The organism is Pedobacter ginsenosidimutans (genome assembly GCF_001442625.1).
In the GTDB taxonomy this organism is placed as follows: Bacteria; Bacteroidota; Bacteroidia; order Sphingobacteriales; family Sphingobacteriaceae; genus Pedobacter; species Pedobacter ginsenosidimutans.
Genome location: NZ_LMZQ01000006.1, coordinates 1 through 57,671, shown reverse-complemented (window position 1 = coordinate 57,671; position 57,671 = coordinate 1). Strand labels below are relative to the sequence as shown.

Here is a 57,671-nt window from a genome sequence, read left to right as displayed (position 1 = left end):
TCCGCGTGTGACCAGCTTTCTGACCACTGTACTGCTGGAGCGGATCAGTCGCTGCGTAGCGTAACAGGTAAAGCCATAAGGCGCATGATCCAGCGATAAGGCAATGCTGTCAATTTCAATGTGCTGGGAGATATTGGCAGAGATCAGGTTATTGTAATAACCGCTCTCTTTTAAATTATCATAAGCCTTTTTAGCCGAGCCATCCGCCAGATACAAAGCCTTGGCAATTCCTGCCGAAATCGCCTTTTCATCCGGATCAAGCGTAAAAAACAAGCGGTGAAAGGTGCCGATATGGTCACGCATTTCTACCGGCAGGTTCTGCTTCCGGTCAGCGGAAATCGCCTCCAGCAGCTTTCCATTGTGCAGGATAAATATCCTCGAACCATTTTCGCGTACCAATGAAAAAGAGCAGTACACTGCTGCAGAGGTCAGCAAAACACAGCAAACCAGAAATACGATGCTGAAGCGTTTAATGTGCTGAAAAGCACGGTCTATATTTTTTAGTTGCGTAAATACCATAGCTATCCGTTTTTACCTCCTGCAATTTTATCCTTCATGTAATCATTGCCATCTGAAACCTCACCACCACGCATTTTTCGGTAGGCGTTACCCATCGCATCGGCCGCCATACCACCAGCAGCGCCAGTAGCATTCATCGCAGAGCGGCCACCACCGACTACCAGTGAATTCACTTTTTGCAGGATCGCATTACCTCCACCGGCATGAACAATATAATTGGCCACATTCGGCACCGTGAAATAACCTACGATACCAATCACCAAAAACACCAGGTAAGCGCTATCTGATGCGCTAAAAAACGTATCCCCCGATTCCCCGATCTGTGAAATATCGATTTTTAACATGTTTTCCTGTATTTTACCCAGGATGCTGCCAAAAATATTGGCTACCGGAAGCCACATAAAAATGTTCACGTAGCGGGCAATATAAACCGTGAGCGTATGCTGGAAACCATCAAATACCGCAAATCCGAACACCAGTGGCCCCAAAATCGCCAAAACGATCAGGTAAAAGGTACGGATGGTATTGATGCACAAAGCAGCAGCTGCAAAAAGCACCTGTAAAACCTCGCTCATCCATTGCTTGATGTTGTTGCGGAAATTATAGCTCATTTTCTCCATTTGAAACTGAAGCCCATTGCCCAGCGCATCCAGCATACTTTCTTCCTCGCGTTCAGGGTCCTTTGGATGCGTATAGCGGTACCATTTATCCGAATTTCCGGATCCGGTTTCTCCAACATACATCTGCCAGTTCCGTGTTTTCTTGATTGCAGCCTCTTTCTGTTTTAACAGTGCCGCAATCGCCTTATCACTGTTTTTCACCATATTACCCGTTGCAGAAACTACCGGCTGCAATACCCCATTCATCACGCTGATCACAACCGGGAATAACATAATCGCCATCCCCAAAGCAAAAGGCCGAAGGAGCGGATAAAAGTCCACCGGCTCTGCGCTGGCAATATGCCGCCATACCCTGGCTGAAATATAAAACAGTGCTCCAAAACCAGCCAGACCGCGAGCTACCCCGATCAGCTTAGCACAAAGCGGCAACATATCCTGATAAACATTATCCAAAACCGGCTGCAATCCCGAAATACTGCCCGCAAGGCCGCCGCCAGACTGCGCGAAACAAAAGCCGGGCAACAGCAAGCCTAAGGCCACCATAAAAACAGCCCTCAAAAAATTAATTTTTCCCATGTCAGTTCGTATTAAAATAACCGCTCAAACCCTTAACATCCGTTTTCTCCCGCTCCCTTTGCAAGGCCAATAGTCCCGCAGAAGAATTAAAAGACCGCAGAAACTCCAGTTTATCCACTGTGTCCGAAAAGATCCTATCAATCGCTTTCAGCCGCTCTTCATCGCTCATTCGCATCTGATTGGCAGTAATCACCATCGCCAGTTGGTCCAGGTTATCCAGGCTTTCATCAAATAGCCGCCTATACACCTTGGAAAGATAATCCAGTTCCGAGATCGTAAAATTCCCACTGGAATTAAAGCGCTTAAAAGCAGCCTTATATTCCGAAACAATAGCAGACTGGTAGCGGATAATATCCGCGATCTTGTAATACTTGCGCACCTCGGGACTCACCAGCCAAAGCCCGTCTAAAAATACCTCGTGCAAAGAGAAATTACCCTGGGCAATGTTCTTTACCGCATTATAGCCCTTGGAAACCACCTCGTAGCCTTTTTTCATATCCGAGAGGATATTTTTCAGCTGTGAGAGCTTTTCTACATTTAATAGAAGCTGCTGGATTTCCTGCGACTGGCTGTAAGCAGAATTTATTCCCAATCCCAAAGACAGCACCAAAGAAAAAAAGCAGCACAGCAAAAACCTTCTAATCAATCCCATAATACCTCCTTAGCTTTTCTATGCTTTCTGATTCTATGCTTTGCTGCAAGATCAGCCTGCTGAACTGCCCGGAAAAATACCGGCTAAATGCTGATCTATCCATCATCCGCTCATAGATACCATTTAAACGCATCAGTCTTTCATCGTCCTTCATCTCCACCTTGCCCGAAGTAATCACCAAAAGCAGTTCTTCTAAATCTCCGTAACATTCTACCATCAGATTACCCGATACCGAGGCCAGGTACAAAAGCTGATCTGGCCGCAAGCCGGAAAGCCCCTTCAACCTGCTAAACCCCGCCACAATCTCCACCTGCATCGCCAGGATCTCCACCACCCGCACATCATCCCGGATAGCCGGGCTCACCTTTTTAAGACCCGTCACAAAAGCATTATGTAAGCCAAATTCGCCGCTTGAAATATCACGGATCGTTTCGATCCCAGATCCAACCAGTTCGTAGCCTTTCTTGGCATAACCGATATAGACCTGCAAGGCTGCAATCTGCTCCAGCAAATATTTCTGCTGCGTTTTTTTCTGCTTAAACCATTCGGCAAAAGTCTGCGCCCTGCATCTCGGTGCAGCTGCCGCAACCAGCAAAAGAACACCAATCCCCAGTATCAGTGCCTTTCTAAAAGACCTGATCCCTACACAAAAACTAATCGATCCCATAGAGCTCCTTTAATTGTTTGGTTTCAAATACCGACTTCGAGCGGCCGAGACTCAAAGCGATCTGCTCATCGTTAAAGGCCTTCAAATCATCGAAATTATCCTCTATTGCCTTTGCTGAAAGCTCAATCAGCTCCATTCTTGCCGCATCACTCATCTGGGTTTTAAAGGAATTGATTACCACAAACACCTGGTCCAGGTTTTTTACACTTTCCTTTAAAATGCCCGTATAGATTTCTTCCATGCGCAGGATCTCGTCAGGTGAAAAATGCTTGTCCTTTTTAAACAGCGATAGCGCCCATTGGTATTCCTGTACAATGGCCTTTTGGGTAGAGATCAGATCACGGATCTTTTTATAGGCCGAGATCACCGATTTCACTTTAACCAGGCTCTCATAGTACTCCGCATAAAGCTTCCGCTGCCTTTCAGTCCAGTCCGAGATTTCCCCCAGCTTTAATTTGCTTAAAGTGTTTTCAATCACCTTCTGCGCATTTTGCAGCCAGATCGTTTCATTCTGCAGACGCTGAACTTTCAGATCCACCGCCTTGACCACCTTTTTTACGCCCGCCTTAATCACTTCCGCTATAGCCAGCTGCGCCGAAGCCCCTTTAGGCAAAGCTGTCAGCAGTACCGTAGCACTTAAAGGTAGCACCACCATATAAACCTTAAGCCCCTCCATTATTTTTTTCATCTTTCTCATCATCATTTTAATTAATTTTCTGGTACGCCCTTCTGCCAACAGTCATCACCGAGCAGTCAGCAGTAAAAGAAATCTGCTTTCCATGCCGTTTCTCGCTCATTATCTCACGTTCTGGGTCATAGACCGCAAACCATTCTTCTTTCTCCCACCGGTAACTGCCCAGACGGCCTGAATCTGAAATCAGGCGGTAGCCGGTCATCCGGTGGATCCGGTACTGATTTCCCTCGACCTGCTCTAAAACCAGCGTATCATTGGCCAGACTGAATTCACTTCCCGCCGAATTGATATAGGTTCCTGAAAATGGTTTGCTAGAATTACAGGACTGCTGGATACCGATCAGAACGATCAGCGCGACCAAAGCTCCTATGTACAACATCCTTGCTGCCCAGGACAGCATCTGAGTGTCCCTATTTTTACCTTGTTTTTCTCTAAGATTTTTCATCATAATTAATTGCTTAGTATTTAAAGTTTTCTTTTGCCAGAGCGGATCTCCGCCGCCAGCGCCGCTATTCCAGCAGCTATACCACCATGTAAGGCTGCAAAAGCTTCTACCTGCATTTTTTCAGATTCTTCAGTGGTATAAGCCAGATATTCCTCCAGACAGAGCTGGTTGCGGTACACCTGCATGTGCTGCCCGCCCTGATCCAGCATCAGCTCCCGGTAATTTTCCCCTTTCGCATTATCCTTGTTCAGCGATAAAAGCAAGGTCTTCGCCTTATCCGACAGTCCCAAAACTTCCTGAAGCTTATCGAACTTGTTCATAAACTTGCGCATATCCAGCAGCAGCTTGGTATCAGAGAGATTGATCACCGTTTCCTTGATAATAGGAGAGGAGATCAGATCATCCACCTCCTGGGTGATCAGCGCAGCAATTCCGTTAAACTTCCGCACGGTTTTATACAGGTAGCGGATAAAATGGGCCATGCCGCTCTTGGCAATGGCTACCCAGGCCTCATCAATCGCCAGAATTTTACGCAGCCCTTTCAGCTTGCGCATCTTGGAAACAAACATTTCCATAATGATGATCGTCACCACCGGAAACAGAATCTCATGCCCGCGGATATTGTCCAGCTCAAAGACTATAAACCGCTCATTAAGCAGGTCCAGGTTCTCCGAAGCGTTCAGCAGGTAATCAAATTCCCCGCCCTTGTAATAAGGGTTAAGCACATACAGCAGATTCACCAGGTCAAAGTCTTTTTCCTTCACCTTGCCATCCTTCATTACCTCCATGTACTCATGCATCAGGAAATCATAAAAGGAATTAAAGCAGGGGAAAACCTCGGGATGAACAGCTAAATACTCATAGTATAGCGTTATAGCTGTAGAGATCGCCACGTATTCCGCCCGGTTATAATCATCGGCATCCTTCTTCCACAGCGAAAGTAAAAGCGTCTTTAAACTCTCTTTCTTTTCGATATCCAGCACATCACCCTCACCGATATAGAAAGGATTGAACCTGATCGGGTTCGCCTCGGTATAAGAAAAGTAATAACCGCCCAGCAGATCACATAATCCCCGATAACTGCCACCCACATCCACCGTCACGCAGTGCGCGCCCTCATCGTAAAGCGAGCGCAGCAAATGGTTCATCGCAAGCGACTTTCCGGCACCCGAACTTCCGCAGACAAAAAGATTACGATTCGTAATCCTTCCAGACTTCATCGGCCCTTGAAACAGGTCCAAAAAAATGGGCCTGCCAGAAAGCCTGTCACCCAAACGAAGCCCTGATCCATCGCAGCGTACACCCGATTCCATATTAAAAAAACAGGCTGCCTGCTCTGCAAACGTATCAAAGCTGTCATTCATCGGAAAATCTGCCGCATTGCCCGGCATACCGGAAAACCAGATCTGCGCCGCACCGTCCGTCTCCTGCTTACATTCTGCGCCAATCCGCGCCATAGCAGAACCCACCTTGTTGCGCAGATCCGAAAACTCCAAAGGATCTTCCGACCAGCACAGCACATTAAAATGCGCCCGAACCGGAAGCTTGCCTGTAGATACCGCCTCATTTAAAAAGTCATTTACCGCATCCCTGGAAACCGCATTCTCTCTGGAATAACCTGAAAGCGACTGCAAACGCAATTTCTTTGCCTCCAGTTCACGGATTGTTTTTCTGCCATCGCCGATAAAAACATACTGCGAATACACATGGTTACAGTCCAATAACATCCCCAATGGCGTAGCAAAACCAATGCTATAGGAAGTGCGGTCAGTAGAATAGGGCTCATAAGTCAGCCTTGATCCGCACAGTGCTGGCAGGTGCACCACATCAGCCAGTGTATACAGCTCACACCTGGCCCTTCCCACCCGGATCTCATCCTGCAGGTGCACATCGCGGATCACTGGCCGCTGCCCGCGTCCCAATAAAAAGCAATACTTTTCAATCACACCAGCGCTGCCAGCAGTACCAGAAAGCGCATCATCACCCAAACGCGAAAGGCCGAGCATACCACTATCCAATAAAATCCGCTCAAACTGCCCGCAGGAAGCTAAAAACCCGGACAACAGTTTTTCATCAGCCACACTGGCAGGGGCAATAGATTTGCGCAGGATATTCGAGTACGCCGATGATGACAGCTTCCTTGCGGCAGGTTTCCTGGTTAAAAAGATAAAACACTCATGATCCAGAAAACTCCGGCCTGCAAATTCCCGCTCACCCGCGCCAGCAAGCGAATCTTGCCTTTTAACCTCATTCAAACCGACCGACCGCCTGACAAACCAATCTGCCTTATGCAGCACCGTTCCCGGCTGCAGCACACCCATCGCTTTTACAATAGCTTGGTGCAGCCCCTCAAAATCCTTGGCCGAGCTGGTCCCAATCTCCGGTAAACGCAACGAATAGGCAATCGTCACATCGCCCGCCATCGACAGCATCGCGCCATTTTCCACTTTCCAGATAGGCATAATTTTTTCGATCTCCATCATCGCCTGGCCTGCCTTTCCTTATTTCCCTGTAAAACCCGAAGCCCGGTAAATACCCTGCGCGAAGAAAACTTCAGGTAAACAGGAATCCCGCGTCTGGCCATAAACTTAGCCAGCCCATGCACCCCAAAGCGTTTGGACAAAGCAAATACCCCAAAAAACAGCGCAGCACCCAGCCCCATCACCAGCGGCAAAAGCGCCACCAGCGGCGTACCCAATAGATACAGCCCGGTAAAAAGCAGCAGCAATACCACCAAACCCACAGCCAGATAAGCAATATACTGACCCTGTAGACCCCGAAACTCAATAGGCTTTCCAACTCCTTTATTAATCTGATATACAATACCCATAAAACATCAATTAAAGCTGGGGCCGACCAGATCCGAACCAAAACCAAACAATCCGGCCAGCCACCAGCATTAAATACTAAACCTAAACCCCAAAGAATGACTTCAGCACCGTGGCCACAATCACCGCAAACACACAGGAACCAAACCAGGCAGCAGCCACCTTATTGGTATCCGGTTCACCTGCATTCCACTTGTTGAACACCTTTACCGCGCCGATCAATCCCACCACCGCGCAGATCGCATACACCAGGTTACAGCCTGCATCAAAATAACCCGCCACCTGATTGGTTGCCTCATTTATCCCCGCCTCACCACTCTGCGCCTTGACCACCACCGCATTCAGCACCGCAAAAACGTTCAACACCATAGCCAGCAGCCAAAAACGGCCAGTCAGCATTCTTCTTTCACCAATAGCACCACCTAATTTTTTCTTCATAAAAACAGCTTGATTTTCCAGATCAGCGGCCCCATGCCACCAGTCCCATCGGATGGAAATCCAGCCCGCTTCAATAAATCAAAAACCAGGCAGGCCTACAGCCAGAGACTTTCCAGCTCCTGCTCACTCAGCGCAAAAGGCACATGCTCCCGGATAAACCCGTTCAGCGCATCCAGCGAACCAGACTCGGCAATCCTTGGATATTTAGAGCGGATCATTTCAAACAGCGTAAAAAAGTCCTCCTTGGTTCCGTCCTCTGCCGTCAGAATCCCGCACACCTCACGGATCTCCTGCTGCACATCAGCCAGATCACCCAGCCTGGAAACCTTATCCGCCCCGCCATGATCCCCGCCCTCATCCGCACCACGCTCAGCAAAAGAAAACTGCCCGGCCTCCAGCACCTGAACACCCTGTTCCACAGCAGGCCTGCCCATCACTTCATCCGAAAATTCCTCCACCTCATCTTCCCAGCTGTGCGGCAAAGGCCCGGCAGTTTTACCCCTTTTCCGGTAACACAGCAGCCACACACCCGCCCACCACACCAAACTCAAAATAATGCTGGCCAGTAAAAATTCCGGCCATGAAAAAGATTTTAACATCGTATTTCGCTTTAACCAGCAGCACCATTACCACTGGAATCAGCAGCAAAACTGGCAAACCATAAAAGCCTGAAAGGGGGAGTAAATAGGGGATACCCTAATATTTGATCAACTTATCCCAAAGAAATAACCACGCCGGGTAAATAAAAATAATCCTCAGCAGGCGGCTGGGCGGCAGCCGATAAAGAAATCACCGCACAAAGCAGCACCAAGAGCAAAAGCGGCACCAGGCCAAAATAAATTTCATGTTTGTTCACAATAGATCAGATTGTCCGGCAGCACCATTGCTGCCGGCACAAAACTGTGATACAAAACCGAACCGGCAAATCACACGATAGTAGGAAATACAGCAAATAAACCATCACCCATTTAGGGCAGATGCTCCAAAATATCATCGGATCGATTGTAATAGCTCACCCAATACCACCTGAATTAAAAGGGCGCCTTTTGGAAGTGTTTTTAATGTGGTGGTTTAGTATATTTGAGCTCGCCAATAAAATATGATATCACCAACCAATATCCATCCTCCAAAAAACTGGCAGGATTTTGAAACCTTATGCCTCAAACTCTGGGGAGAAATCTGGGGAATTCCCCACGAAATTGAATTTAATTCTGACAATGCACAGGGGCAGCAGGGTGTAGATATTTATGGCGCGGTAGATGGCGGTGCAAAATATAACGGCATCCAGTGCAAAAACAAAAAGCTCAACCTGATAGACGGATCACCCAACAGGATTACCACCTCAGATATACAAGCTGAAATCGATAAAGCCGTTCATTTTCAACCACAGCTGAACAAACTCGTGATTGCCACTTCCTTACCAAAGGACCAAAAAATAGAAGAATACGTCCGGATCAAAAGTGTAGAAAATGTGGCCAACAAACTGTTTTCGATACAGATTTGCTTTTGGGACTTTTTCGAACGCAAGATTCCCGAGTTTCCAAAAGTGAACGACTGGTACCTAAAGCACGAAAACCACTACCGTCAGAGCGGAATCAGTGTAACTTTTGCTGAGGGGAGTACTACTTTGGAAGTTAACCCGAAATTCAAAAAAATAATTACTCAAAAAGTATATAGCAGTGAAGCCTTCACCCTTAACACAATCAGGGAGCAGCGGCCAGCTATACTTAAAGGACCGCTCTACACCCAGTTTTTTGATCGTACCGGAGATTGGGAGCAATATTGCTGGTTTGATCTGAAGGTCAGGAATACAGGCAAAAAAACAATCGAAGACTTTAAAATCGAGCTGGAATTCGAAGGCGAATTTGACTCTGTTGGAACCGAGGAATCAACTGTGCTGAATTTCAAGACATTTAAATCCAATGTTAAAGCCTACAGCAATTGTAACAGATCTCTATTGATTGATCCTTATAATTCCGTGCTGGTTCCCTCGGATGGCTTTACTACCAAAGGAATTTACGTTAAACCCACTATGGGCAAAATAGGAGAGGTATTGCTCAAATGGAAACTGTTATCCCGGGATTTCGAAGATGAAGGAGAACTGGTAATTTCAATTATCCCAAAATACAATATCGAGAGAAAGGGAACCTTTGTCGAAGATGAGCGTGAAGAAGGGGAAACTGTTGAAATCAGCCGGATTCAAAGAAAGCTTGATCCCGGATTGTTTGGCGGTTTTAGTGATGATGTTTCCGATATGGAATTTGAATAGCTAACTGGACTGGTAGGCTGAAAAAAAGTATTATTTTTTCTCAGAACGTTTGAAAGCTTCCCCAATCAGGTTCAAAATCTTTATCGTCAGCGGATGTTCTGGTCTGAAAATCGTATTACAGGCCTCTACCAGAGAATTATTGACCTGTTCAGCAGTAGAGTAACAACTGAACAGCACCTGAAGCGTAGTGAGGACAACCTTAGAAAAAAATGAATGATCTGTTTGCAGTTTGCTACTGAGAACCTCGCTTCTGATGATATCATGGTAAAATAACAAACAGGTCGCCTGCGCATGACTAAAACCGGTCAGGTCAGAGGCAAGCCCCTTGATAGCAGTCTGAAAGGTAGGGTGTAATGGATCTGCTGTTTTTTCAAGCAGTGAAATCAGAATACTGCTGTTGACCGGAATCCCCTGATAGTTCATGCCAATCATCTTTTTCAACGCATCATGAAAACGCTCCATGGAAATCACCTCTTTCTTTACCAAATACTGGCATAGCATAAAACTGTTAAAACCATCAGTATGGTAAAATTGATAAGCCATGCTGCGGAAAGTCCATTCCTCGCTGTACAGCAGGTAATCAGAACTTCCGGCAATCAACAGGGTTTCGGCAAAACTTTCGCCATATAAATCATCCAGTTCCAGCTTTTCCTGAGCAGACATATCAAGCGCTGGCCGGCATGGCAACACCTCACAATGCTGCTCAATCCAGCTAACCAGGTTCTTTATAAAGTCAAGGTACTGCGTAATATCCTGGGCACTAAGTTCACTGCGCACATATTGCCCGTTCCGTTTGCCCATCGTGGTAAAACCGCCCTTACTGGTCTCAAATTCTCTGATCAGGCTGTGGAACACGTTAAGGGAAGATTGGGAAACGGTCAAAGGATTTTCCATAGCCGCCAGCTCTGAAAGCAGGCCAATTGAAGCAACCGAATTAAGCGTAATCGCATCAATAATAATCGGGCTGTTTTCCGCAAGTTTTTTAAGGGCAACTTCCACCTCATTTTGCCCGTTCATCACCGGAATACCCGGAGAGTCCCAGGCAATGTAACTATTCCAGGTCTTTATCGGATTTTCCCCCTGTCCTCGCGCAATTGCGCCAAGCGGTAACGGAGTTTTCTTATACATATTCTCCACCACCTGCCTTTGCTTGCCGTCCGCATCCAAAATAGCATACAGCTCCCGGAAAGCCACTTTGGGATCATCAGAATCATGTTTTTTCAATACCCGTAAGCTGTTGCTGTCAATAAACTTCTCCTGCATCAAGCGGTAACTTTCCCTTTTTGCAAAATTAAAAGCATGCAGAATTTCAGTTATTCTGTACCTGCGTCCCGAAATATTAACTTCATCATCTACAGCTTTGCCAGCAAGAGCTTTTCCTATCGGATCTTTTGCCGCGATTTCTTCTTGTATCCCTGCTTTACCTGATTCGGTAATGAAAAAAGTAAGCTTTTTACCCTCATCATCCACTAATCCCACCGCCACCTCATCCTGCACAAGCTGCGGATCAGTCAGTTCACCCGCAAGCCTTAATGCAGTAACCGAATTGAAGATAAAATATTCATGGCATTCCTTCTGCCCGTAATGCCTTTTCCAGCAGATTAAGGACTGGTCATAAAACTGCTCTGGCAGCCCTGCAACTAAAAAAAGTTCAGCAATTTTGAACTGTACCGCAGTCGGAAGCGTCCTGTCAATACGATCAAATTTTGCCAAAATCTTTTTGATCGCATCAAAGTAATTGATCCGCTCATAAACCTGCAAAAGTTTTGCTGCAACACGCTGATCATCAGGGTAAACCTCCAAGTGGTTCAGACAGGTCTGAATCGCTGCCTGGGTATCATTGATCAAAAGATAGGTATCGGTCAGCATATAACTAAGCTCATAAGAAGGCCCATACCTTGAAATCAGATCTATACAGGCATTCAGCACCTTTTTCGATTCTCCGGCCCTAAAATAAGTTTCCAGTAAATTTTTAGTCAGTGGCCCATAGATCTTTACATCAGCAATGCGTTCATACAAAGGTATAGCTTCAGCAAACTTACCTGTTCGGAAAAAATGTGCTGCAAGCGTTTTTATATCCAGCAGCGAGCTTTCCGCATTGACATGGGACAGTGCCAGTTCCAACGCTTCCAGCTCCTTATCCGGCCGGCCGGCCCTCCGCTCATCCAAAGCCCGCTCCAGATAAGGCCGGATGGCATCCGGATAGCGTAGGATCAGGTTGTCATTCAAAACAAGAGCCTTTTCCAGAAATCCACCAAGCTTATAGGCCGCAACCAACAAAACCTGCATTTCCACCATCAGGCTATCGGGAATAACTTCTTTGGTCACCGATTCCAATAATCCTATGGCTTCTGTATAGTGCTCGGTAAAATAAAGTATCTCCGCCCTGACCATCTGGACCTGGCCGCGTTCCTCCCCAACAGCAAACTTTTCCATTTCCACGGTACATGTATACGCCCTGTCAAATTCTTCCACTGCAATCCCCGCGTAAGCCAGGTTATGCAAATTCTGAAGACTCGGATTACATTCTACACATTCCAGCATATCCGCATAATAACCCTTGAAATTCCCCATTATCCTTTTAGCCTGCCCGCGGCAGGACAGCCAGTAGGTATTTATAGGCGCAAGCAACGTTCCCTTTACTTCTGCCCATACCGTATCCAGCAGTTCAACCACGTACTTAGCTTTATTGAGCATATCCCTGGAAACCTGCCGGTTGTACACATCAAAAGGGTAATTGATTGAATCATAGATCAGTGTAGCCAGATAAGCCTTCCCCTGCAACACATTTTTAATCCCTGCGAACCCTATTCCCCTTTCTGCCCAATTGATAGCCTCTTCAAGCATTCCCTTTTTACGGGCCTCATTGGATATCGCCAGGGCCACATCCACCTGATCCCGGTAAGCCAGAGGAACCAGTGCAATCAGTGAAGGCAGATCCAATTTCCCGCCCTCAGCCACAATCAGTGTATTATAAGCATCGGCATTCCCCGGTTCCATAACCAGCGCCTTTCTTGCCAATTCAGCCGCAATATCAAAACTACCCAAAATTACATGGGCCGAGGCAGCAAGCGTTATAGCACGCAAACGTTCCGGCTGGAATTCAAAAGCATCCAGATAGTACCTGGCAGCCTTTTCATATTCCCCAAGCTCAAAATAACAGATACCCAGATTAGCCAGCAGTTTATACCGCTCCAAAGCACTAAGATCTTGCCAATGGCCATCTTTCAAAGCCTTAAGCCCCTCTATGGCCAGGTCGTGGCGATAAGAAGATCGAAGGGTCATCGCCGCATCCATTTGCGGTATATATATGCCTGATCCGGCAACAGTAGTACCGCCAGAACCAGAAGAGATAGCAATCTGCTCATTTACCGCCGCCAGTATTGTCTTGGTATCCTCACGGATTTCCGCAGTATCACTTTTGATGGAATCCATCTGGTTTCCCAGCCTGGAGAGTTGATCGGTAATTTTCTGCAATTCGCCATAATACACCCTTTCAATAAATTCAAAAGTTGGTACCACCCGATCAGCCCCAGACTGAAACTGTGCCTCATGCTCTGATTTTATCTTGCGCAGCTCCGTAGCCGGATAACGGTCAATGTTATTGGTTTTAATATGGTGCTGGTAACACAGCAGCAGAAGGTTTTCCGGCTTTCTCCTGGACTCATTGTCCGACTCCTCGTTATAGCGTTCCCCACCAGGCAGCGCCGCCTCGATATGGCAAACCTGGGCAATAAACTGATCCTCCTCATCAATCAACGGATGAGCACAGCCCGGAAAAGCACAGCAATTCCCTGAACGTGCAAAAAGCAGGTTCAACGTTTCCTTGGAAGGAGAGAGCCGTTTAGGTATTTCGTTCATTGTCCAGCACTAAAATACTCCCTTTTCTAATCTAATGCAGGATTGTTAATAAATTTTCATAAAAGGTAACATCAAACCGCAACCCAATTAAAGCAGTCAAAATAACCGCACAAGAAAATCCATTACCCGACGGGCCAGGTAATGGATTATTATAAACGGACAAACCAGTAAAATCAATTTCCTCTCTCGCTACCGGTTCCATTTGATCCGGATTTCTTTTCAGATGCAATCCTTTTGCGCTCTGACCTGGCCAAACGAAGCCGCTCCTTTTCCGGATCATATTCATTTTTCCTATCAATCCTATTTAAAATCGACATCCGCATCCTATCCGTAAAATCAGTCTTAGAAATAATCTTACGCCCCTCAATCTCATCAAACCTCCGATGCGGTTTCTTCACCACGATGTTCAGCGCATCCGCCATCCACTCAAAAATTTCCGTTAAAGTAGCCTTACCATCATTCAACTGCCCCGTATCATGCAACGCAAAACCCAGCTCCACCGCATTAATCGAATCACCCGTCCAGCGAAGCGGCCTAACCTTCCTACCCGCGCCAGGCCCATCATGCACCAAAGCAAAAGGATGCTCCATCTTCTCCACCAAATACACCTGGAGCCGCTCAAAAGCAATAAACTTCGCAAACAAATAATCCATAGCCGTAGAAAACCCAGCATCAGCATCAACCACATCCACCACCATCCCCACAGGAAGCTCCGCTCCACGAACAAAATACAACCCATCCAACTCCACCGCACCCGAACGGTAATACTGATATAAAAAAGCATACTGCTGAAAAAAACGGTGCACAAGCCTAAGCTCATCTGATAAAAAATCCCTCACCATATCCACCGTGCCCACAGGCCTACCCATCTCAATTCCATGCACCTCAAACCTAAAAATCTTCTCCGCCAAAAATTTGGGCTTCAAATGCTTAAAAAACCAAAGCTCCTCACTCCCAGAAGAAAAACCAAGCGACAACACCCTATCCCTAAGCACACCCAAATGCTCGCGGATCAAAGAAAGATAAGCAGATAAAACCTGAACAGGATTTAACCCAACAACAGAAACGCCACTAAGCGCAAAAACAAACTGCCTAAACAGCTCCTCATAAATTTTTTGATTATTCACAATAGCAGATTAATGGATGGCACCATTACCATCAACACAAAACTGTGATACAAAAACATCAAAAAAAATCCCACAATAGTAGGAAAACGAACAAATACCCCCTCACCCAAAAAGGGGATAATTCAAAAAAGGCTCAAATAAAACCCACCAACTCATCCAACCAAATAAATATTTTCTACCTTAGTCCATGAGAGCGTTAATTAAAACCGGTACCTGTCTTCTGACGGGTTTCCGGTTTTTCTGTTTAAATCGAAATATGGTGCTTACAAACTTCCCAAAAACCGAATTGAATTAGCAAGTAGATCAATGGCAATGGCTTTCCAAAAATTTGGACCGTAACCATTTTTGAAATTTGTGGATTTCTGCACCAAAAGGCTTTTTATTTGCTCAACTGTTGGCTCCATACCCATTGCTCTAACATTGTTTACATCATGTTTAATATCTGAAATCAATAAATTGATACCGTTTTTGTACAATTGTAATAATCCTAATCGAGTAAAATGCTCACTTATTAATCTGAAATGATCGTTAGCAAGTCCGGCGGGTTGCTGAAGTGTGAAAATAATTGTCGGTAAATTTCGAAAATAACTTAAATGCCCTTGTATAAATACAAGGTTAGGCAGAATATCATTGTAAAAATGTATAAAAACACGTTCACCATTATCAAGCCAGGTTTGTCCTTTAATACCGTTACATCGTGCGCAACAAGGCAATAAGTTTCTTGGCATTATACTATAAGCTGGATGATCTTCTTTCGGGATGTAATGATCAATAGTATACCTTGTATGGCTTAGGCAATATGCACAGAAGTGTTGGAATTCTACAGTTTGATTTTCTACAATTCTTTTTAATAATTTACCTCGGGCTATGGTTTTGCCAGTATAACATGTTCTCAGGTGATTGGAATCATCGTTATTATATGGGTTTGCTCCGATCCCCTGAATTGTTGGGAAATTATTAAGATAGGTATCATAATGAATTGAGACACTTGGTTTTAATCTCAATAGCTCAGCATAATTTGCTTTTGGAGCCGAAATTAAATCATATTCATCTATCTCAACACACGCTAGTGGCCTAAGATTCTTCATTCGAATTATTTTGAAATAATGAGGTCAGATAAAGCATTGCGTTAAAACTTAATTTGTTATCAAATAAGGCATTTATTTGATCCTCTGACATAAGCTGCTGATTGATGAGTTTTTCAAATTGCGTTTTGTAAAGTTCTTTTACATCCACCGTCTGAAAAACACTATCTGTCAAAACAGAGATATTTTCTCCAAAACTTTCCAAATGTAATTTCCTTACTATAGGGGTGTTATCAATTCGATCGAATACGTTTATGTATTTAGCTGGTACATCTTGGATAATGATTGGTGAATGCGTTGATATAATGGCAAAAGACTTGTAAGCTTCTAGTATTTCAGAAAAACTTTTGATCAGTTGTGCGATTGCACTTGGGTGAAGGTGAGTTTCAGGTTCATCAAATATTACGAGGCTTTCTTCTGTAATATGAGCTATAAGTTCAGTCAGTACAAAAAACAATATGCTTTGTCCGGAACTTAGCCTTCTTTCTCTTCGGAAGTAATGAAATTCCTTAATCCATGAGTTAGTTAATTCGTTTCCTGAGTTCAATTGTAGACTTTGTAGTGGTATGATTCGATTCAAAATGTCATACCACTCTTCAGATCGATCTAACTCCACGATCTTTAAAAGCGCTTCCTGTAATTTGAGTGCTAAATGTTGATCACTTATTACGATATCGTTCTCTCCTCGTAGTCCAATAAATTTATAATTGAAAACGGTTGTTTCAGGTGGTTTTGGAAAATCATCGAATAAACTATACGAAATTGTTATGAATTTATTAAATAAAGGGATATAAGGTGAAAACGGGAGACGTTGGACCTTCCTAGATCCGCTAATATCGTCGATCATCCTTCCAAGGTATTGGGTCTTTCCAGTGCCATTCTTACCAATAATTACATTAATTCGATAGGGAAGGTCATCGCTCTTAATGAAATTAAAATGTGCCTCGTGCTCTGCTTCAGCCCCTGAAAGAAGTGTTCTATAGGTAAAATTTAAGTTCTCGTGTACTTTTCTAACGTCATTAATCAACATGGATCTCGCCTCTTGAAAAGCCCTTTGGGCAGAGGTAAATCTCAACAAAGCATTGTTGTAGCCATCTACATCCTGGAAATCAAATGCAAGTCCACCAGTCCAGGCAATGTCATTGAGACATTCCAATATTTCTATGAAACCATTAGGAACTAGGCGTTTTAAAGTTTCGTAAAATTCTAAATTTTGACCAAGCGAACATTGATCTTGGTTTAAATATTCAAAGCTTTCATTTAGTAATGTAGATTTAGTGTTTCGATCCAAAATCTTTATTCTTCCGACCGGTTTAAAATCACTATAGCTAGTATAATAAAACGCATCAAATAAAATTGTAAATCCATCATCATCCCAACTATCTTTAACAAAAGCTATACATGGGTAAATATTTTTAATTGTTAAAGGTTCTTTGAATCCTTTTTTATAGAATTGCATAGTTGTTCAGTTTTGAAAGCATTATGTAAAGAATTAATAGTTGCTAATATACAAATGTATTTGAGCCTAAGAATACTGAGAGACTGGAGTTTTAATATGTGAAGATTTCAGTTAGGATAAAATTACTTTAACTTTTTTCGCTGCTTTTCAATTTTTTCAAGGATCGTTTTCTCGGTCTCGTTTTGAATGACCTCGAAAATGAAATTGGGATCAACATTAAAAACAAAGGCCATTCTTAATATTTCAGAAACAGAAAATTTCTCTGGATTGGTCAACTTTATCGTGTAACGCTCATGATTGATCCCCAGTATATTAATTACCCTGGTGGGAGAAAGCGCAATGATATCGTACATACGCTTGACCTTTCCAAGCTCAAACAATGCTCCGATAGAGATAAGATCTCTTTCTGGCTCGATATCTAAATGTTTCCAATTCCCCATGATAGTTATATAGAGACGAAATTCGATAATGAAGAATTGTAAATACATTATTAAGAACTTATAATTCATAAATATGTACTAATAGTACATAAAATGTTTTATCTTTGTTCTATAATGAAAAAGTAAGCTGTAAAAAGCTAAAGAAATCTCCTGTTTGAAAACCGCTAATTTGATCACAGGAAGATAAGTGAGTTATGCCTTTCCCGAGGATTTTATATCTTCGCGGACTTAATATTCCAGTGGGAAGGGCTTCACTTTGTCTTTTGTGGTCAAGCAAGCTCTTTAGAGCTCGTTGGTTCTTAGCGGTACCTCAAGCAAAAGCGGTGAAGTCCTTCCCACTGGGATCTTTTCGACTTCCCCCTAAAAGAGATCATTTAGAAAAATCAGCTGAAAAATGATTTATCAGCCAACAGAACGCTAACCAAATAAAATTTTTCTGTAAATTTTTTAAGACCAAAAAATGCCCCATTGCTTCTAATTGATTTATCACTTAGCGGTGAAAGAAATAGCACTAAATCAGCTAATTCACCACTTCGAATAAAATATTTATAATTGGCGAAAATTCTGCGTAAATTAATACTGGGAATACAAAACTAACCAAACGTGAAAAGAGGAACAGACCTAAAAATAGAATGGAACAGCTTCATCAGCGATGGAACTGAAGCAGCCTATTATCAGCTCTATTCCCACTATCACAAATACTTCTTTTACCTCGGCATCAAAAAAGGCGCACTTTCACCAAGAATTGCCGACTGTGTAAATGACCTCTTCCTCTACATCTTTGAAAACAGGGAAAAACTTACAAACATACGAGACCACCACAATTACCTAGTCACCCTGTTCCTGCGCTTCCTTTTCAAAAAACAAAAATTTAGCGCAGAAGAAAGCCAAGAAATCGAGATCCTTGAAGAAAGCCAAATCGAACCACCAATCGACGAGCGCTTCATGATCAAAGACACCAACGAACACGTTAAGCAAGTCCTGCAGCAATACATCGATGAACTCTCCGTAAGCCAGGCCCGCATGATCTATGAAAAATTCTACCTGAATCTATCTTACGAAGAAATTGCAGCAGCCAATGAAATCTCCGTAAGAACAGCATACAACCTGACCTTCAGGGCAATTAATAATTTAAGAAAGTATATCGGCGATCATAAAGTCGCCAGCCTAATCGCAGCAATTACCACTTTATCATTAATCTATTTTTTTGTGCGATTCTAACTACACAACATTCAGTAGCAAAAAAAATATTTATAAAATTCACCAACACCAAAAAAACTACAAAAACACGCAATAGAGTATTAAGAAGCCAATATTTTTAATGGACATCGCACAAAATAACCTTCAAAAAAGCATCTCAAAAAAATAAGTTAACTTTTTGTTAAGAAAAACGTGGTAAAAAGTTAAACCGACTTTGCTCTATTGTCTAAACACTCCAAAAACATGAAGGAATTAGACTTAATCACAATCACCAGCCAGCAAAGCTTCATCAACTACTGTTTCCAGAACAGCAGCGAAGATGTAGCCTACTGGGAAAACTGGTTAAAGGAAAATCCTGAATACAAAGAGCAGATCACTGAACTAAAAACCAGCATCCTGTTACTTCCAATACCCGCATCAGAAAAAGTAATCGAACACGATTACCAAAAGCTACAAAACAATATTGCAGGCATTAGCAACAAAGCCACAGCCCGCAAATTAACACTATGGCCAATCATTACCGGTATGGTAGCAGCAGTAGCCATCATTGTAGTTGGCATTTATCTATATAAATACAAACTGGATAATAGTCAAAACCAAACCAACACTTTTGCAAATGACATCACACCAGGCAAACAAGGCGCAACCCTAACACTTGCCAGTGGAAAACAAATACAATTGACCAACGCCGCAAACGGAGAGCTCGCCAATGAATCCGGCGTAACCATCACCAAAACAGCTACGGGCGAACTTATCTACCAAATCAACGATCAAACACAAGCATCACAAAACATAACAAATACACTTAACACAGCCAAAGGAGAAACATACCAAGTCGTCCTTCCAGATGGTAGTAAAGTATGGCTAAACGCCGCCTCCACACTAACATACCCCGCAAAATTCACATCACTGAACCAGCGTAAAGTTCAACTGGACGGCGAAGCCTACTTTGAAATTGCAAAAGACAAAACACACCCTTTCATCGTAGCATCGGGCAATCAAGAGATTACCGTATTAGGAACACATTTTAATATCAATAACTACAAAGACGAAAAAGCTGCTAAAACAACCTTACTAGAAGGATCGGTCAAAATTAGCTCAACAATAAATAAAGGAACCGAAAAAACCTTAAAACCTGGTGAGCAAGCTATTCTAAACGACAAAGGAGAATTAAAAGTTAGCGAAGTGATTACCAGCGATGCCATCGCGTGGAAAAACGGCAAATTCGTATTCGATGATGAAAGCATAGAAAGCATCATGCAAAAACTCTCAAGATGGTACAACGTCGAAGTCATCTATGATGGCGAAAACGTTAAAGAAATACCATTTACCGGCTCAATAAGCCGTTACGACAACATCTCTAAAATCCTTGATAAAATCAGTTACACACAAAACATCCATTTCAAAATCGAGGGGAGGAGGGTCACCGTTATGAAGTAGCTATACCACAAAACGGTACCAAAAAAGAAAACGGGAGTGCTTCGACCTACTCCCGCTTTATGTCTGGTCAACCGTCATTAAAGTTTTGAGTCAACAACAACCAACTAACCAAACAACCAAAAATAATGAAAATTATTGAAGATTTTGGGATTGCCCCATTATTTGGAAAATCCCGGCAAATTTTGCGGATTATGAAACTAACCATACTCATAATAACGGTATTCCTATTACAGGTGAGCGCATCAACCAATGCACAAATCACCTTAAAAGAAACCAACGCCCCTTTACAAAAACTATTAAAATCCATCAGCATACAAAGCGGCTATGACTTCGTTTATTCCAGCTTGGATTTTAAAAACCTAAAGCCAGTAACCATTGAATTAGACAATGTTACCATTGAAAATGCCCTCAAAGTGGCCTTTGAAGGGCAACCGCTTGTATACGAAGTGAAAGATAAAACTGTAATGGTCAAACGAAAAGAAAAAAATGAGTCTTCAATTGTTGATCGCATAACGCAATATTTTACTGCTATAGGAGTTAGGGGAGTGATATTAGACGAAAAATTATCGCCTCTTTCTGGCGCTAATGTGAGAGTGAAAAATGGGAAAGGAACCACCTTAACAGACTTTCGAGGGGAATTTTATCTTAAAAATGTCGCCGAAGGCGCAATTCTCGAAGTTACTTTTATTGGGTATAAAAAAGTAGAAATTATTGCAAAAGAATACATAGCTCCAGTTCGAATGGAGCTAAGTGATAACAAATTAGACGAAGTACAAGTGATGTTTTCTGGTACCACTTCCAGGCGGACTAGTACTTCAAATATAACTACGGTCAAAGCTGAGGAAATAGCTAAGCAACCGATTGACAATCCTCTATTTGCTCTGCAAGGGAGAGTTCCTGGACTAATTATAACGCCAACGAGTGGAATACCGGGCGCTCCGGTTAAGCTCCAAATTAGAGGGCAAAATAGTTTAAGTGGTGAATACACCCAACCTCTAATTGTTATTGATGGTATACCTTTTTCAAATAATATACCAGGAGGTACCAGTTTCGGAACAGCAAATCTTTCTGCATTAAGGTTTATTAATCCCTCTGACATAGCTTCAATTGATGTTCTTAAAGATGCTGATGCAACAGCAATTTATGGAAGCAGAGGTGCAAATGGTGTAATTTTGATTACTACTAAGAAGGGGAATGTTGGAGCAACAAAGGTTGACGTCAATATGTTCACTGGAATTTCACAGCGTTCAAATAAAAAACTTCCACTATTAAACACCCAGCAATATCTTCAGATGAGAAAAGAGGCGTTTAAGAATGATGGTTTGACTTTACCAACAGCTCCTGAACCTGGTAATTATGATTTGACTGTTTGGGATCAAAATCGCTATACAGATTGGCAAAACGAATTAGGGGGTGGAAATGGACAGTTTACTTCTGTACAAGTTAGTTTATCCGGCGGAACACAAACCTTACAATATACATTAGGTGGTACCTACAACGGTCAAACCTCAATGTTTTTGGGCAGTGCAAAAGATCAAAGCGGATCTGGGCATTTTAGCTTAACAGGAGTGTCACCGAACGAAAAGTTTAGAGCTTCTTTGACTGCTAATTATACGTCCAACAGCTCAAGCTCCACTGACTTGACGAGTGCAGGGATTTTTTTGCCACCAAATGCCCCTATGATTTATAAGCCAAATGGTGAATTGAATTGGGAACCCAATCCACTATCGGGATTCGCTACTTGGACGAATCCTTACGCCAGCTTATCGAATATCATTTCAAGTAATACAAACACAATAACAACCAGTGCCGATATAAGTTATCGTTTTTCGCCAAGTATCCAATTTAAATCAACCTTGGGCTTTTCGCTGTTACAGCTTAAGAGTTATCAGCCTCAGTCACTGGCCTCTATGGATCCAGCAACTTTGAGTTTCATGACCGCACAAGCAACCCGGAATAATAATTCGTCAAGTTCATGGAGTGTTGAACCGCAACTTTCGTATAATAACCATATTGGGAAAGGTCGTCTCGATGCAATATTGGGAATGAGTTTACAATATAATGAATCTGAACTCCAATATCTTAATGCAAACGGGTATACTTCCGATCTTAGTCTAAAAGACTTATCCTTAGCAAGGAACTACTATTCTGCTAACAACAATAATGAGTATAAATATGCAGGCCTTTTTTCTCGTCTAACCTACAACTGGACAGATAAATACATTCTAAATTTGAATTTCAGGAGGGATGGTAGTAGTAGGTTTGGACCGGGATATCAATTTGGTAACTTCGGCTCTGTTGGGGCAGCATGGGTCTTTACCAATGAGTTAGAAATGCAAAAGCTTTTTCCGTGGATCAGCTTTGGCAAGCTACGCTTTAGTTATGGAGTAACAGGAAATGATAACATAAAGGATTATGGATACGTAGAACTTTGGGGAGCAATTAGCCCTCCTTTCGGAAGGTACCAGGATATAGCAACAATTCAGTCCAGTGGAGCGGCGAATCCAGACTACCATTGGGAAAGTACTAGAAAGGCTGAGTTAGCTCTAGATCTTGGGTTCTTCAAAGATCGGCTATTGCTTACCGCTTCTTTTTTTCGGAATAGATCAGGGGATCAACTTGGTAGCTTTAGCTTACCGGCAACCGCTGGTGGGGGAAGTCTTGGTGGAATTATTTTGAATCAAGACGCAAAGATACAAAATAGTGGTGCTGAATTTACCCTGGTCGCAAAAGTGGCAACTACCAAAGATTTTGGTTGGAGTATATTGGGAAATATAAGTCTAGCAACTAAAAATAAACTGCTATCTCTGGCAGACGGATATCAAGGTTATCCTTTTATCTATGGATATGATCAAAATGGAAAAGAAATTAGTCCAATAGGAAAACCTTTCAGTGGGATTATTCCGGTTGCAGAGTTCCGAGGGGTTGATCCATCTACTGGTCTGTATTTATTTGCTGATGATCATGGAAATACTAACACCGACGGGTTTGCAAACAGATATGCCAGACAGATTACAACTAGACCTGACTTTACTGGAGGTGTTTCTAATCAATTTATCTATAAAGGATTCACTTTAGATATCTTTACTCAATTTACAAAACAAATGGGTAGGAACTATTTATTTAGTACTTCCTTTCTCTCGCCTGGATTATTACTCGATAACGGAATAGGAAATATTCCATTGTCTATTTTCGATCAACGCTGGGTTCAACAAGGTGATAATGCTGTATTTGCAAAGTTTACCAGTGGCTTTGGTAATGTTTCAAATTGGATAATGGCTTCCCAAAGTGATGCTGCCTGGGTTGATGCATCGTTTTTAAGAATTAAAAATGTCTCTCTCTCATACGCTTTACCAGCCCCCCCCCTCAAAAAGCTGCATATTCAAACGCTTAGATTTTATCTACAGGGGCAGAATTTATTAACATTTACAAAATATAAAGGTGCAGATCCAGAAACGCAAGATCCTCTTACTCTCGCGCCACCACGCGTTGTAACTGCTGGAATTTCAATAGGACTTTAAATTAAATAATTATGAGAACAAAATATTTCAATCTCAGATCTACACTAAGATTGCACCTTGTATTAATTTTAATTGCTATTTATATGCAATTCGGTTGCAAGAAATTAATTAGTATTGATTATCCTGTAAATAAATACACCAGTGAGCAGGTATTTTCAAGTACAAGTGCCGCAGTGACTGCAATGACTGGCGTTTATGCAAATTTTCGTACAATGCAAAAGAATATAAACTCTGGACTAATGGCTGACGAAATCAAATTGCGTCAAGTATCCCAAAGTGATGTATATTACATAAATGCGGTTACTAGTGTCGATCAATTAAACCAAGCAAGGTGGGGCCAACTATATAGTAGTTATATTTACTCAGTTAACTCGATCATTGAGGGCATTACTGAATCAAATTCAATTCCAGAAGATAAGAAAAAAGTGCTGTTAGGTGAAGCTAAATTTATCCGAGGATATTGTTATTTTTATTTAGTAAATCTATATGGAGACGTACCTTTAGTTCTTACCACCAACTTTAAAACAAATGCCAATATTAAGCGATCAAGCAAAGCAGATGTTTATAACCAGATTCTGATAGATCTTAAGGAAGCTAAAGCAAATCTATCTCCAGAGTTTCTATCAACGGATTTAACAACTGCAACTACTGAAAGGCTTAGACCCAATCGAGGTGCAGCCACGGCCTTATTAGCTAGAGTATATCTTTATTTAGGTATGTGGGACCAAGCTGAAACCGAAGCAACCGCGGTAATAGGTGATAATGCACATTATGAGCTCCTCAATGATTTGAATGATGTTTTTGTAAAAAATAATCGCGAAGCAGTTTGGCAACTCCAGCCAGAGAAACAAATTGACGGAAGTACAAATACTGTCGATGGACAATCTTTTATTCCTAGAGATGGAGGCGAGCCTCAATTTTCTGTTAGCGATTTTTTGATGAATGCATTCGAAAATAATGATTTAAGAAAACAAAAATGGCTGTCTACCATTACCTACGGTAACGAACAAATTCCAATTTTCTATAAGTACAAAATTGGAAGCTCAAATGCAGGTGGGATACAGGATCAACAGGAATATGTTATGGTTATACGTTTCGCGGAGTTATTTCTTATCAGAGCTGAAGCCAGGGTACATAAAGGATTGTTAATTGGTGCAAATAGTGCCGAAAGCGATCTGAACACAATTAGAAATCGAGCTGGCCTTTTGAATACAACTGCTAATTCTTCAGAGACTATGTTGGATGCGATATTTCATGAGCGGCAAGTGGAGCTATTTACCGAGGGGGAGCAGCGATGGCTGGATCTGAAACGTTCTGGAAAGATTAATGAAATTATGACTTCTATCTGCCAAGCAAAGGGTGGTAATTGGCTTAGTTATAAAGCCCTAATGCCGATACCGTCTTCCGAGTTTTTACTAAATCCTTCATTGAGGGGGCATCAAAATCCTGGCTACTCGGAATAATACATAAACACCTGGATAGAATTTTCCAGGTGTACTAAGCTAATCCTAAATAGTTATTCGATTCATGCCGGTGAGAGTGCAATGCAGCTTATAATTCTTCTTCAGAGGAAGGGACGTTCAACTTAAATATTTGTGCGGTTGGAATAATGCTGCTCTGTGAATAGCTCATGGCAATAGAAAAAGGATAATGTTGGTGTCATCTGTTGGGTTTGCTGTTTGTGATGCCGAAGTAAAAAAGAATGAAGATGAAATTTAGATTTTTATTACTGCTGCTTTTATTAAGCTGCGGATGGAGTTTTGGACAGAAATCAACTGTTGATTTCGTTACCTCAAATAATTGGACAAAATTGGGGAGGTATGACATTTCTGAAAACGGAAAGTTTGTTTGGTACTTTACTAGTTCAGCTAACGGAGATCACTTAAGGATCTGTTCAACGGATGGAAACCAAAGTGTAAAGGTGAAATATGATGTATCAGATTGTAAATTTACATATGATAGCAAAGCCATAATCATTAAGACTTCAGGCGACTCTATTTTTATGTATGACCTTGGTAGTAAAAACTATAAATTTATGGGAATGGGTCAAGAGTACTTCCTATCGAGAGCAAAAAAAGATGAAATACTTTCTATCAAAAATGGGAGTATTCTATCAATGTTAAAGTTCAGAAGTAGGAAGAAATTTGTTGCTACACATATAGAAAACTTCAAGGTTACAGACGAAGGAACTAAAATAATTTTTCTGGGAAAGAATGATAATGGATCCGCAACACTTTCTGTATTCAACTTTGACACATTCAAACTTGAGAACACGATTCAGGTTGGAAATTGTATCAGTTACTTCCCGGACAAAAACGGGTCAAACATTGGCCTCATAACTGAGAATCAAGGCAAATATACCATTTGGCAATATACTACAGGCAAATCGAAACCAGAAGCTAAGGTAACCGACAATTCAGATGGTATAAAGGGCAAATTTCTTATTGAAAATAAAATGATTTCATTTGGAAAGGAGGGAAAACAGATTTTCTTTTTTGCCAAGCCAATAATCAATACTAATCTTAATAGGGATCCGGATGTTGTAAACGGAATGGAGGTATGGACATATAAAGATTCAATTCACTACTCACAGCAAGCAAACTTTAGCGAGCGTAAATTCGACGCTTGTCAATTTGTGCTAAACGCAGAAGACAATAAGGCAGTCCAATTAACTCAAGCATTTGAAGATATAAGTTTCTCGGAAAATTGTTCGGATTTCGTTTTAGTGAAAAAAAATGTTGCTGGAGCTAACGAATTTTACTGGAATCCGTTCTTTTCACACTATAGTAAGGTCATATCTACAGTTACTGGAAAGGTGATTAAGAAGCTTTCGGCTAGCTATAGTGGAGACATTGCCGTTATTCTTTCGCCTGATAATAAATATATTTTGTATTTCGATACCCTTACAAATGATTATTTCTCTCAAGACCTACGAAACAGTTGGGTTTACAATTTAACTAAGAATATAAAGATACCACACACTTTGCCGGAGACGGCTATTTCCGCTGGGAGCAGTGTAAGGCCTGCATTTAATGTGATCGGTTGGCTCAAAGATAATAATGTATTGTTAGGAGATGGCTTTGATATTTGGAAGCTAGATCTAACTGGTCGCGCAAAACCACTAAATCTTACAAATGGCTGGGGCAGAAGAAATAATATATCCTTCTTTAGCGGATCTTTATTGCAATTAAATTTCGAAAAGTTTGGCCCAAAAGATTCTATCCCTTTTTTGGTTATTGATCAAAATACATTAAAAAGTGGTTTTACTTTCATCAAGCTAGACAAAATAAACATCGAACCTAAAATAACATTTCAAAATTGTCTCAGCAAGTACAAAATGTTTTACCATGGATCGCCTTTACATCCAAAGATTATCCCAAATTATTCGGGTGTTTTCTTGTTTGAGCAGGAGACAGCCTCAAGTTCCCCGAATTTGTTCGTATCAAGAGATTTTAAAAAATATGAAAAATTATCCGATATACATCCAGAGCGTACTGTGAATTGGCTAACTAGTGAACTTGTTATATGGAAAGCTTACGACGGGAAAGAAGCTAAAGGTGTGATATATAAACCGGAAAACTTTGATCCAAAGAAGAAATATCCAATTATATTTTATTATTATGTCAATTGGTCGAATAATCTAAATAAGTTTTTAGAGCCTAATTTATCCTACGGACTATCGATTCCCTTCTACGTCAGCAACGGATACCTAGTTTTTGTGCCAGATATAATTCCCAAGAAAACTGCATTTGGTGAAAGTGCTTACAACTCTGTAGTATCTGTTGCTGATTATCTATCTAAGTTTGATTGGATAGATAAAGAACGCATGGGGCTTGCCGGATACAGTTTCGGCGGTTACGAGACTAATTTTTTGGTAGGGAAGTCAAGCCTTTTTGCATGTGCCTATTCTGGTGCAGGAGCAAGTAACCTAATAAGTTCATTTGGCGAGGGACCACTGCAAATGATGTATTGTGAACAAGGAGCTTATGGCATTGGTTTTCAGCCTTGGGAAAGACCCGATCTTTACATCAAAAATTCTCCCATATTTTATGTAGATAAAGTGACCACCCCATTGTTGATTCTTAATAATAGAGGTGATGATAACGTCCCTTTTGCTCAGGGATTGGAGTTTTTCAATAGTCTGAGGCGACTTCGGAAGAAAGTTTGGATGCTACATTATCCTGGTGAAGGCCACGGTTTAAATGGTAAAAATCAAGAAGATTTTTCAAAAAGACAGTTTCAATTCTTCAATCACTATTTGAAAGCTAAACCTGCGCCAATCTGGATGACTGAAGGCATAGGAGTGTCTGTGAGGGAAATGAAGAGTGGTTTGGAACTAGACTCAAGCCGGAGTTTTAGTAACAAATGCCGGCATGCAGTCCAGAGCTTAAAAATTAAATAATATAGGAACCAGGTCAGTCAATGAAAGTTCAACCATTTAAACTCAACAATCAATTTTAAATACAAACAAATGAAAAGAACTATGATTTTAGTAATACTATTGCTATCAGTAGTATTTAGTGAGGCCCAGAGTGTGCTGGACGATAAGTTAAACTGGGATCAGATCGAAACAATTGCTAAAGCCGAAAAGTCCGGAGTGGGAATTAGATTTGAAGATCATCTAAGTTGGGAACAGGTCCAGGAAAAAGCGAAAGCCGAAAAAAAAGCGATATTTCTGGATATCTATACAACATGGTGTGGCCCGTGTAAGTTCATGGAGCAAAATGTCTATTTACTTAAAGAGGTGGGAGACTACATGAACCGTAATTTTGTTAGTGTAAAGGTGCAGATGGACGTTACAACCAAGGACAATGAATTTGTCAAATCCTGGTATGAAACCTCAAAAAAAATGGCTAAGGAATATAATGTAACTGCCTATCCGACACTGCTATTTTTAAACAGCGAAGGTATACCATCCTTTAAGCTTGATGCGATTTGCAAACCTGTGAACTTTATCAAAAGTGCTAAAATGTCGTTGGATTCCAATAATGGTTTTTTAGGTAAACTTAACCAGTACGAAGCGGGGAAAGACGATGCTGGGTTTGTTCTTGATTTGATTATGCATGCGCAGGAGCTTGGACTCTCCGATCAGGCAAATAGGATTGGCAAAAAATATGCAGCAAGTCGAACTGTTAGTCAACTGCTTACCAAGGAAAATCTTATGATTCTATATAAGACAACCACCTCTTCGAAAGACGTGGGTTTTTCAGTATTTATAAATCAAAAGGAGAAAGTACAAAATATTGAGCCTTTATTGGCAATTGGTTATTTGAACGCTTTAACAGATAAAATCATAAGAGAAGAGAACGTAGTTCCGTACTTAAAAAGCCTAAACGGAAAACCGGATTGGCCCAAAATTAGTAAAAACCTTAAAAAGTGGGGTGCCGAAGGTAATTTACTGTTGCTAAAGGAGAAATATATATATGAGGGAGACATAGCAGATCAAAACCCCTTGTATATCCAGAAGATAAAGGTGTTTCTTGATAGAAATGCGAGCTGGAAAGAGATTTTGAATGGCATTCATTCTCTTAAAGCAGGAATGGGTGAAGAGAGGTTGGTTGGGAATACAATATTGTCTATGATGAATAGGATTATGAAAGGACAACAGATTGATTTTAATGAATTTCTCAATGCAGTTGAATACTATGAGAAAAACTTTTCAGTAATGTATAGTGCACTTGCGTTGAACAACTGGGCATGGTTTTCTTTTTTGAAGACTGACAATAAAGTATATCTAAAAAAGGCTTCTGAATGGAGTAGAGAAGCGGTAAAGCTTGATCCTAGTGCAGGAAATATGGATACATACGCCAACCTTCTACATAAGCTTGGAAAACAGCATGAAGCAATCCAGTGGGAGGAAAATGCACTGTCCAAAGACCCTAACAACCTAGAATTTATTGAAACACTAGAAAAAATCAAAAAAGGTAAACCAACATGGAACAGAGATCTTTAATTAATCAAAAACGATTTAAGATTAAAAAAGTTTTCTTAGTCATTTATCAATCTAAGTAAATAAAATATTGGCTTGAGGTGAATCCGTAGAATGTGAAGATTTTTTGTCGTGTCCATTAATCTACAACAGTATTGGTAACCAGAGTACGCCAATGATATCTCAGTTTGCAGGAGATTGACTAAAGATCCCGTATCCACACAGCTACTAGTCAGAATTTAATAAAAAGTAAAATGAAAGAGTTACCAAGAAAAACATTAATAGAACTAATGAGCGCTACACTGGTCCTTCTATTCGTGTATGCTTCAATAAATAAGTTGATAGATTTACAGAAATTTCAGATAGAGCTAAGTAAATCACCAATATTAAACCCGTTTAGTGAAATTGTTAGCATAGCTATACCAGGACTGGAAATAGGTATTTCCTTCTTGTTTTTTCTTGAAAAAACAAAACATCTGGCATTTTATCTTTCATTCGGCTTGATGACAGCCTTTATAGCTTATATCATTATTATTTTAAATTTTAGTGACTATATACCATGTTCTTGCGGTGGCGTAATCTCTTTGCTAACCTGGAGACAACATATCTTTTTTAATCTGTTTTTCTCGGTTATTAGTGCACTCGGAGTATTACTCTACCCAGTAAGATATTATCGGCCGATATAGGGGTAAACCGAAAACCCTAAATAGAGTAGGTTCTAACTTAATAAAAATAAATTATGAGAATTAAAACAATTGCCTTGGGATTAGCTATTTGTGGATCTATGATTGGTTCGTCTCGATCTTCTGCTTCAAAACGTCTTGGAGATTTTTGCAAATTCAAATTCAATGAAATGTGTATCAACACAGGAACAGCCAGGACGAATGAACCGATTTGTAATTTGGTGTTTAGTGGACCTGTTTGTACGGTAACACCGGCAGGTTTAGGAGCAACCGTCACAGCCTATCCAACATTTTCAAATTGTGATTTCCCACTTAGAATCACTAATCCATAATTATTTCTCCCAGGAAGATTCCTTCCTGGGAAATTATAAGAGTATATGTTAAAATCTCGAATTGCCAAGCTTTTTACAATCGCTATTATTTCTATTTCTATGGTGATTGGACTTTATTTTTATTCCAGTGTTGCCAAGAACAGAAAAAATGATTTCGTTCGGGAGTTTCCTCCTCATCTGATAACTGCTGATACCATTAAATCAATAGCCAACTCCGATCTTTATATCGCAGGCTCAAATGGAAAATTTGTTTATCTGTCAAGTAAGAAGAGTAAGAACACATTATTAAGATTTGATCTACAGACGCTTGACTCAGATACAAATAAAATTCGAGCACTAAAGGACTTCAATGTTTACGACGATGCAGAAGTACAAGTTGAATCGGAAAATATCTTTCTGACTCAAGGTTTTGCAGGAAATATCAGGAGTGGTATGCTTAAGGATCTTATCCTTACCAAAACAACTCAGATTTTTCCTTTCTACTCTGTGGTTTCTATTACTGATACGTCCTATGTTATTCGATATATAAATAAAAGCAATAAAAATGTGTTGGCTATTTATTCTACACAGAATAGACTGGTAAGTGAAAAAAATATTTCAACTAAACAAGGAGACGAAATATTTAGTAATGATGGAATATTGCTTAAAACTCCAGATAAAAGAATCGCTTTTGTCTACTATTACAGCAACAACTTTATAGTTACAGATCAAAATCTTAATGAAAGTTATAAGGCCAAAACTATAGATACCAATACTATAGCAAAAATCAAAGTAAAAAAAATAAGATCTACAGGCGATCTTACGATGTCAGCTCCGCCATTAATTGTGAATAAAGAGGCTTGCGCAAATAATGATCATCTGTTTATCCGTTCTGGCCTAAAGGCCGATAATCAAGTTCCAGAGGAATGGAGTAATAGCTCCACAATTGACGTATATAATCTCAAAAATGGTAATTATGAATTTAGTTTTTACCTCCTTGATCTAGGTAAAGATAAACTTGTTTCGTTTAAGGTATACAATAAAACCCTTGTTGCACTTTATCATAATGTAATCTATACGTTCAAATTAAACTTTTAGCTATAATCTAAATAGACTTCAAACTAAATAAAACTAAAAAAAATGAGGACAGTAAAATCACTGTTTATTGCTGGCGCATTGTTTGTACTTTGTTCAAAAGATGTCATTGCACAGCAAAAATACGCCCAAAAGCAAGTTCCAATCCAAAGCCGCTGGGCTAAGGATGTGTCTCCTGAAAACGCCTTGAGAGAATATCCTAGACCACAATTGGTTCGATCAAACTGGACAAATCTTAACGGAATGTGGGATTATGCCATTACTGCAAAGAATGTAAGCAAACCATCTACCTATGAAGGGCAGATTATGGTGCCTTATCCATTAGAATCCGCACTATCTGGTGTGCAGAAGCGACTAGGTGCAGAGCAAAACCTATGGTACAAACGCAGTTTTACTAAACCTGCGATGAAAGCTGGAGAACGACTAAAAATCAACTTCGGCGCGGTAGATTATGAAGCAACTGTTTACATCAACGGGAAACAAGTTGGCACACATGAAGGTGGCTATACAGAATTCAGTTTTGATATGACCTCGGCCCTCAAAGAAGGCCAGAATGAAATTATCGTCAAAGTCTTCGATCCAACAGATCAAGGCGTTGGCCCGCACGGCAAACAAGTAACAAGCCCTGAAAACATCTACTATACCCCAAGTTCAGGTATCTGGCAAACTGTTTGGATGGAAGTAGTTCCAGCTAATTCGATACACAACTTAAATATCACACCAGACATAGATAAATCGGTTGTAAATATAACCGTTAATTCCGCAGTTAAATCTCCAGTTCAGTTAACCATTGATGGCAAAACCATAATAGGCTCAAGCAACACAATTATCACCGTTCCGGTAAAAAATGCCAAACTCTGGTCACCAGGCAATCCTTACTTATATGACCTAACAACCAAACTTGGAAATGATGAGGTAAAAAGTTATTTCGGCATGCGCAAAATCTCTATCGGAAAAGACGATAAGGGAACAGACCGCATCATGCTCAACAATAAACCCTACTACAACCTGGGAACATTAGATCAAGGCTTTTGGCCAGAAGGACTATACACGGCTCCAACAGATGAAGCGTTAGCCTACGATATCAAAGCCATTAAAGCAATGGGTTTTAACACCATCCGTAAACACATTAAAGTAGAACCGGCACGCTGGTATTACCATGCTGATAAACTTGGGATGCTCGTATGGCAGGATATGGTTAATCCTAACCAAGGTTTACCAGAAGGTAGCAAACAAGCATTTGAAAAACAAAGCAAAGAAATCCTTACCCAATTGCACAACTACCCATCCATCACCACCTGGGTACTCTTTAATGAAAAATGGGGTCAATACGACCAGGAACGCCTAACCAAATGGATCAAACAAACCGATCCTTCAAGAATAGTTAATGGCCACTCTGGGGAACTATTGTACGTGAATGAACAATTACGCTCACCATCCCCAAACGCGTACGTGGGAGCAGATATTACTGATGTACACGCTTATCCAGATCCAATGATGTCAGTTAAACAAGAAGGTAAAGCGCAAATCTGCGGAGAGTTTGGTGGAATCGGTGTTTTCATTCCAGACCACCAATGGTTAACTGGGTCAGCCTGGGGTTACATTCAGGAAAAACCAGCCGGACTAAAAGCCAAATACACCATCATGCAACAGCACTTGCAACTTTTTGAAAAAGAAGGTTTATCAGGATCTATTTATACCCAACCATTCGACGTAGAGGGAGAGCAGAACGGATTAATGACCTATGATCGTGAAGTCATTAAAATTCCATTCGCTGAACTTCGAAAAATACACAGCGCATTAAACCCGGATGCCAATACAAATGTGCCCGAAGTAACAGCGCAGGATGCAGACCTCACCGAACCCGGCCAGGCTTATTCCGTATTACTTCAACAATATATCGAAGGAAAAAGAGATAAATATTTTCTAAAGCGCCTGGGCATGATGGCCAGTCAAGCTGGAGACAAACCAGGAGTAGCACTGGCTTCCACAGCTTTGGTGTCAACCTATAAAGCTCCTCTATCTGACCAGGATGCAGCAGAAGTAGCGCAATTCGCCAAAAGCTCTCAAGATGCAGGTTTCAAATTAATGCTCGAAAACGCCGATCAGTTCAAGAGAATCCTAGGTGAACGACAGTACACCGTAAACATGATGACCATGATCTTCAAAGGGGATATGGAAACCATGATCGCTAATGGTGCAAGCTGGGATGCTATCGAGGCTAAAATTAAACCGTACGGAACGCCAGCAGAAGAAATCTTGCTCAGAGCAAAAACAGTAGAATTCTTTAATAAACAGAACTGGGGGCAATACGTGCCGACCGCCCAAACTTATCTGGAGAAATACGGAAAGAACCTGCCAGAAAACGAAAAGAGCATGTTTCAGGGAGCAATCGACCAGCATAACGGCAACTAAAAAACAATGAAATTAAATTTGAAATATACCATTAGCCAAGGACTGGCGCTGATAATAACAGCAATTACTTCTGTAGCATCGGCCCAATCCCTGCCACTGGATAAATTGGTAAAAACAGGTAGGCTCACTAATGGGCTTACCTATTACATCCGAAAAAACACAGAACCCCAAAAGCGAGCAACATTATATCTGGTCGTTAAAGCAGGATCAATCCTGGAAAACGATGACCAACAAGGACTTGCCCATTTTATTGAACACATGAGCTTCAACGGAACCAAAAACTTTCCTAAAAACGAGCTCATCAATTACTTGCAACGTTCGGGAATCCGCTTCGGAGCAGACCTGAACGCCTATACAGGTTTTGATGAAACCGTATACCAATTGCCTATACCAACCGATAAGCCGGATATCCTTAAACACGGGCTTCAAATCCTGCGCGACTGGGCGCAGGATGCGACCCTAGACCCCGCGGAAATCAATAGCGAGCGTGGTGTGATCTTGGAAGAAAAGCGCCTGAGAATGGGCGCTCAGCAAAGGGTACAGGACCAGACCTTACCGGTAGTGCTGAATGACTCCAGATACGTTAACCGCCTGCCTATCGGAACAGATGAGGTCTTAAAAAACTTCAAGCCAGCTGTAATCCGCTCATTTTATAAAGATTGGTACAGACCAAACCTGCAAGCCGTAATCATTGTAGGAGATATTGATGTTACTGCAATAGAAACACAGATCAAAACACTATTTTCAGATTTAAAGAACCCAATTCAACCCAAACTAAGAACAGTTTATGCCATCCCCTTAACCGGAAAAAACCAGTTCAAAACCATCACCGATAGCGAAATCCCTCAAACTTCTGTTGACATCAGCATCAAGTTTAAAGAACGCATCAACAAAACAGAGGCTGATTTTAGAAAAAGCCTGATCACCAACCTCTTCTCCAGCATGTTTTCTTCAAGACTAGCAGAATCCGCTAAAAAGCCAGATGCGCCATTTTTAAAACTATCCGGCGGATATGGCAGTATGATGGGAGGTCTTGATGCCTTATCTATAGAACTCGTACCCAAAAAATGCCAACTAAAAAACGGATTTATTTCTGCATGGACAATCATTGAAGGCATTAAGAGAAACGGTTTTATTGCCACTGAACTACAAAGAAGCAAACAATCCCTTCTTTCCCAGATGCAAGCTGCTTTAAAAGAAAAAGACAAACAAAGTTCAACAAGTTTAGCTGATCAATATAAAACCCATTTTCTCAAAGGAGAGGCTGCCACAGGGATTGAGACCGAAAATAAACTCGTAAATGAAATCTTGCCGGGAATAACCCTCGCTGAAATTAATGCAGCAGCCAAAATGTTCCTCAAAGCAACCGATCGCGACATCATCATTACAGGTCCTGAGAGTGAAAAAACCATAATGCCGGTAAAAAATGAAGTAGATGGTTGGATAAACACCGTAGAAAACGCCACCATCAAACCATACACCGAAACAACTTTTAGTAACGGACTAATCACCAATCTCCCACCAAAAGGAAAAATTGTATCAGAAAAACGAATCCCAGAAATCGGCGTAATGGAGTGGATGTTAAGTAATGGCGCTAAAATAGTTTTGAAACCAACCGATTTTAAACACGATGAAATTTCGTTTTTGGCTTTAAGTCCGGGTGGAACTTCCCTTTATAATAACCAGGATTATGAATCAGCCGCCAATGCTGCGGGTATCGTTGCTAGTTTTGGACTTGGTGAATATGACAACATTTCTTTACCCAAAATCCTAAACGGAAAACAGGTATCCATTCAACCATTTATTTCAGATAGGGTAGAAGGACTTCAAGGCGGATCATCCGTTAAAGATCTGCATACTGCAATGGAACTGCTACACTTATACTTCACTTCTCCAAGAAAAGATACAGCGCTATTCGCCAAGATCATCAGAAACTCAGCCGAAAGAATCGCCAATCGTTATACCGACCCGGATGCAATTTTCTCAGATACCGTTTCCGCGGTACTGGGCGGCTATAATCCAAGAAGAACCGGACCAACGCTGGATAAACTAAAATCCATAGAACTTGATAAAGCAGTCCAGATCTATAAAGAACGTTTTGCGAATGCAGGAGATTTCACCTTCTTTTTTGTGGGGAATATCAATAGCGATAGCCTAAAATCCTATGCGGAACAATATATCGGTTCGCTGCCATCATCCGGCTTCACCGAAAGTGCTAAAGATTTGGGCATACATATACCTTCTGGAAAAATTGCCAAAACAGTAAATGCAGGTAAAGAAGATAAAGCTACCGTGCGTATGGTATTCAGCGGGAATTATGAATTTAATCCTAAAAATAACCTGTCTTTAAATGCACTTCAGGAAATCCTGCAATACCGGTTAACTGAGCGACTGAGAGAAACAGAAGGAGGCGTATATACGCCAAGTGCTCAAATGAGCAATAACAAATACCCAACAGCAAGATACAGTTTCACCGTTGGTTTTGGTTGCGCTCCAGCAAATGTCGAAAAACTGATCTCTGCCACCTTAGACGAAATCAGGAAACTTAAAGAAAACGGTATTTCAGCTGTTGATCTCCAGAAATTCAAAGCGGAAGAACTCCGACAAAACGAACTGGCTGCTAAAGACAATGGTTTCTGGTTGAACTATATATCTGGTCAATATTTAAACCAGGAAGATCCTCTAAGCTTCTTAAAACTGAACGAAGCAATAGAAAAACTCGATACAGCTACCTTACAACAGGCTGCCAAAACCTTTTTTAACGAAGATAATTATGTCCGGTTGGTCTTGCTTCCAAAAGAATAGTGTATAAATAAAGATAAAGTCATCACAAGTTAACATGCAAAATGATTTATGCAGTATCGGCATGCTGATCTACGATCTAAAGCGGCAAGTGACATTCACTCCAGGCAAAGCTAATTTTCATTTTCTGGAAACAGAATTTAAACGGATCAACCTTAGCATCAGCTGGAAATGGAATGAAAAGATTAACGGATATCCCTATCTGTTAGCCTTTCACAAAAGAGAAGCAGAATTCCTGCTTGCAGAAGTATCTAAACTCGATCAGTACAATACCGAGCTGAAAGGCCTAAATCCTAGTAGCGATTTCCTAACCGAAATCTATACCTCCATTGCACTAGGACTTTCTGAACTCATTGACCGCATTGTGATCATGGAACATAGCACCGCAATCATGGATCAATCTGCATTAAAATATAATTAACTCAAAATACCATGAAAATCAAATCTTCCCTGCCAATCCTTCTGCTCATCCTCGCAGCTGGATGCAAACCAACAAAAACAACCCTGCCAGGTCAAATCCCTTCCGCTGAAAACTTCCAGCAGGAAATCGACGGAAAACATACCGATCTGTTTATCCTTAAAAATAAACAGGGCATGAAAGCAGCCATCACCAACTACGGTGGCAGGCTTGTATCCCTGCTCGTTCCAAACGCAAAAGGAGATACCGTTGATGTAGTGGTAGGATTTAATGATCTGGATGGATATAAAGACAGCAGCGAGCCTTACTTTGGTGCCACCATCGGAAGATACGGCAACCGTATTGCTAAAGGCAAATTCAGCATCGATGGCAAAGCCTATCAGATCATCCCCAATAATGGTCCAAACGCACTGCATGGCGGAAAACAGGGATTTCAGTACAGAGTTTGGGATGCCAAGAGAATAGGCGATTCCGTGCTAGTATTAAAATATACAAGTAAGGCAGGCGAAGAAGGATTCCCAGGAAAGTTAAATGCCATGGTAACCTACACGCTAACCCACGATAATCACCTGGAACTGGAATATTCTGCATCCACAGACGAGCCAACCATTGTTAACCTCACCAATCATGCATTTTTCAACCTGAACGGTGCAGGCAGCATATTAAGCCACAATTTAATGATCAATGCCAACGGCTACACTCCTGTAGGCAGTACACTCATTCCAACTGGAGCACTTGCCAGCGTAAAGGGAACACCATTTGATTTCAGGATTTCTGAAAAAATCGGAAGCCGGATCAACGCAGATAATCAGCAGTTAAAATTCGGTAAAGGATATGACCACAACTACGTGTTAAACCCTAGCAAAATGATGCCAGCAGCCGTAGTCACCGGAGATTTATCAGGAATCACCATGGAAGTTTATACCACTGAACCAGGCCTCCAGTTTTATTCAGGCAATTTTATGCAAAGCAAAAACAAACTGCGTACGGGATTAGATGATTTCAGAACCGCATTCTGTCTGGAAACACAACATTTCCCGGACAGCCCAAACCACCCAAACTTTCCAAATACGGTTTTAAGACCGGGGCAGGTTTACAAAAGTACAAGTATATACACCTTTTCAGCAGCTAAATAAAGGCTGAAAAGAATCAAGATAATACCATAGCCATTATGGTTTTTTAGTTGAGTAAAGACATTTAGTCTTTGGTTTTCTGATCGGGGCCCGCTGGATGGCGGGTCCGCGGTCAATTTATAATGGCCAACAGGTAAAAGAGCTACTAGGTAGAAGTAGAATAAGAATAGTTAGTTAATTGGAAATGGGGTGAAGCTGGATAGCCGCCCCTTTTTAGTAAATGAAAAAACCATTAAAAACGTGGTAAAAATTACCTGTCCAAATACTCTATTAAGTTGTGCAATAAAAAAAGATACGTTGTAATGATCGGCTTCGGGCAACAATGCCCAGGCCATTGTTCGACAGAACATCATTACTTAAAAAAAACGAAATGATATCACCAAACATACAGGAACAAACTGCCATAATTTTTGAACCCATAAAACTTGAACCGGAATACGAATTTGTATTGCCCCAATTTACCATAGAAATATTTGTGCCAGTTGAAAAAGACATTACCCTGAACGGACTTCTATACGAAAAACCCACAAATAAATATTTAATGATTTATTTTCAGGGTAATGCAAAGAACCTCCAGAATTTCTTGGATAACCATGCCATGGTGTTCGACTGGGGATATAACATCCTGGTTACCGATTACCGTAGCTTCGGTAAATCCGGTGGTGAAATAACAGGAGAAGAACTGTTGTACTCAGATGCCGAAAAAGTCTACGAGTTTGCAGCGTTCCTCGGTTACCATCCTGATCAGATCATCCTATACGGTTACTCCATGGGTGCAGCGATGGTAGCTCACCTGGCCACCTGTAAACCAGCAAAAGCCGTGATCATGGAAAGCGGTTATTCCTCCATTAATGAAATGGAATTTTCCGCTGGACTCTGCCCCGCATTTCCGCTCAACAATGCGGAAAAAGCAAAAGACATCTTTATGCCCGCCCTCGTCATCCATGGCTTATCAGATCACATCATCACACCAGATCACGCCGAAAGGATATTAAACCGCCTTGGATCAACCATCAAACAACAGTTCATCTTGGCAGGCGGACATGGCGACCTGAAGGAAAAACCCGAATATATCGGCATCATCAATGGTTTCATCGAAAAATTATCAGCTAAAGAATTGGTATAATGGAAAACCAGACTCTACATATCCACCAGCCATCTCATTTAGATCAAAACGATACCGATCTGACGCTGCTTAACCGTAGGCTAAAATCCAGACAGGAATTTACCCTTGCCAAACTGGCCGTTAGACCTGCAAAGGCCGAAGTAACCAGAAAAAGGGAATGCGATTTTTGGGATTACAAACAACTGGAAAAATTAACCGGATTAATCGAAAGCCATTATGCAACCGATAAAAAAGTGAGCTTCTATAGCGAACAGTTAAACATCAAACCCAGAACACTAAACAGGCTGACCAGTTTTGCACTTGGCCAAACCGTATACCAGTTGATCCTGGACCGCAGATTAAAGGCAAGCCGGGAAATGCTACAGGACAGAACTAAAATCATCAAAGAAATCGCCTACCTGACCGGCTTTAAAAGCTCCGGACGGTTTAGCCGCTTCTTTAAAGAAATGACCGGTATGAGCGCAAGGGAATTTAGAAGGGAATCATTCCGCCAACAACAAAATAAATAAACCAGATATCATAACCAAAAACGATAAGGAATACCTAAAACCAAGATGCCAATGATGAAAAAATAATAAGCAGCAACTGATAAAAATAAGTGCTTTCGGAAAAAATCTAATAGATGGAATTCCTGCAAAGTTCAACTGGTCAGAATTTAGCCTTAATGAGATTTTTATGCCCTTTTCGGTAGTTTTTAGAAAGATTTTAACTGATTGATTAGGCGCTTTTTAGCTTCCTAAAAACACTATTTGAAAATAGTTCTGCTAATTCACCACTAAGCGGAAATTACTGCTCTAGTTTCGCTGCCATACTTTTTCATTATTCTTAAAATTATTAAAAATGAACAAAACAATTATTGATTTTGAGCAGGCATCTTTCAAAGACTTTGAAAATCCTAAAGGTTACAATGTGTACGAGCGGAGCGCATTGTTTAGCGATTATTTAGACTCCTTGGATAAAAGGGGACACCTGAATTACCGGCTGGAAAGCACCACTGGTTGCGGACCAACGGTAAACATGGACATCAAAGGTTTCGGTGGTCCGCGTAATTATGTAGGACTGGTATCCAATGATTATCTGGGTTTCACCCAGCACCACCTGGTTAAAAAAGCGGCGGTCTTTGGGATCACTTATTATGGTACAGGTGCTGGAGCGTCACCTGCCATTGGTGGTCACTTTAGTTTCCATCAGGAACTGGAAAACAAGATCGCTGCTTTTTTCAGGCGTGATGCAGCCATTATTTATACCACAGGATATACCGCCAATAGCGCCACATTACTCTGCATGTTGCAGGATGAAGATCTGGCCATCATCGATATGGGTGTTCATGCCAGCGTACAGGAAGGTTTGCGCGGAAAGAACGTAAAAACCTTTTTGCATAACAACCTGGAAATGTTGGAGCGCATACTCAAACAATCCAAAGGAAAATACCGCTCGATTATTGTCGTTATCGACGGCGTATATTCCCAGGATGGTGATCTTGCGCCACTCGATCAGATTGTTGAACTCGTACACCAGTATGGAGGATATGTGATGTTAGACGATGCGCACGGAACAGGAGTAATCGGAACAACAGGCAGGGGCGTAATTGAACTATATGATCTATTTGACAAGGTAGATATCATCTCAGGAACATTCAGTAAAACCTTTGGGCACATCGGTGGCTACGTAATCGCAAGCCCGGATCTGATCCGCTTCCTGAAATTCCAAAGCCGCCAACATCTATTTTCTGCAACCAGTACGCCCGCCGCAATGTCCATCATCAAGGCCATCGAACTGATTGATGAGGAACCCGAATGGATGGATATGCTCTGGGAAAATGTGCGCTATTTTTCAGATGGTTTGAGAAGTCTAGGTCTTGATATCGGTACCACTTCATCTGCCATTATCCCGGTTAAAATACGTGATGCAAAATTAACCGGGGAAGTAAGCAGGTTACTATTGAAGGCTGGCGTATACGCCAACCCCATCATTTATCCGGCCGTTCCAAAAAAAGATTCCAGGATCAGGATGAGCCTAATGGCTACCCACAAAAAAGAACATCTGGATATCGTGCTTAATGCTTACGAAGATATATCCAGAAAACTTCCGATCCGGCTCGCCACGGAAGTATAAAATCAACAAACTAAATTATAGCTAACCAAATATGAACAAACAAAGAGGGCCTTACAAGTCACGGGATCCGGAAATCACCAAACAGTTACTTGTCGATACGGTAGGGGTAATCCTGACTGAAGAAGGATATAAAGGACTTGGAGTAAATAAGATCGGAATAAGGGCAGGGGTGAACAAGAAATTGATCTACTGGTATTTTACCAGTTATAACAATCTGCTTAAAACCTATATCCGTGGCCGTGATTTCTGGAAGCCCATCTTTGAAAAGTTCCGGCTGACCAAAAAGCCAAAAGAACACGAATTACCGGGCTATATCAGCGCCATCTTTAAAGAGCAGTTTCACCACTTCTTGACCAATGCAGAAATGCAGAAAATGATCCAGTGGCAGGTTTCTGAATCCCATCCGCTTCTGAAAGAGATTTCTGATGAACGCGAAGCGCAGGGAGATCCGATAGCAAAATTAACCGATCCCCATTTTAAGGATTCAGGAATTAGTTTCCGTGCGGTTCTTGCATTAGTGCTAGGTGGTATTTACTATACCGTCTGGCATGCTGGAACCAATAAAAGTAAAGTTTGTGGTGTCGACATCAACGAAGAACGCGATAAGGTGGCTTTTGAAAAAGCCATCGGCCAAGTCATCGAAGCAGTTTGGAAACTGGCGGAAACTGAACGTGATGAGGGTTCTTTGTAGATTCTTTGGTTCGTAATAAAAGGGTTGTTGAGAGGATCACCGGTGCGGTTCTGATCGGGAGATCAGGACCGGCCGGCTGATTATCACCTTTTAGCTACCAGGCTTCTGCCATTTTTTTGAATTTTTCTTAGCGGTTTTTAATTCATCTCCTATGTATATTTTTAATTCCGAAATGCACATACTCACCTTTGTGGTCAGTGTGCTGGAATTCGGTATGTTCTTTTCCCAGGTTATCCTTTATCTTTCCAGACCACAGGAAAAACCAAGATTGTGGTATTGTTTGTTACTGGTGTTATTGATCCTGTATAATATATCCTGCGGGCTCTTCCCGGATTCAAATTTTGCTATCCCCATCATGGCGCAGAATATCATTTCCTATGGAAGTGGCTTTCTGATTGCGTCCTATTTTCCTTGTTATTTTTATATGGCCTTTGGCCTTCGGGCATTAAGGTGGCATGTGTTTTATGGCGTACCCATGTTTTTGTTGATCCCTTTTGGTGTTTCCTTTTTGTTTGCATATCCGCTTACCGGTAAACTCGAATATGCCACCAGTTATGGCATGATTATACCAGGTGTTTATGCGTTAATCTTACTGTTTATAATGTTAAAAGCAATCCGGTCTCAAAACCCTTCGGAAAATGATCTGGCATTTTCTTACGGAAAACCGGAAATGTATAAAGTTTATTCTGCTGTAGTACCCTGGGTATTGATGGGCGTTTTTGTTTACCTGCATATCTCGCAATGGATTCAGATTATGGTTACCAATTCAGGGTTTTTGGTGGTAACAATTCTCTGTTTCCGCAAAACCATCCGGTGGGAGCGTGCAAGGGATTTACAATTGAATGCCGTTTATGTTGCGGGTGTTGGCGCTTCCATATTTGAACATAACTGCGCGGTGTATGGGTTAACGGCGAGGGAAACAGAAATTTCACTTTTGATCAGTCAGGGAATGCAGTATAAATTTATTGCGGATAAGCTGTTTATTTCACTGGATACGGTGAAGAGCCACGTGAAGAATATATTTAAGAAAGTTGGGGTGAACGATAAAACGGAACTGGTGTATAAATTGGGGCAGGGGGTGATCTAATGATGATGGCTACTTAATTCAAAGTTTAGGCCGGGTTAACGGCCTATCTCAAAGCGATCAATTGTAAGACCGTTAATGCGTTTTAAATTTATACTCAAATTAAAACTTGCTTCTATTCTAATTCGAGCATACTCGGAAAGTAGTAGACCATTAGGAAGTTCTTCCAGTTCTTGAAAATACTTGTGCATCCAACCTGGATCCCCTAATAAGTAGTGATCTAAAATTGTAAACGATAGAACACAACTTCTGAGTTCAAATTCGTAGTTAATGCTTAGCCTACTTGCACCTGTGTCTTTACAGCCAATTATTAAGGGATCTTCAATACCTTCTATTATTTCAAACTTATGACTGTTTATCACAGGCATGTTAGGGAACCAAGTGTTGTCGTTATTAATTAAGCGCATAAGTTCTTCGGTACTAATTGAATTTAAGTAGTCCGATATTTCATCCTGTATCTCAAGATCATAGTGGTCCAGAATTTCATGTTGAACTTTATCGAAGTTGTAAAGGTGATCTTCTTCCGAAACTTTGTCTTTTAGAAACGCGTTTAAAGATTTGTAATTAAGGAATTTACATTGTACTCCATAATCTCTGATATCAACTAATAATTCGGGAAGGAAATTAACCGAATTATTTTCAAAAAAATCATTTGCGTTTGCCTGGACAAAAATAATTTCATCCTTGATTTTGTTATGCTTTAAATATTCCAAAAGCGACAACCAGATAAGCGTATCTCTATATCCTTTGTCTTCGGTAAAAAACGGTTTTATCTGCTTGATAGCTCTATGGACTAGTTTTTTTTGAGGTATCGAATCGTAGGGTATGAAGGTTAGTCTATCGAAATTATCAACTAGTATGTTTTTAAAATTATATTTTTCTATCTGACTATATACATCTACTTCCAAGGCTTCGGCATTAACTTTATTGAATGCCTTAAGTGAATTGTTCAAAGATGTAGCCACCTCTTGCATTGAAATTTCCTGCTTATTTTGGACCTCTTCACAAACCAGGTCTGACATCAAAAGTTCAACGCCTGAATTATTCGCAAAGTTGATCAATAGTTGAAAATGAGCGCTTCTAAGGTGCCAATTCTGATAAAATACATTAGTGTCAATAAATATCTTCATTGTATTTAAAAGTTATAGCGGGAGATGTTCCATTGCGAATTCATAAAAGAAACTGGCACTTGTATGTGTAGCATAGCCAACTCGATGAACTGGAGGTTTTAATGGAGCGGTATAGACAGTATTGTGAGAACCAAAATCTGAAACCGACTTAATTGAAACAAATAGTGGTTTATTTTTGAATCTGGTATTCACCGCTGCAAAATAGAATCCATAAGTTTCCATATCCAATCCTATAACCCCCGGGTTTGCAGTTATAATTTTATTAAACCAGGATTCAGATCTAACTAAAGCGTTTCCGGAGGCCATACTTCCAAAATGAACATTGAGTGAACTAGTGAATAGACTATTACCAGGATAATCTTGTTTGATGGTAGTTAATGGCGCTTTATGGTCTGCAAACTGCTTTATTCGAGTAATTAAGCTTCTATCAGCCTCAATGGGCCGTTTTTTGTCTTTCTCAATATATTCAATATTGCCATTTGTAACTTTTTCTATCACAGTTACTTGCCCATAATCGAATGCCTCTTTTGCAACTAGTATATCACCAAGTCCTGTTGTATGCATAAGGTTTTTGTTTCCAGCTGCGTGACCAATCATAACTAGAAAATTTGGGTTGTGAGAATTGATCATTTGGGTTGTAGCGACAGCAGCGGCCGAACTTCCCTGATCTTGTGTTTGTGATAACACTACCGCCAAACGTTTAGTGCCTTTTTCAAAATATCCCTTAGTGTAGTTGTGGCTGTCTGCGTCAAGTAATGGCAGGAGTTTCGGACTCTTTAGAAGTGAATTTACCGCATTAAATTCTTCGGGAGTTGCTGTAATAATGCCGATAAGGTATTCATCTGATGCACTAGATTTTTTCTCCTTTTCTATGTGTTTAGGGTTTTCTTTCTGTTCTTCGATAGCGAGTTTTACAGCTTCGTTCATCTTGTAGTAAGCCCTGACCAATAGTTCTTGGACAGTTGCTTCGACATTTACTAAAACACCATGACCATTTACTTTTGTTATTTTCGAAAATAAACTATTTTCTTTCTTAGCCCATTTTGCCAAGGCCTTTATGTTATCAATGATTTCCTGGTCGGAAGCTGAATAGGTGTCAGTTAGTTTACTATAAAGAGTATCATATAGTTCATGATACAAAGTGTCCATCAGTCCAAACACCTCATCTGCGTACCATTCTATACGCCATCCTTCACCAGGTCTAATGTGCTTGTATGCCTGGGCATATTCATCACGATTATTTTCTAAAAAATGTTCGACCTCGATTTTGGTCCTTGGAATTCTTGAGAGAGTTGCAGACATATTAAGTTTTTAGGTTGCTAAAGTAGAAATTTTTTTTCAGCAGAGCAGCGGGACGTTGTTATCGCATTCAAGCTTTTTTACTTTGTTCTAAGTGTCTCTGAAGCTTCCTTAATTTGCTTACTCTTTTTTTGATTTGCAACCGAATCACGATTTTTTCTCTTATTTGATTTCTTCGGCCGACGATCACTGATCTTTTTCAATTCCAGCCTCATCAACTCCTGTACATCCCTTTTAACCCTTAAATAATTTTCATCAATATCCTCCTTTGTAACTGTTCGGATAACTGGAAGCGGTTTGTATCCAGCTTCCTCTTTGGCAATAGCCTCATGATCATTTTGTATCTCACCATGAAACATTTTTTGCGGAATTTTTTCGCCAGGACTATCCGCCACAATACCCACAAACTCTCCTGAAGAAAGCGTAGCAATTTTAGAGGCTGGAATCGCATAATCCATCTGTGTTGATTTAGAAATAGAAGTATCATTGCTATTGATGCTCATGCTTTGCCTATCCTGCATAATTTTGCCGAAAGTCTCCGAAAGCTTCTTTGCACTATCACCCGATACCTGCCCACTGATAATATTGGCACAAATACCCGCCATAATCTCCGCCTGTTCCGCGCCATATTCCTTTTTCACCTGTTCAATGCTTTGTATCCCGATTGTACAACTGATCAGATTACTCCTGCCGGTACTAATCGTGGTAATTAAATTCGCCACCAAGGTCGGATATTCATCAAAAATTAAGCTACATTTCTGTTTACCTTTTTTATTGATCAGCTTCAGCATCCGGTTCACGTAAAGTGAAAGCACAGCCCCATAAGTATCAATTTTCTGTGGATTATTACCCATAGAGACAATCTTAGGCGAATCGGGATTATTAATATCAAGCGTAAAATCATTACCCGTTAGCACGTAATACAACTGCGGTGATGAAAGCCTGGCAAGGCCAATTTTAGCTGATGCAATCTGACCCTCTAATTGCGCCTGGGCATTATTCCGCAATGCCGAAACAAATGGATTAATCAGCGCTTTAATTTCTTCCTCAGCTTGCAACACAGCAAATAATGGATCGTAATTCAACTGCATTAGCTCGATAACATGGGCCAATGTGCAATACTTGCCATTCTCGTATTTCTTTAAAAACCAGATTACTGCGGTTAAGAAATTGATTGGCGATTCAACGAAGAAATCTCCTTGTTTTTTAAGCCAGTCTTTATTCAAGCCCATCATAATGGTACGACTAGCCTCTGTTGCATCGGTAATATCTTCCATACCATTGGGATCAAGTGGATTGCAGCGATGCGTTCTGTTCAGGTCTTCAAAATTAATCATGTAAAAGGCTGGTTTAATCTTATAATTGGACCGATATTTTAATAGCTTATTATAAGCCATTCGGGTTAAATCATCAAACTTAAAATCATAAATGAACATTGAAAAAGCTTTTTTTAACTGCTGATCCATGATATGGCGGATCACAAAATAGGTCTTTCCAGCACCACCAGATCCGGCTACCAAAACGCTCCGGTAAGGGTTAACACAATTTATCCAGCCCTCCCTTGTCTTACCCTTTAAGTTATATTTGGTAGGTAGATTAAAAGAATGTTCGTTTTCCAGCAGCCGTTCTTCCTGCGGGAAGGTTTCATTTTCCGAATTAAACACGTCAGTAGAAAGGTTGTTTTTAATCAACCTGCTTAACCAGGTGCCCCCGGTAAGCACCAGTAAATAACCACTTGCAGATAAGGCGATGTACAAGGCAGCTATCGCTGTCAGAGGGCAAGGCAAATACAAAACCAGTACACTAACCAGGTAAATCAGTAAACCACACACCAAATAAGCCACAATGCTATTCCTTTGGATTTTTTCATCCTTTTTGCCCTTCACACCGAGTAAGGATATACACAAAAACAACAAGGCGGCTAGTTTGGGTTTAAGCATGCCGGTAAACAAACCGGTTTTTGCAATATTCACCACAATCCTGTCGGTAAGCGTTGCCGTCCATCCCCAAAACTCAAATGCCCTATAACAGGTAATATAGAAATGTATGGCCAATATGAAAAGGCTAATCAGCCTTGTAAAATCAAGGATCTTACGTAGTCCTTGGGTATCTTCTCCTGTATTCATGAATTAGTTATTAAAGGTTAATCTGCTGGGTTTGTTGGCCCCGTTTTTTTCGTTTCTTTTTTCTTTTCGGCAGGTGAGGCGCATGTTCCTGTTCCATTCTTCCCAATAGAATTTCAAGATAATGGGTAGGAGCAACAGGTTGCAGGTAACTATTTTGATCATCTTTGGCCGGATTTGGAAGTTTACTGTTAAGGGAGGTGGTCGTATTTACTGTCGCCTTTTGCTTTTGTGGCAATTGGTTAAAGGTCTGCAACAATGCTTTAGCGCCATAAGCTTTGCCTAGCTCGCTACCATTGAAAACCGCTCTCCCCAGGTGATCAATAAAAGTTAAGCCATATATATGCCCATCCTTGCTGGTCCGGTAAAGCAGCTCTATTTTCCGCTCTTTTAACTGTTCCTGGAAACCTTGTTTGTTGGGATATTTTTCCAGCACGTGGTTTATACGCTGTTTTAAGATTGTGGCCAATATTTTACGCTTGGATTTATTCTTTTCAAATCGCTGTTCCAGTTTGTCCAAAGTATGTTTCCCTGCAATCCTGCTGGCTTTGATGGGAACACCTAGTTTATTTCCCTTCTCATCAATAATGCGGTATAAGAGCCCCTTAGCCCCATACATAGCCGATTTTTCATGCCCACGGTCGGCCAAAATGTTAAAGCTGCCCAGAGCTGCATTGAGCTCAGCCAGACTGGTGTAGTTGTATTTCTGAACGACAGCATTTACAATCTGGGTAATTACTTTTTTGGTCTCATCCCTACCGTAATCCGCCTTTTTAAGTGCCCAAAGGTCAGGAGGGGGGAGTTCCTGTTCCGTTCCCCGGCCTGCAGCTGGGGTCAGTTCATATTTGGTTTCTATTTCCTGTCTGGCAACTTCCGATAAATCCCGTCCCAGGTTGTGCAGACTAATGCGCTTACCGACTGCATCAATATTCGTGGTAACGATATGACAATGCGGATGCCCGGCATCCAGGTGCCTGTAGATCAATAGCGGTTGCTCTCCGAAACCGACCCGCGCCATGTAATCCTTTGCGATCTGCTGCATTTTGTCATTTGATATTTGCTCCTTGCTTTCGAAATTCAGTGAAATGTGCAGGCAATTGGTTTTTACCCGCTCATTAAGCCCTGCCCGCTGCTGCAGGAAAAACAGCTTATCTGAATAACCCAGAGCGCTGCTTTCTTTCAGGTAATTTACTCCAGCAAGAAATACCGCGCTTCCTTCGCCCATTTTCTTCTCGTTATAATTTAATGCTCCCCGGATATTTTTCCCGCTGACGATCCTTGCAACCATGCATCTGATATCTGGTTCAATTTGTTTTTGATCTCACTAATTTTCGTATCTACGTTTTCTTTGACCACTTTATAGCCATCTGCCATTATCCTAACCCCTGGTGCTGTGGCATAACTGTTCATCTTTTTTGCGATCTGGTTGAGATTACTGCCTATGGCACTTAGCTCGTTTTTAAGCAGTACCATTTCGGTAATGAAATGATCAAATGACTCGTTCCGGGAATTAACTTTTACAGGTTTTTCCAGCAGGACTTTGCGAAGATAGGTGCTCAGATCTCTATAAGGCGTTTTGCGGTACCGCTCATTAACTTTACCCATCTCCTCAGAGGTCATTCTAACATGAATCCACTCCGTGCGTTTTTCGCTTTTTTTGTTGAGGTTCTTTCCATCCATAATACTTTGATATACTTCATAGCTGTACTTTGTAAATAGCAGAAAAACCGAGTTCCGAGTGTTTTTCTCTCCTCCCTCCGAGTTTCGAGGCCAGGGAGTGAAATCCGTTTGTATCACAAACGTACATTTCACTCCGCCACAAAAACAGGCGGAGTACCTTAATGAGAGGAGGAAAGTGCAGGTGAGAAAACTGATTAGTTAAAATCCCGGATCCAGCCTCGATTCTCATTTGATTGTTCTACGCTTTAGCAATTGTAGCTGAATAAAATCTTCCAGGCCCGGCGAGAGAAAACACCGTAGTTTGCAGCGAATCTTTTTGCGAGGAGATGTAGTGATCCGTTTGATCTTTGGATAATGTTTGCCGGTCGTATCGTGGCTTTTTGTTTGTGATAAATTGTTCATAATTCTTTTTTGACTAAGCCAAAATTGAAAAAGATGAGACTGAGAGGGTAGGAAGCTAGTTGGGGAGTTGGTATAAAATAGTTTGAGAAACCTGGCTTGGTTTAGAAATGGCAAAATTATAATCAATACTTGCCAAACTGTCACTATAGCTGTAGGTTGTATGTTTGTTTGTTCAGAAAATGGGCTTTTGTGTATAGGATTGGTGTGCTGACTTTAGGCAATCTGGCAGTATCAGAGAATATTTATCCAGTGTCATTTTTACACTAACTGTCAAAATGTGAGACGTTTTTATAACGAATTGCAAATGGTACAGGACTTGATGTACCATTTACAGATCCATTTGAATAGGTTAACATTTGGAATTTTTCGATATCCTATTTTTTCATTTCGCGGTGCAAATATAATAGCATATTCTGAAACTACAAGAGCCTGAGGTGGTGCCCTTCGCACTGAGATGAAAATATAGCTCATGGCAAATTTTACAAAAACTGATTTGGCCTACAAAGGTTATAAGGATTCAGCATGGCCTGATGATGACCCGAAATTGACGGGTAAACCTGACAGTACAATGCTCAACCGCTCAGAGTCTTATGAAATGGTTTATTTTATAAATCGTTACATGGCTGGAAAAACCTGGAAGCAGAAAGGTACATTCAATAAGATTGAAGCATATCTTAAAGAACACAAGGCTGATAGTAAGTCCCACGCATTCTGGCGGGCAGAACTAGATAAGAATTTCAAACTTAACTAGGATGCATGAAAAGGTAACCCGAATTCGGGTTACCTTTTCTTCTGTTAAGGAATTAGATTAAAAAGTCTGCTTGGTCTTCAGTTTTTAACAGCAGTTGAGAATTGATAAGCTGAGATGGTACAGTCGCTCTAATTTCTTTTATCCAATATCTAAAACAGACTCAGTTGCACCTGCGCCACTCTATACTTATCGATATCCTTTAGAGTCGCCTTAATAATCTTCTGATTATAATTGCCTCCATCGACATCGCCCAATTTTTCTTCCATTCTTTCCTTTAAGAAAATCAAAGCTGTATCAAAAGCCACCTGTTTTGATGAAAAAGATTTATTGTACACTGATAGCCCGGAACATGATCCTGCAGTACCCCATGAGATACTAAAGCCATAACACCAAACCCCGTTTGGTCCTCTACCCACTGTAATTGTACTGTGATTTCCCCAGCGGGTCTTATCCAATCGTCCGAGCTCAGTTTCTTTCTGATCCAAAAATACCGGTCTTTTCAGCCATCCATATTCGTCAAAACAAATCTCCCCAAAACCAAACACTAACCCTTTTCTATAGGCGTATGAATTCATCAATATCTGGCGGATATCCTCGCCAAACTGTGCAAACCAATTAAGTTTTAGTTCGTCACCAGCTTTAACGGCCATTAAAAGTTCACTAAAAGTATCCCTTTCATGTGAACAAATATTATATTCTGATGCATATTCATCCAAGTAAGTCTGATCAAAAATTTTCAAAGAATTTTCCATAACATTAAGATTTAAGTTTTTTAATAATGGAAACCCAAGCCGGCTGCTTTACCGCTCAAGGGCCGACCGCAAGGAGGTTCATATACCCTTGACCGGTAAACGGGCAGATCGGCTTAACTTTGTAGTAAAAAACAAACCCCAAGCTCATTCATTATACAGCATGATTCTGTTTGTCAAGCTCATCAAACTTGAATGATGCTGTTGATTATCATGAAAATAATATAAGGGGTATTATAAGGAAGGGAAATTCCAAATTGTTGTAACAAATCCCAAAAAATCAGATCAAATTTGTACACGAATAAACCAGATAAATACTTTTATGAGACTAAGGATATCGCTCGGTATCATTTTGACGTTTTTGCTAATGCCCTTCCCAGGTTCAGCTTATTTATACGGAGAACATAAAAAAATCGGTGATGCAGCATTCACCAAATTCAAATTGGCCTGTGCTAACCTACCTAACGGTAGATTTTTCTTTGATGCACTACTGGATGGAACGGGGAGTTTTGAAAATTTCGGTTTTTTATCTGATGGCGGAAACCCAATCAGTTATGGTGTGCTAAATGGATTAAATGGAGATCATGAGGTCGATCCGCTGCTGTTAAAAGAACATTTGAGAAACCGAGAATCTGTCATCCAAAAGATTATCGCTATGCACCAGTCCTACATTGACCAAGGGCAGTTTGCTGCACCCGATGGTAAACTGGTGGCATTAAATATGCGTTATGCTTTATTGGCAGTGGTTAACATGGCGCATTTTTATCTTTATGGAAAAGATTTACGTTCGCAGATTGCCGCTTTTAATCCAGCCTGGATTAAAGATGCGCAGGATGAAAGTAAGGTAGCTGCTGTCTTCCGTAAATTGGAGAAAACCAATGCTTTAACGATGTATGTAACAGTGCATCTAGTGGCGATGGATCTGGCTGCCCAGGCCGGTAAAATCAAAGAAGCGAATCCCATGCAGGCAAAACTCCTGCTGCAACAGGCGATCCTGTTCAACAGCTTTGCTGATCACTTTTTAGAAGATGCTTTTTCTTCTGGCCATTTGGTGGTCAACAGAAGCCCACTGGCATCCTTTACCAATAATAAAGCACTACATGATTTTTATTCTATGAAAGGCAGTATGGTAGTGAACAGGGGTGGAGAAGTTTGGAAAGCCTATGGTGATGGATCGCTGGCGAAAAGTGGTACTGAAAGGGTGGTTGAAGCTGTAGAACTTTCATTGTCAGAAGTGTTCGAGGCTTATTCTGGTAAAGTCATCAAGCAAACAGATTCAGATAGCCTGCTAGAATTTATAAAACCACTGAGCCTGATCCCTATCCCATACAATACTGATCTTGATAAGGTGCTACCAGATAGCCTGATCACCAAAGATGCCCGTAATGCCAGCCAGCTTTTGCCGGAACGTAATTTTATAAGGAGCAGGATTGGAAATTCGATTGTATTTGGTTTTAATACGAGAGCTTTTCGCAGTAATTACCTGCAGAGCGGTGAGTTCAGGCTGAAGTTCGGGCTTTTTTCGAAGCGATATGAATATAATGCGAGTGGAACAAAAAAAGGTATGCTCGACTATTTTAACGGCTATACCTTAAGCTATGGCTTTGGAAACATAGGAAGATTTGGATCAGAACAACCAAGGGAGCGGGTTCACTTACTAAAAGGGGGGATTCGCAGCAATTACGATTGGTGGATTAGTGATACCAGATTTTTGGGCTTTACCAGTTATCTTGAAGGTGGATTGGAATTTACCGGAGGTAAAACAAAACCAGTATTTGTTCCTTCAGCGGGAGTCCAGTTAGGGCCACTGTTAAAGGTGAACTATTACAATATGCCATTGTGGTTGCGCATCCCTGCACAGCTTGTCCTGCCCCTTGAGGTGCGGATCGGTAGTGTGATCGGAAATGGAAAACCAGCCATGTTTTCAGGACTGGATTTAAATTATGTTTTTTAAAGGCAGCACTACAAAATAACATCTATCCTTTACCGGTATAAAGTCGCCTGCTTTTCTAAACAGTAAAAAACAAAATCGATAACCCTATCCTCGCCACGAATCAAGGATTATCCGGGACCTAGTATAGCCTATTGATACAACTTCATTATTCTAAGGGAAGTCGTTAACAATATTCCTGAATTTATTTATACAATAGCCATACACTTGTTGGCAAAAGCAAGTGATGAGATGGAAGGACCAAAGTAAACCCTTCACGCTTGACGAGGTAGCCAGGATTTAACGAAAAATGGTAGCTTTTCTATTGCAGTTATTTCCAAGGTTATTTCTGCTAACGTTTCTTACAAATAAGGGACTTTTAGCAAAATAATCCATATTTGCAAGTTTGTGATATTAAGAGTGCCGCACATTTCTTTCAACCTGTGTGATTATTTGTTTGTCCAAAGATTATCTGAATATTTGTGTAACTGACATTTATTATTTTTGTTAAATAACCAAATATTTCTGTGCCTGAAAGGCATTTTTTTTCCTATGGACCAGCGTTTACAGCCGAATCCCATAAAGCCGGTATCTGATGAATCATTTGATACCATCATTGGCGTTATGGACAGTTTTACTAATTTAAGCAGGGCATTTAAAGCCAAATTACGCCCGATGCTTTTCGAGATCACCTATAAAAAGGGCTATATGATCCTCAACCCCGGAGCAAAACAATCCTTATTATGGTTTAATCTTGATGGCTTACTCAGGGAGGTAAGCATAGACCGGAATACTTATCAGTCGCAAACAACATGGTATTGGTTTAAAACTAATTTTGTTTACGCCATGCCTGGTTTTTTTGACCAGGAGCCCTCGCAGGTCTCCATAGAGGTAATAAAAGATACCAGGGCAATTCTTTTTAGCTATGATAGCTGGAGGATACTTAAAAATTCATTCGAGGAAGCTGACCGGATGATTGAGATGATCAGAAGTAGCTATGAAACAGCAAGAAAAACCCATCTCAAAGAGATTATAGAGCTGGATACAATCACCCGTTACTTGAGGCATGAGTCTAAAATCAACCTTCTTTTTCCAAACATAAAATTGAAATATATCGCTGAATACATGGGAATGTCTACCGATACGCTAGGTAAACTGCGGCGCAAATTCATTCGCAGGAAGCAACTGGCAAAATAAATTAAAGATATTTTTTTTTCAGACGTGGGACTGTTTTTTCAAAGCTCCCCAACTGGTTTTTTCTCGCTTTAAGTGTGGAATTTTGCTGCAAACATTTTTAAATACGATATCCAATCTTTACTTGAAGAACCTTGGTAGGCTTCGGTTTAGAGGATATTCTTTTAAGCGCATGTGCCTTAGTTGTGCTAAGCAAGGCGGTTGATTTTTGGGTATCGTTAACCATTGGTAAATGGCTAATACAAGTATAAGTATGAATAAGATTAGGCAGATTATAAGGCTCTACGATCAGGGAACAGGCAAGCAGACGATTGCCGATTATATTGGCATTTCCCGAACCACCGTCATAAAATATATCGAGACACTGGAATCCTTTGGCTTTCCAATCAAGGAAGTAGATGCTCTGAATGATAAAGAACTCAACGAGCTTTTTGGGGAGATCAAGGGCAGAGCCACTTTCGAAAGCCCAAAGATGAAAGCGCTCATCCGCTGTTTCCCACAGATGGAGAAAGAACTTAAAAAAGTGGGTGTCACCAGGCAGTTGCTGTGGAAAGATTACATTAAAGAATTCCCAGATGGATACCGTTATACTCAGTTCTGTAATTATTTTAAATTCTGGCAGCAGAGGGTCAATCCGACCATGCATAGGACACATAAGGTCGGAGATAAATTATTTGTTGATTTTGCTGGTAAAAAACTGAGTTATGTGAACCCCGAAACCGGTGAGGTTATCGATGCCGAAGTATTCGTGGCCGTACTTGGCGCAAGTCAGCTCACCTACGTAGAAGCTGTAGCGAGCCAGCAGAAGGAAGATTTTATAAAGGCCTGTGAGAACACGATGCATTACATGGGCGGGGTGCCATCTGCAATTGTACCTGACAATCTGAAAGCTGCAGTGGTGAAAAGTCACCGTTACGAGCCTACATTGAACCAGACCTTCGAATCCTTTGCCCACCATTACGATACTTGTATCCTTCCGGCAAGGGCCTACAAGCCCAGGGACAAAGCATTGGTAGAGGGAGCTGTACGCATTATGTATACCAGGATCTATCTGCCCATCCGGCAAAAAAGCTATTATTCCTTGGCAGAGCTTAACAGGGCAATATGGGAAAATCTTGAAATTCACAATAACCAAAAATTACAGGGCAGAACCTACAGCAGGCGGATGCAGTTTGAGGAAATAGAGCGCAGGGAATTGAAAGCTCTGCCGCTTGAACGTTTTGAGATGCAGGAACAGTTTTGGTCGAAGGTTAAATCCGATGGTCATGCCTGTTTGGGCCCGGATAAACATTATTATAGTGTGCCGATCCGCTTTTTGAACAGTAAGGTTAAGATTTTGTACTCTACATCAACAGTAGAGATTTTTTATAAAACTGACCGGATTGCTGTGCATAAGAGAGACAGAACAAAGCATGCCTATACTACCAATAACAGCCATCTGAATCATCTGCACCGTTACTCTGCTGAACGCTCCCCGGCTGTTTTTCTGGAACGAGCAGCAGAGATTGATGAAAATGTAAGGATGGTGATCCAGGCGATTTTGGAAAGTGGCAGACATGAGGATCAGATTATCCGTTCCTGTGAAGGTGTCCTAAGTCTTGGCAAAAAGTTTGGCCCTGAGCGCTTGGCTGGTGCATGTAGACGTGCAATGGATTTCGGTGTGCACACCAAATTTAAATCCATCCAGTCCATTTTGGAAAAGAATCTGGACGGGTACAGGGAAAATATGTTTGCTCATGAGCGGCCTGCACCCGTTCATGAGAATATTAGAGGAGAAAAATATTATAAATAGGTTAATATCTACTGAACATGAATAATTCAGACACTTTAAACAAATTACGCTCATTGAAACTCTTTGGTATGTACCACGCATTCAAAACCAATCTTGAAATGGGTAAAACCGAAGATTATACACCTGACCAATTATTGGCTGAACTGATCGAAGCCGAACACGAGGATAGGATCAACAGAAAAATAAACCGTCTGATCGATGCCGCCAGATTCCGTTATAAAGCTTCGGTAGAACAGATCAATTTTCACAGGGACAGGAATATTGACCGAACGCTGATTATGCGGCTCGCGGAATGTGGGTTTATCGAGAAACACGAAAATGTGCTCATTACCGGCCCTACTGGTATCGGAAAAAGTTACCTAGCCTCGGCATTGGGGCATCAGGCATGTGCTTTGGAATATAAAGTGGTTTATTGGAGTGCCCCCAAACTTTTCACCAAGCTGAAGCAGGCCAAGGCGGATAACAGCTATGTGAAAGAGATGACTAGGATTGAGCGGTCCGAGATGCTGATCCTGGATGATTTTGGGTTACAGCCACTGGATGCACAATCCCGGGCCATGCTGATGGAGATTGTAGAAGATAGACATGAAAAGAATTCAATCGTGATTACCTCGCAGCTTCCGGTGAGCGCTTGGTTTGAAATGATCGGAGATAAAACTATTGCCGATGCGGTTTTAGATAGGATTGTGCACAATGCACATCGGATCGAGGCATTAGGAGAATCTATGCGTAAAAGCAGACCTCGTAGGGTAGAAGAGAATGTTTATGAATAAGAGTTTTTTGAGTCAAAAACATCGATTTTTGGGTATGGGTATTTCGGCAAAAGTGTACGCGCGTTTCGCATTTAAGCTGACACGCCGTTTCGCACCAAACTGACAGGCTGTTTCGGGCCAAGCTGTACGCACTGATCGTTAGGTCAGGATTTCTTCGCTCAACAAATCCTTTTAATTTTTTAAGTTCGGGCCAAATAAAGAGCTC

The 57,671-nt window shown here is 41.1% G+C and carries 46 protein-coding genes (1 of these 46 running past the window's edge); 24 read left to right on the top strand and 22 right to left on the bottom strand.

Annotation, left to right across the window (positions count from 1 at the left end):
• The 11 genes from traK to ASU31_RS27445 all read right to left on the bottom strand — a co-directional run.
• Positions 1-519: the 5' portion of a conjugative transposon protein TraK gene (traK, locus tag ASU31_RS10580; RefSeq protein ID WP_057932298.1), read on the bottom strand. Its footprint begins 111 nt before the window's first position; only the first 519 of its 630 coding nucleotides appear in the window; its start codon is at positions 517-519; its stop codon lies beyond the left edge, outside the window.
• Between the two features lie 2 nt (positions 520-521).
• Entirely contained in the window at positions 522-1,715 is a 1,194-nt protein-coding gene (traJ, locus tag ASU31_RS10575; RefSeq protein WP_057932297.1) for a conjugative transposon protein TraJ, read from the bottom strand.
• 1 nt (position 1,716) lies between these two features.
• Entirely contained in the window at positions 1,717-2,367 is a 651-nt protein-coding gene (locus ASU31_RS10570; protein ID WP_057932296.1) for a hypothetical protein, read from the bottom strand.
• Positions 2,354-3,034: a hypothetical protein gene (locus ASU31_RS10565; protein WP_057932295.1), complete on the bottom strand. Its 681-nt coding sequence runs from the start codon at positions 3,032-3,034 to the stop codon at positions 2,354-2,356. The genes ASU31_RS10570 and ASU31_RS10565 overlap by 14 nt, the downstream gene beginning before the upstream one ends.
• Positions 3,021-3,722, bottom strand: a complete 702-nt coding sequence (locus tag ASU31_RS10560; protein WP_057932513.1) for a hypothetical protein — start codon at positions 3,720-3,722, stop codon at positions 3,021-3,023. The genes ASU31_RS10565 and ASU31_RS10560 overlap by 14 nt, the downstream gene beginning before the upstream one ends.
• A 16-nt stretch (positions 3,723-3,738) precedes the next feature.
• Positions 3,739-4,176 (bottom strand): hypothetical protein, encoded by a 438-nt coding sequence (locus tag ASU31_RS10555; RefSeq protein ID WP_157257971.1) that lies wholly within the window; start codon positions 4,174-4,176, stop codon positions 3,739-3,741.
• Between the two features lie 17 nt (positions 4,177-4,193).
• Positions 4,194-6,656 carry a TraG family conjugative transposon ATPase gene (locus ASU31_RS10550; RefSeq protein WP_057932293.1) on the bottom strand — a complete coding sequence of 821 codons (2,463 nt, stop codon included), beginning with the start codon at positions 6,654-6,656 and terminating at the stop codon, positions 4,194-4,196.
• Entirely contained in the window at positions 6,653-7,003 is a 351-nt protein-coding gene (locus tag ASU31_RS10545) for a DUF4133 domain-containing protein (protein ID WP_057932292.1), read from the bottom strand. The genes ASU31_RS10550 and ASU31_RS10545 overlap by 4 nt, the downstream gene beginning before the upstream one ends.
• Before the next feature lie 82 nt (positions 7,004-7,085).
• Positions 7,086-7,370: a DUF4134 domain-containing protein gene (locus ASU31_RS10540; protein WP_245224534.1), complete on the bottom strand. Its 285-nt coding sequence runs from the start codon at positions 7,368-7,370 to the stop codon at positions 7,086-7,088.
• A 164-nt stretch (positions 7,371-7,534) separates the two neighbouring features.
• Entirely contained in the window at positions 7,535-8,038 is a 504-nt protein-coding gene (locus ASU31_RS10535) for a hypothetical protein (protein WP_057932291.1), read from the bottom strand.
• A 113-nt stretch (positions 8,039-8,151) separates the two neighbouring features.
• On the bottom strand, positions 8,152-8,295 hold the full coding sequence (locus ASU31_RS27445; RefSeq protein WP_157257970.1) for a hypothetical protein: 144 nt from the start codon (positions 8,293-8,295) through the stop codon (positions 8,152-8,154).
• A gap of 243 nt (positions 8,296-8,538) precedes the next feature.
• Between ASU31_RS27445 and ASU31_RS10530 the strand changes: the two genes are divergently transcribed.
• On the top strand, positions 8,539-9,708 hold the full coding sequence (locus ASU31_RS10530) for a hypothetical protein (protein ID WP_057932290.1): 1,170 nt from the start codon (positions 8,539-8,541) through the stop codon (positions 9,706-9,708).
• A 30-nt stretch (positions 9,709-9,738) separates the two neighbouring features.
• Here ASU31_RS10530 and ASU31_RS10525 read toward each other — a convergent pair whose 3' ends face one another.
• The 5 genes from ASU31_RS10525 to ASU31_RS10505 all read right to left on the bottom strand — a co-directional run bounded on the left by ASU31_RS10525 (position 9,739) and on the right by ASU31_RS10505 (position 17,680).
• Positions 9,739-13,569: a PIN domain-containing protein gene (locus ASU31_RS10525; RefSeq protein WP_057932289.1), complete on the bottom strand. Its 3,831-nt coding sequence runs from the start codon at positions 13,567-13,569 to the stop codon at positions 9,739-9,741.
• 173 nt (positions 13,570-13,742) lie between these two features.
• On the bottom strand, positions 13,743-14,696 hold the full coding sequence (locus ASU31_RS10520; protein WP_057932288.1) for an RteC domain-containing protein: 954 nt from the start codon (positions 14,694-14,696) through the stop codon (positions 13,743-13,745).
• A 263-nt stretch (positions 14,697-14,959) separates the two neighbouring features.
• Positions 14,960-15,784, bottom strand: coding sequence for an HNH endonuclease (locus ASU31_RS10515; protein WP_057932287.1), 825 nt, complete (start codon positions 15,782-15,784; stop codon positions 14,960-14,962).
• Positions 15,771-17,240, bottom strand: a complete 1,470-nt coding sequence (locus ASU31_RS10510; RefSeq protein ID WP_057932286.1) for an AAA family ATPase — start codon at positions 17,238-17,240, stop codon at positions 15,771-15,773. The genes ASU31_RS10515 and ASU31_RS10510 overlap by 14 nt, the downstream gene beginning before the upstream one ends.
• A gap of 122 nt (positions 17,241-17,362) precedes the next feature.
• Complete coding sequence (locus tag ASU31_RS10505) at positions 17,363-17,680, bottom strand: hypothetical protein (RefSeq protein WP_157257969.1); 318 nt, start codon at positions 17,678-17,680, stop codon at positions 17,363-17,365.
• Positions 17,681-18,283: 603 nt separating this feature from the next.
• Between ASU31_RS10505 and ASU31_RS10495 the strand changes: the two genes are divergently transcribed.
• From ASU31_RS10495 to ASU31_RS10410, 18 genes are all read left to right on the top strand, one after another.
• The gene (locus tag ASU31_RS10495; RefSeq protein ID WP_057932283.1) at positions 18,284-18,901 is read left to right on the top strand and encodes an RNA polymerase sigma factor; all 618 of its coding nucleotides are present in this window, start codon (positions 18,284-18,286) and stop codon (positions 18,899-18,901) included.
• Positions 18,902-19,123: 222 nt separating this feature from the next.
• Complete coding sequence (locus ASU31_RS10490) at positions 19,124-20,320, top strand: FecR family protein (protein WP_057932282.1); 1,197 nt, start codon at positions 19,124-19,126, stop codon at positions 20,318-20,320.
• Positions 20,321-20,445: 125 nt separating this feature from the next.
• On the top strand, positions 20,446-23,841 hold the full coding sequence (locus ASU31_RS10485; RefSeq protein ID WP_083505331.1) for a SusC/RagA family TonB-linked outer membrane protein: 3,396 nt from the start codon (positions 20,446-20,448) through the stop codon (positions 23,839-23,841).
• Between the two features lie 11 nt (positions 23,842-23,852).
• Positions 23,853-25,304 (top strand): RagB/SusD family nutrient uptake outer membrane protein, encoded by a 1,452-nt coding sequence (locus ASU31_RS10480; RefSeq protein WP_083505330.1) that lies wholly within the window; start codon positions 23,853-23,855, stop codon positions 25,302-25,304.
• 245 nt (positions 25,305-25,549) lie between these two features.
• On the top strand, positions 25,550-28,243 hold the full coding sequence (locus ASU31_RS10475) for an alpha/beta hydrolase family protein (protein WP_167346174.1): 2,694 nt from the start codon (positions 25,550-25,552) through the stop codon (positions 28,241-28,243).
• A gap of 69 nt (positions 28,244-28,312) precedes the next feature.
• The gene (locus ASU31_RS10470) at positions 28,313-29,794 is read left to right on the top strand and encodes a thioredoxin family protein (protein WP_057932278.1); all 1,482 of its coding nucleotides are present in this window, start codon (positions 28,313-28,315) and stop codon (positions 29,792-29,794) included.
• 230 nt (positions 29,795-30,024) lie between these two features.
• Positions 30,025-30,456: a MauE/DoxX family redox-associated membrane protein gene (locus ASU31_RS10465; protein ID WP_057932277.1), complete on the top strand. Its 432-nt coding sequence runs from the start codon at positions 30,025-30,027 to the stop codon at positions 30,454-30,456.
• Between the two features lie 53 nt (positions 30,457-30,509).
• Positions 30,510-30,785, top strand: a complete 276-nt coding sequence (locus tag ASU31_RS27440) for a hypothetical protein (protein ID WP_157257968.1) — start codon at positions 30,510-30,512, stop codon at positions 30,783-30,785.
• A gap of 45 nt (positions 30,786-30,830) precedes the next feature.
• Positions 30,831-31,862, top strand: a complete 1,032-nt coding sequence (locus ASU31_RS10455; RefSeq protein WP_157257967.1) for a hypothetical protein — start codon at positions 30,831-30,833, stop codon at positions 31,860-31,862.
• 42 nt (positions 31,863-31,904) lie between these two features.
• A complete protein-coding gene (locus tag ASU31_RS10450) occupies positions 31,905-34,274 on the top strand; it encodes a glycoside hydrolase family 2 protein (protein ID WP_057932274.1) in 2,370 nt (789 codons plus the stop codon).
• Positions 34,275-34,280: 6 nt separating this feature from the next.
• Positions 34,281-37,079, top strand: a complete 2,799-nt coding sequence (locus tag ASU31_RS10445; RefSeq protein WP_083505329.1) for a M16 family metallopeptidase — start codon at positions 34,281-34,283, stop codon at positions 37,077-37,079.
• A 34-nt stretch (positions 37,080-37,113) separates the two neighbouring features.
• On the top strand, positions 37,114-37,497 hold the full coding sequence (locus tag ASU31_RS10440) for a hypothetical protein (protein ID WP_157257966.1): 384 nt from the start codon (positions 37,114-37,116) through the stop codon (positions 37,495-37,497).
• Positions 37,498-37,508: 11 nt separating this feature from the next.
• Positions 37,509-38,630, top strand: coding sequence for an aldose epimerase family protein (locus ASU31_RS10435; protein ID WP_057932272.1), 1,122 nt, complete (start codon positions 37,509-37,511; stop codon positions 38,628-38,630).
• Between the two features lie 367 nt (positions 38,631-38,997).
• Positions 38,998-39,753: an alpha/beta hydrolase gene (locus ASU31_RS10430; RefSeq protein WP_167346173.1), complete on the top strand. Its 756-nt coding sequence runs from the start codon at positions 38,998-39,000 to the stop codon at positions 39,751-39,753.
• Entirely contained in the window at positions 39,753-40,262 is a 510-nt protein-coding gene (locus ASU31_RS10425; RefSeq protein WP_057932270.1) for a helix-turn-helix domain-containing protein, read from the top strand. The genes ASU31_RS10430 and ASU31_RS10425 overlap by 1 nt, the downstream gene beginning before the upstream one ends.
• A gap of 331 nt (positions 40,263-40,593) precedes the next feature.
• Positions 40,594-41,868, top strand: coding sequence for an aminotransferase class I/II-fold pyridoxal phosphate-dependent enzyme (locus tag ASU31_RS10420; protein WP_057932269.1), 1,275 nt, complete (start codon positions 40,594-40,596; stop codon positions 41,866-41,868).
• 31 nt (positions 41,869-41,899) lie between these two features.
• Positions 41,900-42,559, top strand: coding sequence for a TetR/AcrR family transcriptional regulator (locus tag ASU31_RS10415; protein WP_057932268.1), 660 nt, complete (start codon positions 41,900-41,902; stop codon positions 42,557-42,559).
• Between the two features lie 151 nt (positions 42,560-42,710).
• Entirely contained in the window at positions 42,711-43,646 is a 936-nt protein-coding gene (locus ASU31_RS10410; RefSeq protein ID WP_245224531.1) for a response regulator transcription factor, read from the top strand.
• A gap of 35 nt (positions 43,647-43,681) precedes the next feature.
• Here the strand turns inward: ASU31_RS10410 and ASU31_RS10405 are convergent, their stop codons facing one another.
• The 5 genes from ASU31_RS10405 to ASU31_RS10385 form a co-directional block, all read right to left on the bottom strand.
• Positions 43,682-44,773, bottom strand: a complete 1,092-nt coding sequence (locus ASU31_RS10405; protein WP_057932266.1) for a PIN domain-containing protein — start codon at positions 44,771-44,773, stop codon at positions 43,682-43,684.
• 12 nt (positions 44,774-44,785) lie between these two features.
• Positions 44,786-46,075: a 5'-methylthioadenosine/S-adenosylhomocysteine nucleosidase family protein gene (locus ASU31_RS10400; protein ID WP_057932265.1), complete on the bottom strand. Its 1,290-nt coding sequence runs from the start codon at positions 46,073-46,075 to the stop codon at positions 44,786-44,788.
• Between the two features lie 77 nt (positions 46,076-46,152).
• Complete coding sequence (gene mobC / locus ASU31_RS10395) at positions 46,153-48,198, bottom strand: conjugal transfer protein MobC (RefSeq protein ID WP_057932264.1); 2,046 nt, start codon at positions 48,196-48,198, stop codon at positions 46,153-46,155.
• 10 nt (positions 48,199-48,208) lie between these two features.
• Positions 48,209-49,420 (bottom strand): relaxase/mobilization nuclease domain-containing protein, encoded by a 1,212-nt coding sequence (locus ASU31_RS10390; protein ID WP_057932263.1) that lies wholly within the window; start codon positions 49,418-49,420, stop codon positions 48,209-48,211.
• Between the two features lie 17 nt (positions 49,421-49,437).
• On the bottom strand, positions 49,438-49,875 hold the full coding sequence (locus ASU31_RS10385) for a plasmid mobilization protein (protein ID WP_057932262.1): 438 nt from the start codon (positions 49,873-49,875) through the stop codon (positions 49,438-49,440).
• Between the two features lie 871 nt (positions 49,876-50,746).
• On the opposite strand from ASU31_RS10385, the gene ASU31_RS10380 reads away from it, so the two are divergent.
• Positions 50,747-51,028, top strand: a complete 282-nt coding sequence (locus ASU31_RS10380) for a hypothetical protein (protein ID WP_057932261.1) — start codon at positions 50,747-50,749, stop codon at positions 51,026-51,028.
• Between the two features lie 149 nt (positions 51,029-51,177).
• Here the strand turns inward: ASU31_RS10380 and ASU31_RS10375 are convergent, their stop codons facing one another.
• Positions 51,178-51,780, bottom strand: coding sequence for a hypothetical protein (locus tag ASU31_RS10375; protein WP_057932260.1), 603 nt, complete (start codon positions 51,778-51,780; stop codon positions 51,178-51,180).
• Between the two features lie 319 nt (positions 51,781-52,099).
• Here ASU31_RS10375 and ASU31_RS10370 point away from each other — a divergent pair, with 319 nt between their 5' ends.
• The 4 genes from ASU31_RS10370 to istB all read left to right on the top strand — a co-directional run bounded on the left by ASU31_RS10370 (position 52,100) and on the right by istB (position 57,466).
• The gene (locus tag ASU31_RS10370; RefSeq protein ID WP_157257965.1) at positions 52,100-53,731 is read left to right on the top strand and encodes a hypothetical protein; all 1,632 of its coding nucleotides are present in this window, start codon (positions 52,100-52,102) and stop codon (positions 53,729-53,731) included.
• Positions 53,732-54,259: 528 nt separating this feature from the next.
• Positions 54,260-54,904, top strand: a complete 645-nt coding sequence (locus tag ASU31_RS10365; RefSeq protein WP_057932258.1) for a Crp/Fnr family transcriptional regulator — start codon at positions 54,260-54,262, stop codon at positions 54,902-54,904.
• 250 nt (positions 54,905-55,154) lie between these two features.
• Positions 55,155-56,693, top strand: a complete 1,539-nt coding sequence (gene istA / locus ASU31_RS10360) for an IS21 family transposase (protein WP_245224530.1) — start codon at positions 55,155-55,157, stop codon at positions 56,691-56,693.
• Positions 56,694-56,710: 17 nt separating this feature from the next.
• Positions 56,711-57,466 carry an IS21-like element helper ATPase IstB gene (istB, locus tag ASU31_RS10355; RefSeq protein WP_057932256.1) on the top strand — a complete coding sequence of 252 codons (756 nt, stop codon included), beginning with the start codon at positions 56,711-56,713 and terminating at the stop codon, positions 57,464-57,466.
• Positions 57,467-57,671: the final 205 nt, after the last annotated feature.

Excerpts from the sequence above, each read along its gene's own strand:
- traJ (WP_057932297.1), bottom strand. The coding sequence starts at position 1,715 with ATGGGAAAAATTAATTTTTTGAGGGCTGTTTTTATGGTGGCCTTAGGC.
- ASU31_RS10570 (WP_057932296.1), bottom strand. The coding sequence starts at position 2,367 with ATGGGATTGATTAGAAGGTTTTTGCTGTGCTGCTTTTTTTCTTTGGTG.
- ASU31_RS10565 (WP_057932295.1), bottom strand. The coding sequence starts at position 3,034 with ATGGGATCGATTAGTTTTTGTGTAGGGATCAGGTCTTTTAGAAAGGCA.
- ASU31_RS10560 (WP_057932513.1), bottom strand. The coding sequence starts at position 3,722 with ATGAAAAAAATAATGGAGGGGCTTAAGGTTTATATGGTGGTGCTACCT.
- ASU31_RS10555 (WP_157257971.1), bottom strand. The coding sequence starts at position 4,176 with ATGATGAAAAATCTTAGAGAAAAACAAGGTAAAAATAGGGACACTCAG.
- ASU31_RS10550 (WP_057932293.1), bottom strand. The coding sequence starts at position 6,656 with ATGATGGAGATCGAAAAAATTATGCCTATCTGGAAAGTGGAAAATGGC.
- ASU31_RS10545 (WP_057932292.1), bottom strand. The coding sequence starts at position 7,003 with ATGGGTATTGTATATCAGATTAATAAAGGAGTTGGAAAGCCTATTGAG.
- ASU31_RS10540 (WP_245224534.1), bottom strand. The coding sequence starts at position 7,370 with ATGGTGTTGAACGTTTTTGCGGTGCTGAATGCGGTGGTGGTCAAGGCG.
- ASU31_RS10535 (WP_057932291.1), bottom strand. The coding sequence starts at position 8,038 with ATGTTAAAATCTTTTTCATGGCCGGAATTTTTACTGGCCAGCATTATT.
- ASU31_RS10530 (WP_057932290.1), top strand. The coding sequence starts at position 8,539 with ATGATATCACCAACCAATATCCATCCTCCAAAAAACTGGCAGGATTTT.
- ASU31_RS10525 (WP_057932289.1), bottom strand. The coding sequence starts at position 13,569 with ATGAACGAAATACCTAAACGGCTCTCTCCTTCCAAGGAAACGTTGAAC.
- ASU31_RS10515 (WP_057932287.1), bottom strand. The coding sequence starts at position 15,784 with ATGAAGAATCTTAGGCCACTAGCGTGTGTTGAGATAGATGAATATGAT.
- ASU31_RS10510 (WP_057932286.1), bottom strand. The coding sequence starts at position 17,240 with ATGCAATTCTATAAAAAAGGATTCAAAGAACCTTTAACAATTAAAAAT.
- ASU31_RS10505 (WP_157257969.1), bottom strand. The coding sequence starts at position 17,680 with ATGGGGAATTGGAAACATTTAGATATCGAGCCAGAAAGAGATCTTATC.
- ASU31_RS10490 (WP_057932282.1), top strand. The coding sequence starts at position 19,124 with ATGAAGGAATTAGACTTAATCACAATCACCAGCCAGCAAAGCTTCATC.
- ASU31_RS10485 (WP_083505331.1), top strand. The coding sequence starts at position 20,446 with ATGAAAATTATTGAAGATTTTGGGATTGCCCCATTATTTGGAAAATCC.
- ASU31_RS10480 (WP_083505330.1), top strand. The coding sequence starts at position 23,853 with ATGAGAACAAAATATTTCAATCTCAGATCTACACTAAGATTGCACCTT.
- ASU31_RS10475 (WP_167346174.1), top strand. The coding sequence starts at position 25,550 with ATGAAATTTAGATTTTTATTACTGCTGCTTTTATTAAGCTGCGGATGG.
- ASU31_RS10470 (WP_057932278.1), top strand. The coding sequence starts at position 28,313 with ATGAAAAGAACTATGATTTTAGTAATACTATTGCTATCAGTAGTATTT.
- ASU31_RS10465 (WP_057932277.1), top strand. The coding sequence starts at position 30,025 with ATGAAAGAGTTACCAAGAAAAACATTAATAGAACTAATGAGCGCTACA.
- ASU31_RS27440 (WP_157257968.1), top strand. The coding sequence starts at position 30,510 with ATGAGAATTAAAACAATTGCCTTGGGATTAGCTATTTGTGGATCTATG.
- ASU31_RS10455 (WP_157257967.1), top strand. The coding sequence starts at position 30,831 with ATGTTAAAATCTCGAATTGCCAAGCTTTTTACAATCGCTATTATTTCT.
- ASU31_RS10450 (WP_057932274.1), top strand. The coding sequence starts at position 31,905 with ATGAGGACAGTAAAATCACTGTTTATTGCTGGCGCATTGTTTGTACTT.
- ASU31_RS10445 (WP_083505329.1), top strand. The coding sequence starts at position 34,281 with ATGAAATTAAATTTGAAATATACCATTAGCCAAGGACTGGCGCTGATA.
- ASU31_RS10440 (WP_157257966.1), top strand. The coding sequence starts at position 37,114 with ATGCAAAATGATTTATGCAGTATCGGCATGCTGATCTACGATCTAAAG.
- ASU31_RS10435 (WP_057932272.1), top strand. The coding sequence starts at position 37,509 with ATGAAAATCAAATCTTCCCTGCCAATCCTTCTGCTCATCCTCGCAGCT.
- ASU31_RS10430 (WP_167346173.1), top strand. The coding sequence starts at position 38,998 with ATGATATCACCAAACATACAGGAACAAACTGCCATAATTTTTGAACCC.
- ASU31_RS10425 (WP_057932270.1), top strand. The coding sequence starts at position 39,753 with ATGGAAAACCAGACTCTACATATCCACCAGCCATCTCATTTAGATCAA.
- ASU31_RS10420 (WP_057932269.1), top strand. The coding sequence starts at position 40,594 with ATGAACAAAACAATTATTGATTTTGAGCAGGCATCTTTCAAAGACTTT.
- ASU31_RS10415 (WP_057932268.1), top strand. The coding sequence starts at position 41,900 with ATGAACAAACAAAGAGGGCCTTACAAGTCACGGGATCCGGAAATCACC.
- ASU31_RS10410 (WP_245224531.1), top strand. The coding sequence starts at position 42,711 with ATGTATATTTTTAATTCCGAAATGCACATACTCACCTTTGTGGTCAGT.
- ASU31_RS10405 (WP_057932266.1), bottom strand. The coding sequence starts at position 44,773 with ATGAAGATATTTATTGACACTAATGTATTTTATCAGAATTGGCACCTT.
- ASU31_RS10400 (WP_057932265.1), bottom strand. The coding sequence starts at position 46,075 with ATGTCTGCAACTCTCTCAAGAATTCCAAGGACCAAAATCGAGGTCGAA.
- mobC (WP_057932264.1), bottom strand. The coding sequence starts at position 48,198 with ATGAATACAGGAGAAGATACCCAAGGACTACGTAAGATCCTTGATTTT.
- ASU31_RS10390 (WP_057932263.1), bottom strand. The coding sequence starts at position 49,420 with ATGGGCGAAGGAAGCGCGGTATTTCTTGCTGGAGTAAATTACCTGAAA.
- ASU31_RS10385 (WP_057932262.1), bottom strand. The coding sequence starts at position 49,875 with ATGGATGGAAAGAACCTCAACAAAAAAAGCGAAAAACGCACGGAGTGG.
- ASU31_RS10380 (WP_057932261.1), top strand. The coding sequence starts at position 50,747 with ATGGCAAATTTTACAAAAACTGATTTGGCCTACAAAGGTTATAAGGAT.
- ASU31_RS10375 (WP_057932260.1), bottom strand. The coding sequence starts at position 51,780 with ATGGAAAATTCTTTGAAAATTTTTGATCAGACTTACTTGGATGAATAT.
- ASU31_RS10370 (WP_157257965.1), top strand. The coding sequence starts at position 52,100 with ATGAGACTAAGGATATCGCTCGGTATCATTTTGACGTTTTTGCTAATG.
- ASU31_RS10365 (WP_057932258.1), top strand. The coding sequence starts at position 54,260 with ATGGACCAGCGTTTACAGCCGAATCCCATAAAGCCGGTATCTGATGAA.
- istA (WP_245224530.1), top strand. The coding sequence starts at position 55,155 with ATGAATAAGATTAGGCAGATTATAAGGCTCTACGATCAGGGAACAGGC.
- istB (WP_057932256.1), top strand. The coding sequence starts at position 56,711 with ATGAATAATTCAGACACTTTAAACAAATTACGCTCATTGAAACTCTTT.